This window comes from Arenibacter nanhaiticus (assembly GCF_900141935.1).
Taxonomy (GTDB): domain Bacteria; phylum Bacteroidota; class Bacteroidia; order Flavobacteriales; family Flavobacteriaceae; genus Arenibacter; species Arenibacter nanhaiticus.
This window is the reverse complement of record NZ_FQYX01000027.1, coordinates 1-54,994: the sequence shown is the minus strand read 5'-3', so window position 1 is coordinate 54,994 and position 54,994 is coordinate 1. Positions and strand designations below refer to the sequence as shown.

The following is a 54,994-nucleotide window of genomic DNA, read 5'->3' as shown; positions in this document are numbered from 1 at the left end:
TTCAAATTTTACGATAAATTTTCGATAGGCCAGAGAAAAATAAAACCTTTAAAAAGACCCCCATATCGTCAAAAATCTTTTAAAATACAGATATATAAAGTGTTTGCAAAGATTGGCTCAAATCGTTTAGGACGCTATTGGTATATATTCTATTTTAAATTCTAATCAAGTCCCAGTTTTTGGACCCAAATCAAATACCACCGCGCGCAGCAGATTGTGGTTTCTATAGGATCAATCTTGAAGATCGGTTTTTGACCACCCCATTAATCCTGCCGATACAATAAACTTCATTACCTCACTAGATTTGGCATCCAAACTTTTGATATTAGCCTTGGGAACAATAAATAGTTCTCCCGAGAAATTATAGGAATGTGGGAAATAAACGGCTACCTTATCTGTTGCATCTAGAAAAGCTAGATTTTCCTCCGTAATAAAGCCCAGTTTTTCTAAGTCAGAATTTAAATTCACCTTTACCAATACAGGTTTGCTGAATTTTTTTTCCTTGCCAACAAAAGCAGAAAATAGATCATTGAAGGCCGAGTAAATAAAATTTAATAAGGGTATGCCATCAATTATTTTGGAAAAAACCTGTTTTAACGGCTTGGCTATGATTGTTTTTCCAATAAGCCCTACTACAATCAAAAAGACGATCAGTGTTAAAACACCCAGCCCCTGTATTTTAATATCAAAAAACTCAATGAGAAAATCTTGCAGTAATCCATCCATAAACGTAAAAACCGAATAGATAATATAAGCTGTAATACCTAATGGCGCTATATACAATAGTCCTTGTAAAAAATAGTTGATTAGCTTTTTCATGCTGGAATTTCCTTAATATTATGTGAATATAATTCTTAAGCAAAAATAATGGTTTTTAGTTAGGAATATATCATACATAGCAAAGGGTTCTCCTTTTCTTTTTTTCCAGTTCCATTCCCTCACTCATGAAGGCAACTCCCTATATTTAGGCTTGGTTTTACAATGCTCTTACACGACCGCATGCCCTATCATTCCGCACAGTACCTAGGCCAGTACGACCTTCTGATTAACTAAATATCGATGGTAAACTTGGTTAAAGTATATTGGCATTTTCTATAGCCAACTGTTTGTTTAAAAAACACTTAAATATATTAATTCACAGTGTTTTAAGAAACTATTTGCAATAAAAACACAGGAGTAGCCTCGTTTTGGACACCCCCCTTTTTTAAAAGGTAACCAGACTCAGCTATAAAATTATAAAGTAGTATTATTGCTCTAGAATCGTTATTCCTTATTTTGGATCATTTTTACACACTCAAATTAATAATATTTAAACTCAACATGTTAAAAAAAGTACCCTTATTTGTTGTATTGGTCCTTGGTCTTTCATTTTCGTTGAAAGCGCAAAAGAAGGTAAAAGTCTATAATTTGGAAACCTATGGTGTATTGCCAGATAACGGACAAAACACCGCTCCCTTATTACAAGAGGCGCTAAAAAAAATTAAAAGTGAAATTGTCAATACTGAGCCTGTTGTTATTAAGTTCAAAAAAGGGCGGTACGATTTTCATCCTGATGGAGCTCTAAAAAGAGAATACTATATCTCCAATCATGACCAAGACAATCCTAAGACCGTAGGGATTGAACTAGAAACCCTAAAGAATGTCACTATTGATGGGAATGGTTCGGAACTGATGTTTCACGGACGCATGCTTCCCATAGCGCTGATCGGTAACAGCAATGTAAGCCTGAAAGACTTAAGGATCGACTTTGAAAAGCCACAAATAACTCAAGTTAAAATTGTGGAAAACGATACCGTGGCAGGAAGTATTGTTTTCGAAACCGCTCCTTGGGTTTCTTATACCATTAAGGACAGTACCTTTTATAGTACCGGCGAGGGTTGGGAAATGCATCCTATAGCGGGAATGGCCTTTGAAAAAACAACCAAACGAATTGTGTACAACAGCGGTGATATTGCCGTTGGAACAAGAAACGTAAGTGAATTGGCTCCTGGCCTAATCAAAGCACACCATTGGAAAAACAGTAAACTGATCCCGGGGACAGTGGTTACTATGAGAAGTTATTACCGTCCTACACCAGGTATTTTTGTCCATAAAGGGAAAGATATAGGTTTTGAAAATGTAAAGGTTCATTACGCTGAAGGAATGGGACTCTTAGCCCAGTTAACCGAAAACATATATTTGGACGGATTTGAGGTGGCTCTAAGAGGCAAGGACGACCCTAGATACTTTACTACCCAGGCAGATGCGACACATTTTTCTGCATGCAAAGGCGAGATAGTATCCAAAAACGGACTCTATGAAGGAATGATGGATGATGCGATCAATATTCATGGTACCTATCTTAAAATCATGGAGAAAATTGATTCTAAAACTGTTGTAGCGAAATATATGCATGGACAGGCTTACGGGTTTGATTGGGGGTATAAAGGAGATGCTGTACAATTTGTAAAGTCAAAAACAATGGAACTTTGGGACCATCAGAACACCATCGTATCCATAGAACCAGTACGTTCAGATAAAAATGAGCCAATTAAAGAGTTCAAAATTCAATTTAAGAAGAAACTGGGGAATGAGATTGATCCCGCGAATTTTGATATCGGGATTGAGAACCTTACTTGGACAGCTTCGGTAATTTTTACAGGGAATACTATTCGAAACAACAGGGCACGAGGAGCCTTGTTTAGCACCCCAAAACCTACCCTGATAGCCAATAACCTATTCGATCATACTTCTGGGTGTGCCATCCTCCTTTGCGGCGATGCCAATGGTTGGTACGAGACCGGATCGTGTAGAGATGTCACTATCCGCGATAATAAATTTGTCAATGCCCTTACGAGTATGTATCAGTTTACTTCTGCTGTCATCTCCATTTATCCAGAGATTCCGGACCTACAAGGGCAAACAAAGTACTTTCACTCGGGCATTCGTATAGAGAATAATGAATTTGAGACTTTCGATAATCCTATACTGTACGCTAAATCGGTAGATGGGTTGATTTTTAAAAACAATGAGATAAACACTAATAACGAATACCCTGCATTTCATTCGAATAAGCAAACCATTCTTTTTGAACGAGTGCAGAATGCGGAGGTAAGCGATAATAAAGTGGATGGGGAAAAAGCAGCCCTCCACAATTAAAACCCCATAGTTACTAAAGACAATCGAACACCTAACTTTTTGGGATGCTTCTAATAAGGATTCCCATTTGTTGGGTGTTCCCCTATCGGGTCGCTCTTTCCGCTGTATCTTTTTTAGCCCGCCAAGCGCACTAAAAAAGGATGCCGCTGCAATAGGACCGCACGGAAAATACAACGACTTGCATTTGTAGGAAGGGGCCATCTGGCGGATTGGCCTTGGCTTGATCATTTTTAAATTAACAATTCATATTAATGACCAGTAATAGGTAACTAGTTATGGAGTTATCCTGTTTTTAAACTTAAGTTCTTAGTAAGATATCTCTTGCCGGTACGAGGGTGACGCTCGCACTAGCGTTGAATTCCTTTTATTTTCACAAATCGTCACATTAATCCAATTGGTACATTTTCTAATGGATACATGGCTACATTAATCCCGCGTTAGGGATCGCAGCGGCATCCCCGTAGCGTAGCAAGGGATACAGCGAAGAGCCCGACCGCCGCAGGGGGAACGCCCAAAAAAGCCATATCAAATACTCCCGAAAACCCAATTGTATTCTTGTCGTAGGTCCTAACAAAATTGTAGTTCGGCCATTTAGCCTATTTCTTATGTAATAAAGGTTACATTGGGTTCGGGTGACTTTCATTATTTTTATATCAAACACCAAAAGGACATGATGGATATAAAGCAATTTGAATATAAACCTTTAGCGCATTATTCGTACGCCATAGTGAGCGATGGTAAAATGGCGGTGATAGACCCGGAACGCGACCCAAAGCAATATTACGACTACGCCAAGGCCAAGAATGCAACCATAGTAGCGATCATAGAAACGCATCCGCATGCCGATTTTGTGAGTTCTCATTTGGAAATCCACCAAAAAACTGGCGCTACCATTTATAATAGTGAGAAACTGGGTGCCGATTATCCGCATACTTCCTTTGACGATAACGATCATATCATCCTTGGGAAAATCAGGCTATCGGCCATTAACACCCCTGGGCATTCTCCCGATAGCATTACGGTGGTGGCTACAGAAGGAGAAAAAACCGCCTTATTTACCGGCGACACGCTGTTTATAGGAGATGTTGGCCGTCCAGATTTGCGCGAAAAGGCAGGGAATACCACCGCAAAACGCCTAGAGCTTGCCGAGATGATGTTCCATACCATTCAGACTAAATTTACGGCCCTGCCAGATGATGCCCTAGTTTACCCTGCCCATGGCGCCGGCTCCTTATGTGGCAAGAATCTGAGCGAGGCAAATAGCAGCACTTTGGGCAATGAACGCATGGGGAATTGGGCTTTTAAGGAAAATTCAAAACAAGATTTTATAAATACGCTCCTCGATAGCCAACCTTTTATCCCTTCCTATTTTGGGTATGATGTAGACCTCAACAAATCTGGCGCCCCCAATTTGATTCCCGCCTTGGAAGAGGTGCCTTTTAATGCTCGAACCGAGGCTAGCGGATTAATCGTTGATATAAGAGCTAAAGAGGACTTTAAAAAAGGTTATTTAAAAGGGAGCATTAATATTCAGGCGGTGTCAGAGGAGGATAAATTTGAAACTTGGCTGGGAGCCATCATTATGCCAAAAGAAGCGTTTACCCTAGTGATAGACCAGGCAAAAAACCGGTATAAATTATTACACCGCGTGGCAAAAATCGGCTATGAAAAACAACTGAAACAAGTTATCACTCTGGCCGATGGAAATTTAGAAAAGTCGGCAACCCTAGATCTGGCTGACTTTAGAAAGCATCCGGAGAAGTACACCATTGTAGACATCCGAAACAAGAGCGAAGTGGAGGAAGGTAAAATTTTTAAGAGTGCCATTTCCCATCCCTTGAATGAACTCCGTACTACCGCCCAGGATATTCCAACAGACAGACCTATTGTGGTGCATTGTGCCGGTGGCTACCGAAGTGCGGCCGGAAGCAGTGTGCTACAGCAAATACTCACCGGACCTATTATTTACGATCTGAGTGATGATGTGAAGGGGTTTATACAAAAATAGCGGGGCAAGCCCCGCTATTTTTGTATTCTTACATTTTATAAAACAGTATCTAACTACTCTACTTCGTCCTCTGATAAAACTTCTTCCTTAGGAGTTTCTGTTTTTTCGATGACGTTAAATTTTTCTAACTGCTCTTCTTCTCCTGTAAAATACGGGAATACATCCATAATAGGCGATTCGGCGATCGCAGGAATAGTATAGTCACCTGTAGTGCCTTTCATAGCGTCTATGGTATTGTCATAAGCCTCTTTAACATCATTGGCCTGTACCAACATATAAATATTGGTTTTTCTTTCCTTTCCGCTGTTTTCATCATAGGCGATTAAAGCTATTTTTGACTTAAACCAACGATCGGAATTTTCAACCGCATGCACCTCCGATAAATTGGAGACTTTTATATTGGTGATCATAAATTCTTCGCTAGTATAGGCCGCCATCTCTTGGTTAATTCTCGTTTCGGCCTCTGTATACGATATCGCATCTAACAAATAGGTCTCTGTAGCTACTTTTTGTTCTCCAGTTTCCTGTGTTTTTCTATATTTTACCTTGCACTCGTACCACGTTACGCTCATATCTTTTTTTTAGTATGCCAAATATAAATTATTAAGAAAAAGATAGCCCTTAATCTTGAGAATAGATATTCACAATTTGGTTTGGAGCCGTGATTCATGAATATTTTAATAGGTTTTTCACTATATTCGGTGGTTTATCCGAGCCCTCATCATTTTTAAAAACCCCTAAATATGTCAAAGACTTATTTTAAAATAACGGCTACTAGCCTATTCCTTTTTCTATTCCTAGTATCGTGTACAGAACAAAAATCGTCTATTGAGCCGCCAAAAGTGGTGGGCATACCGCCACAGAACGCCTACACCGGACTTGTTATGCTCGATGATGGAGAAATAAGACACTATGGTCCGGACCTATACATTACCACCAAGGACCAAGGGGTGTCATGGGACACCATTGCCGTTGCAGACGGAAATTTATATGGCAAAAAAGACCCGCTTAGCGGGGAATATATCCGTGTTTTTGCCGGAAAAGACGATGCCGTTTTTGCCGTTCGCTCTATAGGGGGTATTGATGGAGAATGGACAAAAAACCAAATTGACAACAACGGGGCTATTATGATTAAACCAGTAGTATTCATAAAAAACGGAAAAAGGGCCATCGCAGCTTTTCACACCTTGCACCGCAATGGCAGTGGTACTTATTATTCTGATGATGGGGGCATTAATTGGAAAAAATCGAACCAGGTAAATTCGCCTCCACACCAGGCCCATGGCATTCATAAAGGGCAACGATGGAACCACGGGGGCGTAGAGCCCTCTGTGGTAGAACTCCAAGATGGCCGCCTTTGGATGCTGATCCGTACCGCCCAGGACAACCTATACGAATCCTTTTCGGAGGACAGTGGCGAATCTTGGTCGACAGCAGTACCATCGAGATTCTACGGTACTATAACCATGGCTACCATTCAAAGGCTACAAAACGGAAGCTTGCTGCTTCTTTGGAACAACACCACTCCCCTACCAGAAGTAGAACATGACGGTGGCTACTGGGAAGATGTTTTTACAAACCGCGATGCCCTGCATGCCGCCATTTCTGATGATGATGGACAAACATGGAGCGGGTTTAGGGAAATATACCTCAACCCTTTGCGCAATGATAGCCTTATGGCCACCCGTTTTGGTGAAATGGGCAGCAATGACCGCAGTGTGCAACAAACCGAATTTGTAGAATTAAATAAGAACAAAATTCTTATCTCCTTGGGCCAACACCCCAAGTTTAGAAAATTGTTGACCTTGGACCTAAATTGGCTCAGAGAAAAAGAGCGTTACGACGATTTTGCTGATGGACTTGCGCATTGGTCCCACCACAGCTACATAAAAGGCATCAAAGGGCACTGCGCGTATGACCGAAAACCAGGTGCTCTTTTAATACCCCACCCCAACAAAGATGCTGGTCAGGTCATGCATTTGAAAACCAAAAAGGACACTAGCCTAGTATCCCAACAAAGGGGAGCCTTATTTAATTTTCCGGCCGGACAGAAAGGGGAAATAGTATCTCGCATTAAAATAAACAAAGGCTTTAAAGGGATGTTGATCAGTTTGCACGACCGATGGTTTAACCCGACCGATACGACCTCCCACCACTTTGCCATGTATAATTTTAAATTAGAAGAAAACCAAGCAACACCAGATACTTGGCAGATCCTGAGGTTGGAATGGGATAATACCGATACCCAAAAGCCTGGATACTGCAGTGTCTATATTGATGACAAAAAACTGGACCCCTCGATACCTTTGCAGAACAACACCATCAACGGAATCAGTTATATTAAATTTTCACTGCCTGCAGAAAAGGACGATAACGAAGGGGTCTTGATAGAATCTATAAAAACAATTGTTGATTAAGGTAGTATTTATAACAGTAAGCAATAAGCCAGACCGAAAACTGGTGGCAAATACAAATGAAGACTAGCAAATTACTTATTAAATACAATCCTCCTCCCAAACAAAAAATGTCCTTTTAATACAAGAATTGGAGATAAATGTATAATACAGGATTTCCACATTGGAAGTAGCTTTGCCAAAAAATTTAGTACATAATGGTTGTTACTGACATACTACAAGCAAAATGCCCCAAATGCGGGAAAGGAAACATTTTTGATTCAAAGGGAAATGCCTTATTGTTTAAAATGCCCGTTATGGACAAAAGATGCAAGGAATGCGACTATAAGTTTGAAGTAGAACCAGGATTTTTCTTTGGGGCCATGTTCGTAAGTTACGCCTTGGCTTGTGCACAAATGATAGCTTCCTTGGTCATAACTTGGGGAATTCTTGAAATCCCCGTCATCTATATGTTTTTGTGTGTTGTTCTGATGGCCTTTTTTACCAGTGCCTTAAACTTCAGGCTTTCCAGGTCTATTTGGATTTACATGTTTTATAAAGATCGCTAAGGAAAATCGAGGACAATTGGTATTGTTGAGAATATTAATAGCTACTGGTCGGCCTTCATTAATGTAAGCCTCCTACCTCAACCCCATTATTTATACTGCTTTCAATTTCCCTTATCAATTGTTTTTTTATTACTCGCTCTAATAAGGATAAGTCTAATGGATCTCTATAAACTTTGGATCCCTACTACCTTAAAACCTATTACCTATATTAGAGATCTACAATAACAAGCCATAGAAATGTAAGGCTGCCATTAGCAAAAAAAAAGCCCTGACCCTAACACCTTAGTAAGATGTTTTGGTCAGGGCCTAATTCAAAAGCTTTTAAAAAAGTTTACTCAAAGAAAACTGCCGATGCTAGCGGCTGGTGCGTTTGCTCGGGAGCGGCAAAAGTTGCGGAGAGCTCCCCTCCTCCTCCACCCTGGTGGAATACCAAGGTTAGTTGATGGTAGCCGGGTTTAAGAGCTATCATCCCAGCCCTTTTCTGAGCGGCATGGTTACCACCATTGTCTACAACTAGGGTATCGCCTATATATAGTAAGCTACCATCATCAGAGGTCGTAGAGAATTCATAAATCCCTTCTGTTTCTGCCTTAAAATAGCCTTGAAAGACCATGGATATATGTTCTTTCCCCTCATATTCGCCCATATCCGCGGTTGCCACTGTTTTAAAGGTAGCCTCGGCCGGCACGTTTACCTCTTCTACAACTTTGAACTGATTTTCGGCCGCCCAACGCTGAAATCCAGCCTTATTTGGGGTTACCTCATCTGCCGAACGCCACTGTTGCCTGTCTATTTTAGCCTCATATACATCGCCCCATATTCTTCCATTATAGGCCCTGGCCAGCATTTTAGCACTTTCTTTTGCCCAAAAAGCTCCTGTGTATGGAATAGATTTCTCGGTAGGCTGGGTTCCGTCGAGGGTGTAGTAAATTTTTGCGTCCTTGAGATCTATATCTAGGGCCACTTGTATACTATCGACAAAAGCATACGTCTTGTTCATCCCGTTGATCGGTGGAATATAATAATGGATGCCCATGACGTCCATACGCTTGTAATGCTGTTGTACCTTTTCTAGGAAACCGTCAAGATTCTTTTGACCTTTAGGCTGCCATGCGGTTTCGGCAAGTGCCAACATTCGAGGAAAGGTCTGCAACTGTAGCCTTTGGAAATTAGGGATCATTTCTGACCATAGGTTGGCTTGCACCCCAAGAACGTGTTTTTCCTGAACGGCCGTAAAATCTTCTGGTACCGGCTCGTAGTTATACACCTTCTCTAGCGGTGTTGCCTCGTTGGTAAAATCGAAATAATATTCAAAATCCGGACAAATAATCATGTCATTACCGTTGTCGGCTGCCTTATAACGTGCTTCCGGTGCCCAGTTACGCCACCACATCATAGTAGCATCTTCGGTAAGTCCACCTTCTACAATTTCGTCCCACCCCAACAATCGTTTTCCTTTGGTATGCAAGAAACTTTCTAGGTTTCGGTTAAAATGCGCCTGCAACTCGTGCTCGTCCTTTAATTTATGGGTACTGATGGTTTTCTGACATTTTGGACACTGTTTCCATTCGCTAATATTCACCTCGTCTCCCCCAATATGGATATATGGGCTTGGGAACAACTCCGCTACTTCAGAAAGAATGTTTTCTACGAATTCATAGGTCTCGTCCTGACCGAGACAGGCAGGGATAGAAAAGGTTTCTCCCCACCCAGCTTCTCCCTTACAAGCTAAGTAAGGATAATTGTCAATGGCCGCTTTAAAGTGCCCGGGCATGTCTATTTCCGGAATTACGGTAATATAACGATCGGCTGCATAGGCGACAATTTCTTTAATTTGTGCTTGCGTAAAAAAGCCTCCGTACATGCGCTGCCCATCTATTTGATGGTAATTCTTTTCTGCGATCTTAAAGGTCTCATTTTCCTTCGCTTTTTCAATACATGCTCTATCATGGCTGCTTTCTATTCGCCATGCCCCTTTCTCGGTCAGCAAAGGATATTTTTTTATTTCAATACGCCATCCCTGATCATCGGTCAGGTGCATATGGTAAGTATTCAGCTTGTATAAGGCCATATAATCCATAAACTCCTTCACCTCATCAATAGTAAAGAAATGGCGGCTAAAATCCATTTCCATACCACGCCAGCCAAATCGTGGCTTATCGGCAATAGTCACCGCTGGTACCATCCAAGGGGAATCTACCTTAATCTTGCTTTCAATCTGAGGAGGCAATAGCTGACGCAAAGTTTGCACCCCGTAGAACCATCCTTCACCACTTGAAGCCGTTATAACAATGCTGTTTGAATTTACAGTAAGCTCATAAGCCTCCTTTTCTAATTCGGCCTTCTCTTCAAAGCGGATGACATTATTAGAAGCTTCGGTCGCTTCAGCTAATTGAAACCCTGCTGCCTTTTCCAAAAGCCCCTGAAGGTAGTTAGCGGCTTTTTCCTGCTCTCTATTGGTTACAACCAACTGAGTAGCGGCCGTAATTTGAAAGGATTCCTTTTTTAATTCCATCCCCAGCGGTTGTGGTATTAAATGGACTTCTTCTGGCTGAAGGGGTTTCTGGCCGCAGGCAGACAGAAATATGGCCAAAGCCAGTAAAGTAAAACTTCTGATTTTCATTTATTTAATTTATAATTTACAAACGATTAAAAAAGCTAGCAAATATGGGCTTTTTTTAGGTTTTTCAGAAATCCTAGGCAAGGTTTTATGCCACCTTCCTATAGATGATTGTATTAATATTGTTTGGGGATAACTGATCTTGTTAAGAGACCCGCTAATGGCATAAAATAACTAAACTAGGTTGTCGAAGACCTGTTTCCAGAGAAAACGTCGTCCTTATGGTTCCTTATCAATACAAAAAATGAATATAAGTAGTTTCACATCTCATTAATCAACATATTCTATCATAAACAAAACTAAAAAAGTAAGAAAATATTTATATGACCCCTTATATTCGCTTCATTCAAAGGAAGCGTGCTTATATTAAAGCAACCAACATATACTTTTAAAAACTTCATAGAAATGAAACTTTATCATTCCATATTAGAATTTCTATACCAAAACCGTGAAAAAGGATTCTTAGGAATTACCCATATCTGCTTGAACCCAAACCTAGCGACCCAAGTAGCCAAAGAAATGAAAGAAGAAGGGGTTATCGAATTAAGGCAACGAAGATTTGGTGGAGAAAACAGAACCTTCAATTTTATGTCCCCACCGAGACTGGCCATAACACCTCTCGGCATTAAAAAATATAAATCTTTTTATTTATTGAATTAATCAAAGCCTTTGGGACACCAAACATTTACCTTAAACCTCTCTTGGCTTTAGAAACTGACCCCCATTTACCGTGGCTTTTTCGGATCACGTCAAAACCCGTAAAATATCGTCCTTACCTCCGGGAATTCCATATTCCTACAACTCTTTTCATATTACTATGGGCGTTCCCTCCTTCGTCGGGCGGGCTCTTGGCTATATCCCTTGCGTTGCTGCGGGGATGCCGCCGCCATCCCTAACGCGTTCAAAGTAGCAATTGGGGCGGTTTTCTACATTGAGAATCTGATCATTTTTTAATCAACCTCAACTCGTCCTAGGATTAGCGCTTTAATCGCATTTAACCCTAAGATTTTCCTTACTTTATATGCTTGTTAATCGCTATTTTGGGCAACTATAAGGTCAATTTTTCTAAGCCACTCCTATTAGGAGCATTGGCAATGACCGTTGTTTCCTGTAAATCCGAAATAAAGCAAACCGCAGCAATAGACACTATACCGGGTATAAACCTGAGCCTTATGGACACTGCCGTGAGCCTAAGGACGATTTCTTCAGGTATGTAAACGGAAAAGGGCTACACAACCATTGGTTAATATCAATGCGTTCTACGACGCATTTAATATCAAGGAAGGTGATGCTATGTATCTGGCGCCAGAGCAACGTATTAAGATTTGATAATTCTAAACAACTTTAAACAAGGAAACCAGCTTGCCCTAAAAACACAAGCTCCTTTTGTATAAAAAAAGCATCTCTTTTCCCCTAAAAGCCTTATACTATCTTAATTTTATTAACTTCTTTCCTGTACGATTTATTTTACTATACCCTACCTTTCCTGCCCTTTCTTACATTTTACCCTCCTCGTCCTCATAAAGTTTATACTCCGCATAAAGCTTCACTAAAGCCGAGATAGACCAAGCCTGTTGTATACACCCTTTTCCCTTACCAGGGTTTAAACCATCAAAAATCTCCGAAATACAATGCAGCCCGTCGCAATGGTAAAAATGGTCTTTTAAAAGATTTAATTCCTTCAATACCCTATTTCGGTTTTTTTTAGAATTACCGTAAATCCTAAAAAAACAATGATAATACTCATAAAGAAGAAATGGCCAAACGGTTCCCTGGTGATAGGAATGGTCGCGCGACCATTGACCTCCAGTATACTGTCCTTTAAAATTAGGATTCTCAACATCTAGTGTGCGTAGTCCAAATGGGGTATACAATTTTTTTCGAACGGCATCGAAAACTGTCTTTTGTTGATCGCGATCTAATAAAGGAAAAGGCAGACTTATGGCGAAGAGCTGATTTGGACGAAAACTATTATCGTAAGATTCACCAGGGATGATCACATCGTATAAGGTTCCTTCTTCGGTCGTGAACATCTTTGGGAAATTCGATTCCAACTTCCCAATAAGGTCCTTGTATTTTTGGGCGACTGTTATCTGAAGTTCCTTGCAAAAACACAGATATATTTTCAAGGCATTATACCAAAGGGCATTCACCTCAACCGGACAACCAGACCGTGGCGTTATCACTTTTTCGTCCACCAGGGCATCCATCCATGTCAGCTGCACGCCCTCCTGCCCTCCGTACAAAAACCCTTCTTCCGTAACATGGATATTGTATCGAGTTCCCTGTATGTGTCGCTCTAAGACCTCTTCTAGCGCCTTTAAGTGCTTTTTCACGAACCCAATATCCCCAAACTTTATAAAGTACTCGTAAACCGCTATAAACAACCAAAAAGTGGCGTCCATGGCATTGTAATGAGGTGCAACATCAGTATGATCGGGAAAACGATCGGGAATCATCCCGCTGTCTAATTCTTTAAAAAAAGTCGTTAATATAGATTTTGAAACCCCTTTTCGTCCCGTTGCAATGGTAAGGCCCCTCATTGCGATCATGGAGTCGCGTCCCCAATCTGCAAACCAATGGTACCCGGCAATGATCGATGTGCTTTGCGTAGATTCTCGATGTACCAAAAACTGATCTCCAGCCCGTAAAAGGTCGTTATAAAAAACAGTGTTCGATTTCGAGGGCTTTCGGGAGGCAGCACGCACCTGTAAGCTCCATAGATTTTCAAGGGAATTTTGAGGATCATTATCATCAAGGGAAAAACTTAGTAGCAGTTCTTCATTGGGATTTAGTTCCTCTTTCAAATATCCAATATGGTAATAATCGCTATAACAACTAAGTCCGCGTTGCTGCGATTTTGGCAAATGAATATTCTTGTACCAGCTGCGATCTTCAACAAAGACTCCAGACGTCCAACTCGTAAATAAAGCGGGACTGTTTTTAGCGGCATAGGTTTTTAAGCGTGCTGGAGAAAATTCCGTGTAAAAATCAAAGGGACTGCTTTCCCGAAATATCGCGTGATAGTCCGAATAAACATACAAAGGGTGAACTTCTAAAACAAAGCTTTCCCTGCCCGTGTTTTTATAATGTACCAAGGTAGTATTACTGCCAGTCACCATACTGATGCTTTTCTCTATTTGCCAATCCTGGTCTCCATATCGCCAATGGGGCAAAGGCTTCACCTTAAACTCGCTCATAAAATCAATCCCGTGAGGATAAATAACACCTGGATAAAAATTAGTGGAGAGCAGTGTGCTTTTGCCATTGATCACTATAGTTTCCTCTACTTTCCCTACCAATATCTTTCGCATGGTAGGAGGTGTTAATGATGCCACTAACAACCCATGGTAGTGCCTAGTATTGGCATTGCTTACCGTACTGGAAGCATACCCTCCAAGCCCATTGGTCACCAACCACTCCTTTTCAAACAATTCATTCATAGTAGCAGTGTTTTTAAATTTTAACAGCAATTTAGATCGATCAACCATTTTAACAAAATCCTTAAATCGCCAGGCACAATTACCATGAAAATACTTCTGATTTAAGATAGGAACTTTAGCCCAATAAACGCTGTTTCTTCCTATAAAGTTCAGGCAACACAATAACGTCATGACACTTTTTATGGCCTCAGTATCGCTATCAACTACCTTCAAAACCCCTAAGACAATACATAAACCTTTAATTTACATAAATAATTATATCTACCTATTTTACATTATTTTACACCATTTAAACACACCTAAAACAAGCCTTATAATAAGCGCTTTTTCAAAATAAAATATCTGATCATAAATCAATTAAAAGGGCTTAACTATTAAATAACACCAATGTTATGGTCTTCTCCGTTGGGATAATTTCAAAGCAAACAAAAAAATAGACCTTAATGGTCAATATTTCGCGAGATAATCAAACTAAATGAGGTCTAAACTGATTTTATAAAATGTACGAATTACAAGCTACCTATAAAAACACATCAATTTATTTTGTTAAAGCATTACTTTTAATAAGAACACTCAATATATTGATATATTGCAACCTGTAAAATCACAACACATAACCATAGCTAAAATCTATGATGAAAAAAGAAAGGAAATAATCCAATTGCTGCCCGTGATGAAAAAGTATATTGACTAAAAATCCAATTCTCACCTTAGAATCAATTTTAATACCTCATCTTACTAACAGCTAATTTTAAACAATTAGAAATAACGAGGCCAAAGATAGTTTGTTTTCCTGAACTAAAGCCTATTTTTTAAAACGATATTCGCCCAACATCAAAGCGTGATTCCTGCTGAAAACACAGATGAACTCTTCACATTCCTCAGAAGATTGACAATAGCAATCTTTAAAGTCTTACCAATTACCCCTTTACCGTTCGTTAATTTTTTGTTATTTTTGCCGTTGGGTCCACTTAGTGATTAAAAATAATGCGGCACCTAGGAAACTTATACTGTTTCCTTTTGTATGTTCATAGAGATTAAAATTTCCATTAGCACATTTTTCTCATTAAGGTATCGCCCAACATACATTTACAAAGTAATTTTATTAAAAAAACACCTTATGCAAATTAGTAACTTCAGGCTATCTGAAGCCAAAAACATTCCGCTTTTTTTTATCTCTTGTCTATCTCATTCCAGAAAACAAAAGAGACGCTCTCTTTCATATTCTCCCTTGTATCACCGCGACTCCTAAAACTCACCTTTCCTGGGTTTCTTTATGATCCTTTCTTCTTAAACAGGAGATAAGGACTTTACTTATTTCACTAAATCATTAAAAACATATGTCTATAAAAGTTACTAGAAAAGAAAAATCTTCTACGTTTTTAGGGTTGGTAGTCAATAAAACGGTCTTTTTTGCGGCTACTGCGGTCCTCATCGCCAGCGTCGTATTCACCCTTATTTTTAAGGAGCAGGCAGATTATTATTTTGCTATAGCCCAGAGCAATGTCTCCGCACATGGCGGATGGATATACACCCTCTCGGTCAACCTATTCATAATCTTTTGTCTTTATATGGCCTTTGGCCGCTTTGGAAATATCCGTATCGGCGGAGAGAAAGCCAAACCCGAATTTAGCCTATGGGCTTGGTTTGCCATGTTGTTCAGTGCCGGTATTGGTAACGGCTTGGTACTTTTCAGTATTGCCGACCCCGTGAGAGACTTTTTAAACCCTCCCCGACTCGCTGGGCAAGACCCTGCCCTTATTGCGCAAGAAGCCATCAATTTCTCCTTTTTACATCATGGAATTCACGGCTGGGCAATATATTCTGTAGTGGGACTCTCCTTAGCGTATTTTACCTTTAACAGGAAAATGCCGCTCACCCTACGGTCTGCCTTCTACCCTATTTTTGGGAATAGGATCTATGGCTGGATGGGCGATGTTATCGATATAATGGCGGTAATCACTACGCTTTTCGGCCTTGCGACCACCATTGGCTTCGGAGTGGGACAAATTAATTCGGGCCTTACCCATGTTTTTGGTATTCCTAGCTCATTGTCTTACCAAGTCATTATTATTCTTGCTGTAACCGTTGCAGCTACCATTTCGGCATTTAGCGGTGTAAACAAAGGGGTTAAAATATTAAGTGAACTCAATGTGCGCGTTGCCTCCATTATCTTTTTGTTGGTGCTTATCCTTGGTCCAACAACCTTTATTCTAAAGTCATATATCCAAAACATCGGTAGTTACCTCATTCACTTTGTAGATATGGCTACTTGGACAGAGTCTCTTAGGGAAACCGATTGGCAAAAAACAAGAACCATCATGTATTGGGGATGGTGGATTTCATGGTCTCCATTTGTAGGTACTTTTATCGCTAGAGTTTCTAAAGGCAGAACCATTAAAGAGTTTATTCTTTGTGTATTAATATTACCGGCCTTGGTTACCTTTCTTTGGTTTACAGCCTTTGGAGGTACAACCATGCGCGACATTCTCCTAGGGGATACTGCCTTGATTGCTGCGGTCAACGATAACATCTCTACGGCCTTATATGTCTTTTTTGATAAGTTCCCATTGGCTATAGTGCTAAAAATACTTGGGCTTGTACTTATTAGTAGTTTTATCATTACCTCTGCCGACTCGGGTGCCTTGGTAGTAGATAGTATCACTTCTGGCGGGAAATTAAAAACGCCTCCTTTCCAAAGGGTTATATGGGCTATCGCCACAGGAGTAATTGCCGCTGTGCTGATGTATGGAGGCGGACTAAATGCTTTACAAACAGCAGTGACCATCTCTGGACTCCCATTTGCGATATTACTCGTCATAATGTGCTTTTCCCTTTATTCTGGAATAAGAGAAGACTTCCAGAAATCTGAACGAGAGAAGAAGCTCATCGAAAAGGAAGCCTATCGTAAAAACATCCTACAACTGGTCAATAAAGAACGGGAGGATCGAAAAGTAAAATCCTCAGAAACCATAGCAGAAGAAACCCTAACCGATAACTAATAAAGAATGACAAAGAATGTAAGCTTAGACAAGGAACTAAGTCTAATGGTTGCTTTGGACTTAACGCAAATGGATGCTATCCTTCTGCGTTATGTCAGCTTCCTATCTCGTGTATGGAAAATAAAACACTTATACTTCACACATAACATAAAACAATCCCAACTATATAACCTATATGAAGACTTCCTTAAGGACGATATCACTATTGAAGATATCGTTGGCCGAGAATTAGAGCGCTCTATTAAAGAAAACTATGCTGGTACTGCCCCCCATACTCTTTTAATAAGCTCGGACAACTACACAGAAAGTGTCCTGACCGAACTAGCAAAGGAATACAAAATAGACGTGGTGGTCACGGGGAACAAGGATGAACTGCAGGGAACAGGAGCGCTGTCTCAAAAGTTAGTCCGTATGCTTCAATCTAATCTATTATTGGTACCCGAGGAAACCAAGCACCATTTGAACAAGGTTTTAATCCCTACCGATTTCAGTGCCGATTCTGCCAAATCATTCTTGGCCGCCAAAAGCCTTGTAGAGAGTAGCAAAGGGGAAGTTGTAGCACTGCACGTCTACAACATTCCGTCTTTCTTTTTTCCATATATCGACACTCAGAAAGCAATCGATAAGACAAAAAAACACTTACATCTTAAGTTTCAGCAGTTTAGCAAAAAACACCGTCTAGCAGAAAATGTGAGATTTCAACATATAGATAGAGAAGAGCTCTCTGTGGTAGAAGTGATTGAACAGCAAGCCGAAAATGAAAATTTTGACATTATCGTCCTTTCTGCCAGAGGAGGGAATAATATTACTTCTCTTTTTATTGGAAGCATCACCAATGATTTATTGCTCAGAAATAGAAACATGCCACTGTTAGTGATCATATAGCACGCCAGAACAGGCTTTGCTGCTAGCAAGGCCTGTTCTGGCGTTATATCCTGGAGACCGCACAAATACCCCTTTCTCTTTCCTACTTCTAAAACTGCGTCCATGTACATCTGAAGTCCTAAGGTCTTGCTTCGTTAATTTTTATCCAATTCGATATCCATACCACCAAATCTTTTTGCTATTAAATTATAAAGTAAGGCTTCGACTATCCCTATTAGAAAACCAACTATCGCAAACATAATGGGCTGCACTACTAACGCAACATATGCGAGTGCTGTACCATAATTCACAGATCCAGTGTTTATAATATCATAGAGAGTTCCACCTAATGAGTATATAATTCCGGTAATCATTCCCAAAGGCGCCATTAAAACAGCCTGGAATTTCGCCAATGCTAGCACATTTATTTTTTTTAATCTAGCCATAATTCATTGAGGTGTATGTTCTAATTTTTAAATTATAGGCGATTGCTTTCTCTTAAAGCAAATGATTTTTTTTAAAATGACTATCGATTCATGTAATGATCTAAAAGATAATTCCATCATTTTAATTTTGATGCCCTCCATTCCTTGGTGGTTCGTTTAACGGCCCATGCTTTTTTGAGCTATCCTACCTATTCTTATCGCCCCAAAGGTCTTTCATCACTCCATTTAAATCTCTCAGAGCCTAGCTACAGTCCCCATAAAATGAAGAACCATGCATGGTCGCCAGCGTTTTTGGTTTTAGATCTGCCAAGGAATAAAGTAGTTTTGACGTTTGATGGGTATAGGGCGTATATTCCATTAAAGGTCCTTGTTCATACTCGAGCATCGATTTTCTATGTGGCCCCAAAATGTCTTTATCCGTAATATCGTCCACATTGCCATTTTGATGAAATAAATCCGAACACAACAAGGTTCCGTTAGTTTCTTCGAACAACACCCCAGCATCCCAACCATGTGGCAAATGAGGTGTTCTAATAAATCGATATTTATGTTTTCCTGTGTTTAAAATTGTGTTTCCGGACATGGCATGGGCAGGTCTTATCGCAAAATCGCCCATATTAACAATAGCTCCGGCTTCACTACATACGGCCTTGGCATTGGGTGCAATCTGTAGCCATTCGTTAAGCGCCCCGCACTCATCTACTTCAAAATGACTAAATCCGATCCACATAAGCTTGGAGGGATCAATAATTTTTCGAACAGCTTCGAGTACCACAGGAAACATATTCCGCATGCCGGCATGATATAACATAGGCTCTTCATCCAGGAGTAAGAAATGGTTGAATTGTAAGTTAAAATCTTTGACAAATACCGATATCCGATAGCAATCCGGGGCTATTTCTGAAACTTTGATCATTGGAGTAGCGTTTTAATAATGAATAAAAATTAAATTTTTCAAATTGTGGCAACCTAAAATAAAGTGGGGGATAAAATGGCATACAGGAAAAACGGTAAGCAAATACCGTAACGGTTAAACACCTATTATAAATATAACCATTATATGCTAACTATCAACCTACTAGTTGATAAAACCCATAATATCCCTTTAATTTTTTATAGGCTTCCCGAACGGACTTGAGCTTACTATTCTGTGCTACTTCCTTTTTCTTTTATAAGAACTCTGTACTATTTGATGTAGAAAAACTTCTGAACTTAGATGTTCAAATACGAGAGATCTGGGGATTTCTCCGAATAATGGAATACCTGCTCCCAATACAATAGGGATGGTGGTTATTATTAATTCATCTATTAAATCTTCTTTTAAAAAACTCTGAATGGTTAGGCCCCCATCGATATACAAGCTTTTGTATCCCCTTTCATGGATCGCCTTCAATATCGCCGGCAATGTCCCCTTTACCAGCATTGCTTTTTCATGGTATGGGGCTGGAATGGAGACCATCGTTGTACTTAGGACAAAGACGGGCTTGCTAAAAGGCCATTCCCCTTCAAAACTACAAACCATTTCAAAGGTGTTTCTTCCCATGACAATTGCATCTATCCCCGCCATGAATTTCACAAACCCCAAGTCCGAACCCTCAGGATTTGGAATGATCTAAAAAATTGGGCCATTATCCTATTCCAATACCGAAAAAACATACATATGCCAGTAGCTTTTAATTTATGGACGTTGTTGGTATTCTTATATCATTTAACGCATATACCAATGGCCTCCTTTTTCCAATGCCCCGCGTTAGGGATCGCAGCGGCATCCCCGCAGCGGAGCAAGGGATACAGCGGAGAGCCCGACCGACGAAGGAGGGAACGCCCAAAAACACAAGCATATGGTGGTACTGAAATACGAGCTCCTCCGGATACTTAGACAAGGAAGGAATTGAATTATAATGGTTGTTTCGCTATTTCTAAGAAAGCCCCCCGCTGAAGCATGAGCTCACCGCTTACTACTATCTTGAATAAAAGATGTTTTTGATGAAAATTTTCTCCCCATCAAAATCATGATCTCCCCTAAAAAACAGCAATGCCGTAACATTGGTCATTCCATCTTTCTCCACCAAATTTGAAATCGGTACAGCAAATTTCGTCCATTCTTCCGCTAGCCTATACGTATCATTCTTTCCAAAAGTGATATAGTTATTTACCAAATTCCCTTGGGAAAAAGCACCTGTCTGAAAGCCGAGCTTGAAAGAGGATGTAGTAGCGCCCCTTATTTCAAAATTTAAAGTGCCATCTTTAAAGTTTGATAAATTTTCGCCCCTACCGACTGTTTTTAATTCCAAAGCACATCCCCACCAATACCCCGTTCCGGTATCTATCTCTATGATACCTTCCTTGTTCATTCGTATTTCACAGGTACCTTCCCAAGAATTCAACTTAATTTTTGCACTGGGGAAGGTAGCGTTAGGCGAATCACTGCTAGGCCATGAATCGTGTATAATTACGTAATTATCCTCCTTTATTCGATCTCCGATCTGGTACATATCATTCACTGTTGTAATCTCCAACACTCCCATTTCGCTAGCTAAAGGCGGCAACAATACCTCTGTCAGTAAGGCAGCGGTATCTCCGTTATAGGTTTTGGTAATGGGCAAACCATTTCTGGTCAACCCATTAAACATTCCTTGATCAACTTCTTTCCACAAGGCATATTTTGCTTCTCCTTTTAGGTTTATAAGCCCAAAATGATTTTCCGATCCCTTACCATTGCTTGGGGCTTTCCATTGTTCATCAAAGGCTTCAAAATAAAAACAGGATATCCCTGCAGCATCGGTCCAGCTCCGTATACGGTCATAATACAACTTCATTTTGTATTCATCTGCCGCCCGGGAGCCCGTACTACCGTAGGAGAAACTAGCTTTGCCTGCCCAGCCCGTTTCCCCTATATGAATTGGTTTGTCGATACCTAAACTTGTGATATAATCGGCGCAGGATTGGTACTGACTCTTTGCGTGTTCTACAGCCCTGAGCATGGCTGCTTCCAATTGCCGGGCTTCGGATAAATTTTCTTCTTTCTCTGGTACCCCCCAAAATTGTGGGTGGTAATACGTATCATGAAAAGGATAAGTGTGAAGGGACACAAAATCTACCGCTAGGAGTAAATTTTCCAAGTCTTTTGAATGATAGCTTTTATCGCCTCCACCCCAAGATTCGTAATTATCAGAACTGGTAATCAAGATATCGGCCGGAAGTCCGCCCGATTTTTTCAAGGCCTGTAAATGTTCTACCCAATTTAAAATAATCTTGGGGACCACAAAATAATTCACTGCCCATTGCACCATAGCCTCATTGCCCACCGCTATCATTTTAACAATTTCGGGATAGGAATTGGCCAATGCTATAGCGGTTTCAATCTCCGCGGTATTGTTTTCAATATTTTCAGCAGCGTGATTCGGGTATCGGGTCCATGCCGCTTCGCATTCTATCCAAGCCCCTAACATTACATACATTTCAAAGCTAGGATCTTCTTCCTTTAATTCTTTGATAGCTTTGAGAAGGTTAGCTGCTTCACTATATTGCTGGGTATTATAGGTTCGCAGCAGCTTTGTACCCAGTGCCGATAGGAGCCTCATATCGTCTTTTAATTCGGCTACGGTTGGCACCGTATCGCGGGTTTTATATCGGTAACCGCCATAAGAAAACGCCCTATATTCCGAATTTCCCAAAATATCAATCGCAGCTTTATAGGGTACTTCTTTACGAGTCTCCCAACAACCACTCAACATCAGTACTATAACAATATACCCCACTAACCTTATTCCATTTATCATTTCCCTATCATTATAAAAACCTGGTTTAAAAAAAACATTACGGAACCCCATAAACCACAAGGTCATTAATACGGGTTATTCCTTTAAAAGTGGATACTAAAAAGGCTAGTACGCGACTAGCCTTTTCTTCTTTCCCCTATTCTCACCTATAAAAAGATTATTGGTATACCCTTACATAATCTATTTCCATAATCGATTCAGAAAAAGCAGCATCAATAGTACCTCCCAAGTTACCGCCCATGGCCACATTCAGAATAATAAACTGATCTGCGTTGAAGGGCCAGGTATTGGCATCTTTGGTTCCGGGCTTATAGGTATAATAGAGTTCATCATCTACTAAAAAAGATATCTCATCTTCGGACCAGTTCACGGAATAGACGTGGAATTCCGCTGCGACATCGCTCAACGTGATGCTACCAACATTTACCGTTGCCCCACTACTGGAGGGTGTATGAATAGCCGCTTGAACCACATTTGGATTATTGCCAACATGCTCCATAATATCAATTTCCCCTGTTGCGGGCCATCCTACGGTATCAAAATTAGCGCCCAACATCCAAATGGCCGGCCAAGTACCACCTCCCTCAGGAAGCTTTGCCCTAACATCGACCCTACCATAGGTAAAACCGAACAGGCCTTGGGTTTTTATTCGGGCCGAAGTATATTCGTTTCCTTCATAACTTTCTGCCTTGGCCGTAATTTTTAACGAGCCATCTTCTACCACTACATTATCGGGGCGTCTGGTATAAAATTGAGATTCGCCATTCCCCCATCCATTATTCCCTACACCTTCATCGTAGGTCCATTTAGCCGGATTTGGTGCACCATTGGCATCAAATTCATCGGACCATATTAAATTGGTATACTTTACATCTACCTCGTTATCCGCGGCTTCTTCTTCGGTGGTCAATACAAACCACCAATCAAATTCATTATTCCAATCCGTTGTTCTAAGGACCATTTCATTCGCGGAACGTCTAAAGATTTCGTACTGGTGCGACCCTCCAATATAGAAGCCTGTAAATCCTATCCCGGATAAGCTTAAGGTCTCTACTCCACCGGGAGCAGAAAGCGACCAAGTCGTACTGTACTCCTCCAAGGGGTAATTCTCATATTCTTGACAGCAATCGTTAGGGGTATCTTCCGTGGTAGGCCCTAAATCAACATCTATTATTGCAGCCTTCCCAAATATTGTTCCCTGTGTTTTATGGGTAAAGGTACCGTCGGTATTAAAAATAAAACGATCATCGTACATTCCGGTTGCCGCCTTATCAAATGCAGGCGCTGAGAACCACTCGGCGATTATAGAGCCTCCTACAGGTCCCAATCCAAAGTGTCCTGCCGCTTCAGCTTTTATTCTCCATTCCCTAGAACTGTTGGCCGTTAGCATGGTCACCAGGTCGGCAGGAGGTTCGTATAAGGCTAATACTTCCACCTCAACGGAAGCACTGGAAGACAGGCCACCGGTACCAATGGCCACCACGGTTACCGTATAAGTATGTAGTCCCGTATTGGAGAAATTATAGGTCTTTGCCCCCGAAGGAGAAGCCACTACTTCATCGTTATAGACAAATTGGTAGCTTAAGGCATTATCTGCTTCGGCGCTAAAATGTACCGTACCACTGCCATCCCCATAAGGGTTATCGGCATCCGTACCCACGATTGATGCTGTTATTAAAATGTTGGACGGAGCTATTATTTCCCCTACCGATATGTCCTCTTCCTGGCAACTATAACACCCAAGGGAGAGTAAGAGAAATATCGAACTATAGATTATATGTTTCATATGTAGCGATTTATTATATTTTTTAACGGTTATATGAAATTCGCACGGCTGAATTCGTATTTGCGACCAGTTTTCGGCCATGCTTATTTCATATTATCATTTTAAAATTTTGACTTATTATTTTTGCACAATATCATCGATATAAATGGTAAAATTAGCGGAGCCATCCCCTACCGTCCCATTATCCATGATCAGCACCAGATTGGTAAAATCTACCGAGGTGCTAATCCCCGAAAAATCGAAGTTCAGTTCCTCCCACTGTCCAGAAACGGTAGTGGTGGCCGTTACTTCTGCCGAAGCTACAGTATCTGGCCATGGGGTAGCATCCTCAAATTTCATAAGCAGGTTCAACCCTACTATAGGCGACCATACTTTTACCGTTACGCTGGTAGAAGATGAGAACGAAAAGGGTTCGGGGACCGTTATTTTGGACCCTGCCCATGGCTGTCCGGCCCCTTTCACCATTTGCGCTACCATTTCCGAAGCATTTCCATTGGTATCCGGATTGGCAATAATCGATATATCACCGCCATCAAAACTACTTAGCGCTTGTTGTGGCTCAAAGTCCAGAAAAGATTCAACTGATATATCATCTAAAAAAACGGTAAAGTTCTCCGATCCATCTCCCACGGTTCCATTATCTATGATCAGCACCAGGTTATAAAAATCGACCTCGGTACTAATGCCGGAAAAATCGAAGCTCAGTTCTTCCCACTGTCCAGAAGCAGTGGTAGTAGCCGTTATTTCTTCAGAAGCTACGGTATTTGGCCAGGGAGTATCATCCTCAAATTTCATCAAAAGGTTCAATCCGGCCCTAGGCGACCATACTTTTAGGGTAACTGTTGTTTCGTTTATAAAGGAGAACGGAGTTGGAACAGTTATTTTAGATCCAGCCCAAGGCTGCCCTGCCCCTTTTACCAATTGCGCCACCATACCTGACGTATTGCCATTGGTATCCGGATTGGTGATAATAGCCATATCGCCCCCATCAAAAGAACTCAATGTATAAGGAACCTCAAAAGTAATTGAGGTTACACTATTTTCTCCTCCTGTAGATGCCCTATAGAAGTATATATTATCTATAAATACTGTTCCACTAGCCCATGGCTCCCCAACAAATTTCAATTGATGGATATCGGCAACGGTAAGACCTTGATCAGTAAAGGAGGAAATAGGGATATTAATACTGGTCCATTGACCTGCGGTAAGATCGGTCCATACCGGTTTCTCTCCGCTGCTCACACTGATCAGTGACGTTTCTATTCTAGTTACATCGGAGGTCCACACATCCATATGAATATATTCCATGGCACTTACATCTACTGCAGCTCCAAACTGAATGCCTTGATAACTTAAGTTGATATACTGTAGCATGGCATCTCCTTCCAAATCAAAGGTTGCCCAACTACTACCTTGGCCTCCTTGCCCCCAATCTGGGAAATAATCGGCCCCGGTCTCATCGGTATAACCACTGCTGAAAATAGAAATAACATCTTGCGAGGCTCGTGTAGGTTGTTTGGGTGCCGAAGCTATAGGTTGTACAATTTCAGTAACTAAAAATTCTTCTGTATATTCCGTGGTGGCAATAGCACCACCTTTGGCCACTACCTTCACGGTATAGGTCCCAGGTTCCCTATATATAAAAGAAGCTGTTTCGCCAATATTTGCCGACACCGGCTCATCGGTGCCTTCCTCTCCAAAATAAACATCAAAAGAGGTCGCATACGCTGCGGTAGCCGTTACATTTACTTTTTTGGATACTGCTGCGTCATTGGATATAGTAGCTACCAAATTTTCAGGAGCCTTAAAGGAAACCACCAAATCTTGCGTGACTTCCGTTTTTAAGCCTGTTAGGCCCTTACCCACTATTTTTACCGAATAACTACCTTCTGTATAGGTGTGACTGATATTCCCGCCTGGCTTAGTATTTGCCGGTTCTGTAGTCTCGTCCCCAAAATAAATATCGAAAGACACTGCTCCTTCTCCGTTCGGAGTAATCGTTACCATTCCAGAGTTATCTTGAGAAATGGCAAATAGGGCCGAGATATTGGAGGGAGGAACAACAGTATCCAAAAAATCGATACTATCATCCCGGGTACAGTTAAAAAAGAACAATACCATGAGGCTAATACCAACTATATATTTTAATGTTTTCATCTGTTTATGTTTAGTTTTTTAGTATCCCGGATTTTGTGTCCATCGATTCCCTGTCAATTCCAATTCTATAGAAGGGATGGGGAACAATTCATTTTTATTAGTAGTGAACCCTTCAATTTCCTGAGCCGCCTTTCCGGTTCTCACTAGGTCAAAAAACCGATGTCCTTCCCCCACTAATTCTACCCTACGCTCGTGGTAGATAGCCGCGGTGAGATTGGCTCCTGTAGAAGTAACATCGGCGAGTTCAGCCCTAGAGCGCACCCTATTGAGATATCCCTGAGCTCTGAGGTCGCTTATATTTCCTCTGTTCAATGCCTCTGCCGCCATCAAAAGCACGTCGGCAAAGCGAATGGCCCTATAGTTATTGGGATTGGTCAAATTGGCATCGCCGGTATTTAGATCTCCTTGTCTAGAAATATATTTTCTATTGTAATAGCCGGTATGCTCATACCCTTCTACATAGGACACCCCGTTATTCTGGGCAGCCCAAGCTTCTATATCTAAAATAGCCACCTCCTTACGGCTATCCCCATCTTCAAATGCATCAACTACTTCTTGGGTAGGTACGTTAAAACTAAATCCAGACTCGAATACTGGGCCCGAATAGTTTCGTATCCCGTTAAAACCAACGGCCACGTTTCCTTCGCTACACTGCAAACATCCAAAACCGGCTCCTTCTTCGTCGGTATACTGCACCTCAAAAACAGATTCGATGTTGTTTTCATGCTCGTTTTCAAAGATTGTAGCATAGTCTGTAACTAAATCATAGGGACCATTTTTAATAAGTTCTTCCAAAACAGTTGCCGATTCGGTAAACTTTTCCTGATACAAGTATACCTTTCCCAACAAGGCCTGTGCGGCTCCTCTGGCAACCCTTCCTATTTCGCTTTGGGTAACCGGCAAAGTGGCGGCTGCGAATTTTAGGTCCTGTTCAATTTGGGCATAGACTTCCGCTTTGGGAGTTCTTTCTACAATATCCTGATCTCCAAACTGCAATCTTTTATCAACGGCCAAAGGAACATCGCCAAACCATTTTACAAGTTCAAAATAGTAGTATGCCCTAAGAAAAGTGGCTTCTGCCAACACCCCTTCCTTTCCGGGAAAATCGGTTTTATCCTTAAATTCCATGATGTAGTTGGCTCTATTAACCCCAGCGAACATCCAGCTCCATATATCGCGTAATTGCGCATTTACCGGGGTGTGCTGCATATCGTCTACTTCCTGAATACCAGGAACGTCGGTAGCACTTTCCCCACCCGCCAAGGTATTGTCCGAGGCAATCTCCCCCAACATTACATTAAGGTAGGTAGATTGAAGCAAGTCATAAGCCGCTGTTAAGGCACTTTGGTAGTCTTCTTCGGAATTAAAGAAATCTTCCGAGTTTTCATCAAAGGAATCTACATCCACAAAATTATCTGAACAAGAGAGCATTCCCATGAAAAGGACAAAGTATGCTATTGTATAACTGAATATATTATGTTTCATTTTCATCTCTTTTTAAAATTTAAGATTTAACCCTAATAAATATGTACGGGGAACTGGGTAAAAGCCTGGGTCTATCCCTGCCCCAATGGGATCACCGGAAGATGCACTCGGGTCATACCCCCGGTATTCGGTAAGGGTAAAAACATTGCTGGCCGATGCATATACTCTAAGGTTCCTTACGCCCAAACGTTCTATTGCCTGCTCTGGCAGCGTATATCCCAATTGTATGTTTTGCAATCTTATAAAAGAGCCATCTTCTACATAGAAGTCAGAAAATAACGTATTAGAGGTAGCTCCCGTAGTTACCCTAGGATAGGTATTGGTTGATCCCTCTCCCGTCCAGCGGTTTAATGCGTAGACCGATTTGTTCACCAATGGTTGGTTCCGTTCGTAATTCCTAACAATATCATTGCCGACATTGGCAAAGGCATAACTGCTAAAATCCCAATTCCTATAATTGAAGGAAAAATTCAACCCCATAGTAGCTTCTGGGATGGGACTACCTATACCTGTTCTATCTCCCGAATCTATCTTGCCATCGCCATTCAAATCTACAAATCGCAAATCCCCAGGCGCTGCATTTACCTGTGTGGCATGGGCGTTTACTTCTTCTTGGTTCTGAAAAACACCATTGGTCTTTAACCCGTAGAAATAGCCCAATGGTTTTCCGTTTTCCATACGAGATGGGGGGTCCTGACCTACACCAAAGGAACCTGCAGCCACAAAGCCAACCCCATTGTTGACCGATATTACTTCGTTTTTCAAAAAAGTAACATTGTAATTAACACCGAAATTAAAATCCTTGGAGCGATCACTGGTATACCCTATGGCAAATTCAAATCCTTTGTTGTCTACCGTACCAGCGTTCACTACAGGCGCTTGGGAACCAGGTGCCGCGGCTCCCAAAATTCCGGAAACCGGCGGTTGCAATAAGAGACTTTCGGTGCTTTTCTTGAAATAGTCAGCTGTGATGTCAATTGTGTTGTTAAACAACTTCAGGTCTAACCCAACATCCAGTGTTTTTTGTTCTTCCCATTGTATTGCAGGGTTAGAAAGTATTCCTACGGCTTTACCAAAAACAAGGAAATTATTAAAGACATAAGTACCTTCCCCATCCAAAATAGATCTAAAGGCATTGGTTTTTATTCGATCGTTCCCTACAATACCATAGCTTCCCCTTAGCTTAAAAAAGTTGATCCATTTACTTTTCTCTAAGAAAGCTTCATCGGACACTATCCATCCTATTGATCCTGAAGGGAAATATCCAAATCTATTTTCCGGACCAAAACGGGTAGAACCATCCCGTCTAATAAGCCCCGATAGCAAGTACCTACCTTTATAATTATATTGAAGTCGAGTAAAGTAAGACAATAGGCGTTCATCAAACTTTCCACTTAAGCCACTATCTTTTAAACCATTGATAACATCTACGGCATTTTCTATTTTGGCATCCGAAATATTGGTAGGGTTTTCAAAGAAGCCTGTAGAACTTCCTGAAAACTGACCTTTAGTTACAAATACGGACATACCAAGGGTACCCTTAAAATTGTGGTCTTCCCAAAATGTTCTGTCATAATTCAAAAAAGCATCAAAGGTATAATCCTTAAAAATGTCCTTGTTCACCGAAACGGAATTCCGCCCCGTATTATTAAAAACCTTTCCAGAACCATAGAATACGGTAGGTGTAAAAGTTTTTCCTTCCACCTCTGCATAATTGAATTGAACACTGGTCTCTACCACAAAATCATTCCAAAAGGAATAGTTGGCACCCAGCTTACCGCTTATTTTATTCACATCATTTTTATTGAAGGTGTTTTCTACCTGCGCCAGTGGATTGATAACCTCATTGCCCAGGCCCTCTGCTAAAGAATAATCCCCATTAGGCTCCCTAATAGGAAAAGTAGGGGCGTTGTTCAAGGCGTTGAACAAAACAGATCCCAAATCATTCTCGGATAATGTTTTTCTATTGGTTCCTGTATAAAGGAGATTGGCCGTTACCTTTAAATTTTCCAAAATATCGGTATTAAAGTTTGCCCGCGTGGTATACCTTCTAAAATTGGCCTTTCCCCCGCCGACGATACCATCTTGAGTCAATAATGAGGCACCAAAGGAATAGGTAGATTTTTCGCTACCTCCATTAATGGAAAGGTTATGGTTAACCACAGGCGCTCTTTGAAAGACCTCATTTTGCCAATTGGTCCCCTTCCCTAAATTGGCAATATTGGGATATGGCAAGGGACTTCCTCCAGCTGCAAAAGCTTCATTGATCAATAAGGCATATTCTGTTGCATTCAGCACTGGAATTTTTCTGGAAGTTTCCTGAGTCCCTCCATAGACATCATAACTAAAGCTCAGATCGGTATTTCTCTTCCCTGTTTTGGTAGTAATTAAAATTACACCATTGGCTGCCCGTACCCCATAAATACCTGCGGTGGCATCTTTCAGGATATTCATACTCTCTATGTCCCCGGGATTAATGACACTTAAATCTTCTATTACGTTGCCATCGACCAAAATTAATGGCCTGTTATCCCCATTGGTAGAGATACCTCTAATACGGATACTAGATCCACTACCGGGAGATCCTGATTCTGAGGTAACCTGCACTCCGGCAACCTGCCCCTGTAGGGCTTGTTCTACCCTTGTTGGGTTAAGATCGGCTATGGTCTCCGAACCAATAACCGCCACAGCCCCGGTAAGTTCTTTCTTTGTAGAGGTCCCATAGCCTACGACCACTACCTCTTCCAGGGCACTTACATCGTCCACTAAGATTATTGTCAAGGGGGTAGCATTTTGAATAGTGACCTGTTTGGAAACAAAGCCTAAATAGGAGAAAACTACAATTTCCCCAACAGCAACATTGTCCAATGAAAAGTTCCCGTCAAAATCTGTTGTGGTCCCCCTACTCGTATTCTTTATGATTACGTTTACACCGGGCAGCGGCTCGTTAAAGCTCGCATCCTTTACAGTACCAGAGATTTTCAGATCCTGACCCCATAAACTAGGTAAGCTACATAAAAGCGTAAGAAATAAAAAAGTGTTCTTCATCTGATTAATATTTTGGAGTCTCAATGTACCCTTAAGAAATCAAGAATCCTCAAATATTACCACTACAAAAAACATACAGCACTAAAAAAACACGGAAAAAATACGGAATTCGCATTTCAGACCTTTAACTATATAGGCTAGGAGAGATTATTTATTGTTAAAAAAATTAACTTTTAATTAAGAAAACAGCCGTTGTATAGGTAATGTATAGGTGAAAAACATCTATGTAGTGTACACTAAAGGTTAAGTATATAATCTGTAAGGCTCATTTCGTGGGAAAGGTTCATTTTTTTACGCAGACGATACCTTTTTACCTCCACACTGCGGACAGAAATATTTAGCAAAGGCGCAATTTCTTTAGAGGATAAATTCAATCTAAGATAGGCACATAACCTTAAATCGCTTGGGGTAAAATCTTCATGTATTGTTTTTACTTTCTTTAAAAAATCTTTATCGGCATTATTAAAAGCCTCCTCAAAAAACTTCCAGTCGTCCTCATTGCCAATATTGCGATCTATGGTCCTTATGACAGCTTTAATCTGGGGATCTGCAATCTTGGTTTTCTTCAATTCCTCTTTTATGGTATTCAGGAACTCGTTCTTTTTTATAATGCTCATGGTAGACACGGCAAGCTCCCTATTCTTACTCTCTATTTCGCTTTGTAACTTTTCATTGTTAAGCTGAATAATCTTCTTTTGCGCTTTCAGCTTTTTACGCTTTAGCCTTTTTTTATTTTCCAATACAAGTAAGTCCTGTTGTTTCTTATAGTATGCTTTGTACAATTTGTGAATTAACACCACTATAAAAATGCTCCCAAGAATATAAAGGGCGATTGCCGTATTGGAAAGATACCATGGCTTGGCTATCACAAAACTATAAGTAGCTACATCTTTTGTAAGCGTATTGCCCACCTTGGCCCTTACTTTAAATATATAGTCCCCAAAGGATAAATTTTTAAAGGAAATATCCGGTGTTTTGGTCCAACTGCTCCATTCATCATAAATCCCTGTGAGCTGGTACTGATAATTTACCTCGGTATATTTATCATAATTGGGCACGCTAAAAAAGAATCGGAAACTATTATCCGAAGATTTAAATATGTTATCTCCTTTCAGGTTCACTTCTGTATTGGGAGAATCATAATATTCTTGAAATATTGCGTTTATGGATATCTGGTATTCCTTGCGCTTCAATTTATCTAAATTTAGGGTAATATACCCATGTGACATCCCTATTAAATAAAGCTGGTCTTTTAGATGTGTTATAGATTCGAAACCCAACACCCCCATGTTTTTTCTGAAAGATGAAGGAATAGAAATTTTGGTAGCCTGCGGTTCGTTATTAAATTTTCCCGGAGCAACATATATGATATTATTTTTTGTAAATCCCCAGAGTTTTTCGGCTTGGCCATCCAGGTTAAGGATTCCTATAATAGGATCATCCTCCCCAAAAAAATGACTGGTTAGGACCGAATCCAAAATAAATTTGTGCTGATCGGTCCTCAATTTAAAAACACCATTGATGGTCGTATAAATAATGTCGTCCTTGTATTTGAACAAACTAGAACCGGTTCCTTTGGACTCCTCTTTTTTTGTTTCTGTCACTTTATCAAAACCTGCATCTATTTTTAAGTCAAAGACCCCCTTATAGTCGTGATTAACGAGAACTTGCTGTGCATTTATAAATTCAAAGAATCTACTAGAATTATCAAAACCATTAATTTTATTCTTAAACTTCCACTGACCGTCTGTTCGTTCAAGGACACTTAATCCTTTATAATTCCCCTGTAATAGTAGGTCATTGCCAGCTACTATTTTTTGTATATCCCAGGTTCCTGGGAAGTCAGAAATTTTCTTGGCATTTTCCCCATTTATTATAAAAGTCCCATTATGGTGCCCACAAAATAGGGTACCATCAATTTGTTTCAGCATCCATACCTGTCCTTTGGTATTCTCAATAAGGGTATAGTCTCCATTCTGCTCTTCTCTTTTATAAAACAGCCCCTGATTTGTTCCCAAATACCTAATATTGTTAAACAATATAGCGGTATAAACAGCTCCTACTCTTCCCACCTCATCAATATATTCGTTGAAGGGCGAGTCGATATTCAATACGCTTATCCCATTATCCAAACCTAACCAGAGGTTATGGTCTACATCTTCAAAAAGGGACAATACGGTATTGTTGTTCAGGCCATTTTCCTGATTTATATGGCGCATAATATTCCCCTTTTGGTCCAATTGAAAAATTCCTTTGGAAATGGTCCCCAAAATAAAGGATCCGTCTTTTAAGCGCATACTGCTATATACCTGTGAAGCAGATAACTCTTTGTCTGCCGAAATAACCCATCTATTGAGGCCGTATTGGTCCAAAAAGTAAAATGCTCCTTTTTCGGTGACTATCAAAGTAGTATTCCCCATATCAAAAGCCCCGACTACAATATCATTTTTTAGCACCGCATCGTCCGATACCAAAACCGACTTTCCGTTCTCAATGGTGAAAATTCCCTCATTGATCCTTTGGAAGTAAATGGTGTTGTTAACCTCCAGAATTGCAGCTCTAGTGGTTTTAGCATCCAATATTTCGAAAGATTCATTGTTCGTATTATAAATGTAAAGGCGATCCAAGGATTGAAAAATTACCCAGTCCTTGAACTCCGAAATATTCCAAAATTGTTCATCCTCTATGAGGGAATCTTTCAGTTCATTAGATAAAGCGTTGTAATTAAGGTGCCCAAATTCGTCCTTTGTCCAATATCCGAACTCCATATAACATCCCGTATATATACGTTCTCCGACCACCTTAACCGATCTTAATGGAGTACCATTGGGGGAAGGGTACAATTGCCAATTGGCCCCATTATATTCTAACAATCCGTCGTTATTGGCCACATATATATAATTGTTTTCCGATTGAGAAAGGGACCAATTCTGATTGCCCGCACTGTAATCTATAGGGCTAAAACTCTGAATAGGGGGCAATTCCTGAGCACAGATTCCGAAAGAAAGGAATATAAAAATGTAAAAAAAGATTTTCAAAATATTCAAAATTTTCAAAATTCTTCTTAAATATAAACGTTATATATTGAATAATAGGCACTTTAAACAGTCACCTTCCAATTCCTTATACCTGGTTAACTTTGCCAACCTCCAATCTTTTGGTGGCAAGCACCGATAGAGCTTTCGTATACTTCATTCTCGCCGATCCACAAACTATTGCCAACACCTCATAATTTATGGATGTTAATTGTATTGTTGTATCGCTTAACTCACAGAGCAATAGCCTTATCCGCGTTAGGGATCGCAGCGGCATCCCCGCAGCGGAGCAAGGGATACAGCGAAGAGCCCGACCGACGAAGGAGGGAACGCCCAAAAACACAAGTAGATAGTGGTACTGAAATACGAGCTCCTCCGGATACTTGGACAAGGAAGAAATTGAATTATAAGGGTAGTTTTCCTGCCTATAGGAAATTGTACCATTATTAGGAAATAGCGCTATATTTTAATAACTATGCGGTCCTTTTATAGAAAAGAAAAACATACTGTAAGTCACTAGCTTTTGAGACCAAATAGCCTATAATAAAAAGGTAGGAGCATTTGTTTCCAAGGCTTTATGCAAATGGAATTTGTATTTAGGAAAATTGTGCTTTGTCCATAAAACTAACATCGTATAAATTAAAAACAAATGAAGATTATTAAATTATCCCTTCTGTTACTATTAATGGCTGTTACTGCTTGTAAAAGGACGGTGCCGCCTATGACGGGAATAATACCGCAACCTAACGAATTTACTACGGAACAGGGTACGTTCACCATCGATGAAAAAACGGTTATTATAGTAGATGATACCGTGGAAGCAACATGGAACACCAAGGAATTAACTACGTTTTTAAAGGATAATTTTAACCTGAACCTTAAGGTCACTTCCTCCTCCGAGCTAGATAATGCCATTCGTTTGATATCTTCTCAAGAAAGTGACGCCATAGGTGCTTATAGTTTAACGATCGGAAAAAAAGGTGTGCTCATAAAGGGTGATTCTGATCGAGGTGTTTTTTATGGTATCCAATCTTTAAAGCAGCTGCTTTCGCCCCAGTCGGCCGTACAGACACCGCTGCTTAGTTATGTAACCATCAATGATGCCCCTGAATTTAAATGGAGGGGGATGATGTTAGATGTATCGCGTCATTTTATGCCTAAGGATTCCGTAAAAAAGGTGATAGACGCCCTGGCCATGCATAAGATGAACAAATTCCACTGGCATTTGGTCGATGGGATTGGCTGGAGAATCCAGATCGACACCTACCCCGAGCTTACCAAAAAGGGTGCTTGGAGAAAAGTGAAAGAGCATAAGAAACCCTGGGAAGATTATGAAGCTACCTATAAAAATGACGATGGCGAAGTGTATGGCGGCTACTATACCAAGGACGATATTAGAGAAATTGTTGCCTATGCCAAGGAGCACTATATTGATGTGATTCCCGAAATTGAAATGCCAGGGCATTCTGAAGCTGTCTTGCAATGCTATCCGGAATACTCCTGTGATAGCAATGATATTACCGGTGTGTATTGTGCCGGGAATGACGGTTCTTTTGAGTTCCTACAAAATATCATTAGCGAGGTAGTAGCATTGTTTCCAAATGAATATTTACACATAGGGGGCGATGAAGTAGGCAAGGATTCTTGGTTAAAATGTGATAAATGTAAAAAACGAATGCGAGAAGAAAACTTGCAGAACGGAGAAGAACTGCAGAGTTATTTTGTAAAAAGAATGGAGAGGTTTATCCATTCTAAAAACAGAAAACTAATTGGATGGGACGAAATATTGGAGGGCGGATTGCCCGAAAGAGCCACGGTAATGTCGTGGAGAGGCGTTGAAGGGGGTATTGAAGCTGCCAATGCCGGACACGATGTGGTGATGTCTCCTGGAGACCCTTTGTATTTTGATCACAGTCAGGGGAAAAGCGAATTTGAACCACCATCTTGGGGCGGTTATAACAATTTATTAAAAGTATACGACTTTAACCCTGTTCCGAGTGAGATCGCTCCGGATAAAAGACATCATATTTTAGGTGGACAAGCTAATTTATGGACCGAGCAGGTCAAATCTTTAAGCCATATACAGTATATGATGCTACCAAGGTTGAGTGCCCTTTCCGAAGCCCTTTGGACAAAGGCCGAGAAAAAGAACAAAGAACACTTTATAAACAAATTGGATGTTCACTTTGACCGATTCCAAGAATTGGGCTATAATTTTGCTGGTAGCTCTTTGTCGCCCGACTATGACGTAACCTATAATAAGGATACCAAAGAATTTAGCCTCACCCTGCAGAATGAACTAGACCGCTATGAAATTAGATATACCCTAGATGGTTCTGCCCCAACTTCGGAATCTACATTATATACAGATCCTATTGTCTATACCAGTACGATAACAATACACGCTCAGTGCTTTAGAAAGGGAGCCCCTATTGGGTACCCCTTAAAAAGAATGTTCTCGACCGGCTTTGGCGACCAATGCAAAGTGATCTATACCAATGCCTTTGACGAAGCCTATAGGGGTGGCGGGGATAAGGCCCTTTTTGACAACAAATATGCCATTGCCCGTGGCGACGATCCTAATTGGCAAGGGATACCTCAAAAAGATTTTGAGGTACTTATAGATTTGGGCAGTAGCGCGGAGCTGTCTTATTTAGGGTTAAATTTCTACCAAGATATTGGAGCTACTTCGGTGATGTTACCTACCCAGGTGACTATTGCCATATCCGAGGATGGTAAAAATTATGTAACCGTGCTAGACGAGTCTATAGCCACCATGGAACAGAGAGAGCCTATTATTAAACGAATAGAAACTAGCTTTGAGAAACAAACGGTTTCTTATATCAAAATATTCGCCAAAAACAGGGCCGAGCTTCCCGAGTGGCATTTGAGAAAAGGCGCGGCTTGGATATTCGTAGATGAAGTGTCCGTAAAATAATTAGTATTCACAGTACTATATAAAATGGGGATTCTTTTCAGAGTCCCCATTTTTATTTAAAAAATACAGATTTCTGTTTCGTGAAGCAGCTTTACTCGGAGGAAGCACCATTTCCATATTTTTGCAGCAGTAGCAGCATGCTGCTTAAAAGAAAGCACCAACTTCATCAGACTTCCAGACCCGAAAAAATAAACTCCTGGTACGACCTCAATTCAAGTGATCAAGACACCAAAATAACACCATTCACAATTGGCACATTAGCTACTCTTCAGATCAAGAAATCGCTACATTAAAAGCTCATAAGCCCCTTTATTTAAGACAAACCCAATTGGTACATTGCTACATTAAACAATTGGTACATTACCTCACCTTCACATTGAATTAATTTTCACATTAATCCCAGCCTACCCGTAAGATTTACCTACGCTCCTTTTACGTAATTAAGTGTAAAAAGCAAAAATCCCTATAAGAAATCGCATATTTCATCCGTTATTTCAGTATATCATTCTATATTTAGCTTTTTTTATTCCAAACTAAACAAAATTCCCTCAATGCAGCGATTCAAAATTTTGGCTGGCGCTACGCTAATACTTCTTGTTCTTCTTGGTCTTACCACTAATATCTTTACACCAAATTCGGTCCCCGACTCCCTAGCGACCTTAACAACGGCTAAGCTAGAGAAACCTGTAGTCGACAAGCAGCAAGTACATGCCTATAAAATGCAGCAACAAGCCTTGCAGCTAGCCATAAAAGCCTATTTTGATAAAGCCATTGCCTCTGGAGATATAGTAGGTGCCGGGGTAAGTATCGTACAAGGAGATTCGATCGTTATTTCGAGTGGCTTCGGGAAAAAAAATATCAATCGTAAGGACAGGGTCAATGGCGAGACCATCTTTAGGCTGGGATCTCTTTCCAAGGGGTTTGCCGGAGTATTAGCGGCCAATTTAAAGAGTGAAGGCATATTGGACTGGGAAGATAAGGTCAGCGATTTTATTCCGGAATTTCAGTTGGGAGACCAAGTCAATACCCATAAAATTACCCTTGCCAATATATTATCGCACACCTCTGGCACCCCTTACCACAGTTACACAAATCTTGTAGAAGCCGGACTCCCTTTGGTTGCCATTGCGGAGCGCTTTAGAGATGTGATGCCCAATGCCCTGCCGGGTTCCATGTATAGCTACCAGAATGCCATGTTTGCGCTGTGTGGCGAAATGATCTACAAGGTTACCGGACAAGAAATAGGAACTGCCCTGGCCGAAAGGATTTTAAATCCTCTGGGCATGTGCTCTACCCTCACAGATTATGAAAGCTTGGCCAGGGCCCATAATGTTGCCAAACCACATGTAAAAAGCCGTAATGGATACAGGGCCAGCAAACTGAACGATAATTATTACAACGCTATTGCCGCCGGTGGTATTAATTCCAGTGCAGGCGATATGGCCAAATGGATGCGGTTTTTATTGGGACATAACCCCGAAATAATGAGCAAGACCGCCTTGGCAGAAACCTTTAATCCGTTTATAGAGATTAAAGGCAGCAGCAAATATTACCACCGTTGGCCTGGTCATTTAAAGTCGCATTATGCCTTTGGCTGGAGGATACACACCTATCTAGATGAGGATTCCATGGAAGAAAAAACCATCTGGCATCACGGAGGTAGTGTCAACAACTTTAGAAATGAAATTGCCTTATATCCAGATGCCGATTTGGGGATCTGTGTGCTCTTAAACAGCCATTCTAGACTTGCACAAACGGTCATCCCGGACCTGCATCAGATCGTTAAAGAGGTGTATGGCAGCTCCAATGCTACAATGGCCCATAATTCAAATACAAACACTACTGCTTCTCTATAAGTAGTGAAGACTTGAGTTTTTTGTGTTATCATATAAGTAGGTGTGTATTATCATAAATATTAGATAATTCACGCTTATTTTTTAGGGTTTCTCTATTTGCTAGTATTTATAGTTCGTAAAAGCCATTTTACCTGGTAGTCAGCGACATGGCCAAAGAGGAACTTAAAAGTTTAAAACACAACAGTTCTTAGTCTGTATTAATCTTATTGAGCTATGGCTTTTACAACAAAAGAAACCTTCAGGTCTATGGTTAGCTGGATTAAGATTTTTTTTGCACGGCACTCTATTTTTTCCTAAATAGGAAAGTAGTATTCACCTTCTAAATCAGAAAAATAAAATTATAATTTGTAAACTAAACCTTTCTTATAAAAAAACTTTAAATCCTACACCGATTAAAAAAACCATTTATTTTCCGTCAGAAAGGTAGTTTTTTAAGTTTATCGAATAATTATACCGTACGTCGAGTGTAAGTTTGAATAATACAATATGTAGGATAAGTTAGCGACATAATTAAAGATCAATATTTCAAAAGAACCATAAACAACTAATTAATAGTTATTTGTTTTTTTAGTACTGATCTTAAAACAGCTACAACATCCTTCTCCCCCTAAGATGTTTTTTTTATAATAATTTTTATTGGTTAAAGATACCCCAACTATCTTTTCATTGAGTTCTTACTATGTTTTATGGTTGTTTTAACCATTGCTTCGTCCACTTACCACAGTGGTTGCCTTGGAACAAAACAGCTGAACATGTAACCTTTTAAAACCTGTATATTATGAAAAAAGTGATTTTTTGCGCAGCAGCGCTAATGATGAATTCGTTGGCCATTGGTCAAAACAGCCAAAGTACCGTTAACCATCAGGGAAACAGTAATTTATCAAACGTTACCCAAAATGGTAATGGGCATACTAACACTATTATGGTAACTGGAGTTAACAACATTACTAATACAACTCAATTAAGGTATCAAAATACCGCAACTACCACAATACTTGGCGATAATAACCAAGCTACTATCGATCAAAAAGGTAACGCACATTTGAACCAAGCAACAATTGATATAACTGGTCATCGGAATATATCAACAATTGAACAAGATGATCATTGGCATATTGCTTCAAACACCGTAGACAATGCTGATTGGAATACGGCTTCAATTAAGCAGTCGGAGCCAGCTGGGACTCACGGCACGAAACACGAAGCATACAATTATCAAAGTGGAGATTTTAATGGTGTAATGGTAACTCAAGTTGGATTCTCCAATTTAAGTGTTGTGGATCAATACGGTGATAGAAACGATGCTACCGTAGACCAATCTGGAACCAGTAATACTAACTTGATAATACAAAACGGTAATGATGATATTGCCGATGTAACCCAATATGGTGATGGTCCTGATGGTAATGGTAGTGATATTAATCAAAATTCCATTTCATCTACTAGTTGGGCAACTGTAACCCAAAGCGGTGATCTGCTTTATAGCAATATTTTACAACAAGGTGCAGGTACTAACATTGCCAATGTTGATCAAACAGGAGCTGGTCACCATAGTCATGTAGTTCAAAATGGGCTAGGAAATACTATCAATGTTGCGCAAAACAATTAAATTTTAAAAATTCAATATATGGGATGATAATTATTTATCATCCCATATTATTGTTTCTAAAAAAGATATATTCTAGTTATGATAGTACTCCTATAAAATGAGCATGACCGATAACTAACCGCTACTACAAATGCAGCGATGCAAATTTCATACCTGTACTGAGCGTAGCCGAAGTATGACCTTAAAAAAACAACAAATATCTACCTATGAAACTTTGTCTAAATCTTGTACTTCTATTAGCTGTACTGTCCATCACCAAGGCACAGGGCCAAAATAATACAACGTCCCTTCCATCTACTTCTATACAGGATCTGAATACACCCAACGATCAGCTTAACCTAATAAACGAGCAATTTTTGACGAGGAAAGCCGAGATCATCAACTCCAATGCCAATATGGTGCTTATCTCCCAGGCAGGGGCCCACAATACGGGCACGGTTACCACCCTAGCCAGGAATAGTGAAGTTTCTCTGACCCAAAATGGGAATAACAATAGCATGCAACTAGACCTACAAGCTACTACCATAGATTACCAGGCCGTACAAGACGGAAATAACAACCTTCTTTTAGAATTGAACAATGGTAGCAATACCGAATTACTGCAACGCAATGTAACGCAAACTGGGAATGGACAGCGTTTGGTGATTCATGGCAATAATGCCCTGTCCGATCGGATGATGATCCGGATGAATACCGATGGCCAATCCCTTATTATTAGAAACGACAATTAATAATCAATACCCTCAATGATTAGACTTCTTCTTAAAACCTATTCTTTTATATAATGCCTACATGTACAGTTACACGTTTAGCAGTATATAAAGCAACTGCCCCGGCAGCTTTAAAGACTTACTACCAAAGGACTAAAGGCAAGGATTCTAGTAAAATCTAATCTAGAATTCAAATAGTGCCTCTTCTTAAAAAAAATAAAATTAATCTTACTTTTATTGATTTTTATTCTGTATTTAATCAGTTAATTATCCTTTAACGAATATATATATACCTTATATCTATTGTAAGATAAAAGTATAAATAATACATCTATTTTTAGCTACAAATATTTATGGTTTATATAAAATTAAAAGTATACCAAACTGATTTATAATAACCTGTAATTGATTAAAGATACCCCACTATCTTTTCATTGAGTACTTACGATGTTCTATGATTGTTTTACGAGAGCCTTATACTATTTGGTTAGTAGTTGTTCTTGCTTAAAACAGCTTAGCACGTAACCTTTTAAAACTTTTATACAAATGAAAAAAATAATCTTTTGCGCCATGGCGCTATCAACCGGCATGCTTGCCTTGGCACAGACCAATACGAGCAATGCCCACATGATGGGGAACTCTAATACCGCCACGGTAGACCAAACCGGCTTGAATCATCTGAGCAATCTGGACATCAACGGCAGTACGAATACCATTGATATAGACCAAGTAAACCGTGATAATGACAGTGATGTAGACATTGTATTATCTGATTGGAATACTGTCACTGTTAACCAGGACGGAAGGGACCTAGAGTCTAAGGTGCTTATAACAGGTCCTGGTAGTGATAACACGGCCACCGTAACACAAACTGGCAGGTTTAATACTAGCGACATAATGCAGGACGGTTCCGAGAATAAGGCCACCGTTACCCAGTCCGATGGTGGATATTTTTTCTTCTTTCCCGTACCCAATAAAAGCGAGATTAAACAGTTGTTCAATTCCGATTACAATGAGGCTACCGTTACCCAATCGGGAAAAGCACAACTCAGTTTAATAGACCAGTCCGGGGATTCGAATATTGCCGAGGTTACCCAATCACATGGTGCTAACAATAGTAATATAGACCAATCTGGCGACAGCAATACAACAACAATAACACAATCTAACCTTTTTAACGAAAGCACGGTGAACCAGTCCGGAGATGGAAATACCGCCACCGTAAACCAATCTTTGGGGGTAAATTTCTTTAGTATTGCCAATAGGAGCGATATCAATCAAAGCGGAAATACGAATACAGCTACCGTAACCCAGCAGCAAGGTTTTAATCAAAGCTGGATAGTACAACAAGGGGACGGCGCTACCGCCACGGTATTGCAGAATGGCGGACTTCACGAAAGCGACATCTTTCAGAATTCAGGGAGTCCCGATATGGCCTCCGTAACCCAATACGGCTTGAATCAAACCAGCGATATTGATCAAATGGGTGTCGGCTTGCACAATGCCTCTGTCATCCAATCTGGCGCTAACCATTATAGTATGGTAATGCAATCGGGCTCAGGTCATAGTAGTACAGTCACCCAATCTGGCGGGGGTCATCATAGTACAGTAACACAGGTAGGAATGAACAATACGGCCACGGTTACCCAGAGTGGATTTTAGGTTGCAATAGAACAGGAAGCTGGCAAAACTAAAAATTTGCCAGTATTCCTTATTTGCTCAAATCCTTAATAGGAACATGAATACTTGTATGCTGAAGGCTTTTAAAAGTCTTGGTCGAGAACCTATAGTTGCCATATAACTTGACAAAGTTTATTGAAATAATACGTCTTGTTTTTTAAAGGAGTGTGCTGCACTGCTTCCAACAACATTTATATACCACCAAAAGGAGCTAAAGAACGAATTAACCGCCTTGTTTACCGAATTATAATCATAAATTATAAAATAAAAACCTACATTTTACATTGAAAATACACCTATTGTTGATTTATAAGGCCTAAGACCCAAAAATGAAAGTACAGCTTCTATTTCTTATATTTTGTTTGCTACTCCCCTGCTACTTACCAGTTAGTCGGTTATATGGTGGCAACAAGGAAGCAAGGCTGACTACTTATAGTTCCTTCGAACAAGCCTCCTTAAAGAATCCTTTTTCCGATTTCTTGGAAAAGAGCCTCGCTTTTTTTAAAATTATCACACCACATCACAAAAGCCTTATCCTCAGCACAGCTGTAAGCGAATCCTTCCTATCAGTCAAGACTAACTGTACTGAAATCCGACATGCAATTATAATTTTGCCGTTAATAAATAAGATCCTCCAAAATGGGGGTACTGAGTATATAGTAAAATATAATGTAAACCATCCAACAGCAAGCCTTCCCTGGAATAGTGAACGATATGAAAACGATACTAATTGGGTTGCTCCTAGTCAGCATGCCATATTTGCCAGTATAATGAATCGTTTAAATAAGCGAGAAAGGGGCTTGGACAATAGGAATTTTGAATATATGTTATGATACCAAAAACGCTTCTCTTTATAGGTTACCTACTTTTATATTCCTTGTGTTTGTTTGGCCAGGAAGAAATTGAAGATCCTGTGGTCGCCAAAATAAATGTGGAATCCAACGGTTCGGTATTCCAAATTGCTGCGACCGGACTTAACAAAACCGAAATCAGCAAAAGCTTGTCCTACAAACTATCCGTTTTTAAAAAGGCCATCGGAAACCAGTCTGAAGCCACGATGAATTCTGGAGGCCGATTTGTCCTAGCCCCTGAAGAGCAAAAGGTGCTGACCGTACAATCCTTGAATACCGAAGAAAATCAGCGCGTCATAGTCCTATTATTGATTTATGAAGATGATAAACTACTAGCCAAGGATAGAGTGGTGATCAATGGTTTTGAGGGAGAAGACACCCTAGCCCCTATTGTAGTACACGAATTAGACAAGGCCGTGAGGGAAGAAGATGATCGGGAGGCAGATGTAGTATTGCTTAAAGGCTTGGTGGTAGAAGACACCAAGACCAAGGCGGGAAGTGATTTCTACAAATATTTTTATTCCGCCTATAATGCCAATAACATTAACGGGGAAGAAATTGTAAAAATCCAGGAAGTATTGGCCATGGGCAGCAATACCCGTTTAAAAATATATGTAGGCCAAGATGTAGTGGCGCAATTTTTTTTAAATCCCAGAGCTAGTTTCCTAAAAGAAAAAGCAGAACAGTCGGTGTATCTGGTCAACAGACATTTAATGGGATTGAAAGAAGCCAAAAGACAAAAGATAAAATATTAAAGCTATAAAATAAGCATGACGTAAAATCAATCCCTAATATAAATGAAGATAAGCGTATTACATGCTTGTACTGAGCGTAGCCGAAGTATGACCGTTAAAAAACATAAATATCCAGATATGAAATTATTCATCATTGGGACATTCCTATTGTTCAGCGCCATCGGTTTTGGCCAGCAATTGGTGTACACCCCTAAAAACCCCAATTTTGGCGGCAATACTTTTAACTATCAGTGGTTATTGAGTTCTGCCACCGCCCAAAACTCCTTTAAGGAAGATAAAAACAAATCGAATACTACAAAATCGGAATTGGAGCGCTTCCAAGAAAGTCTCAACAGACAAATTTTAGGGCAACTTTCAAGGACCGCATTCAGTTCGGAATTTAAAGAAGGATTAAAAGAAGGCACCTTTAATATGGGAAGCCTAGTCGTCGAAATCTATGAAACTGGCGAGGGTCTGGTCATGAATATACTAGATGTAAATACCGGTGAGCAGACGCAAATTATTGTTCCAAAATAAAGTGTTTATGAATACTAAAACAGCTATAGCCATCGTATGTTCAACAGCTTTTTTGTTCACCGGATGCGGGGCCTTTTTCAACCAACCATATAAGTTACAAGATGCCCGCATAGGGGAACTGTCCTCCAAGACCCAAATATTGCGAGACATGCCCTTACCGCACGAACAAGTGGTGGTAGGCGTCTATAATTTTAAGGACCAAACAGGCCAATACAAGGCAATAGAAAATGGTAGTACCTTCAGTACGGCCGTTTCCCAAGGGGCTACTACCATGTTGATCCAAGCCTTGGAAGATTCCAATTGGTTTATCCCCATAGAACGCGAAAACTTATCGAACCTTCTGAACGAAAGAAACATTATCCGTTCTACCAGGGATGAGTTTCAAAAAAGGACCAATAGCCCGCAACCGGCCCTGCCCCCATTACTTTATGCCGGGGTACTGCTTGAAGGTGGTGTAGTGTCCTACGACTCAAATGTCATTACTGGCGGTGCCGGAGCCCGTTATTTTGGCGCCGGCGGATCTACACAGTACCGCGAAGACCGTATTTCTATTTACCTAAGGGCTGTATCGACCAGTAACGGGAAAATTTTAAAAACAGTATATGTCTCCAAGACCATTTTATCCCAGGCCATTGATGCCAGCCTTTTCAGATACGTAAATTTTCAACGACTGTTAGAGGCCGAAACAGGTTTCACTAAAAACGAACCGGTACAACTGGCCATGAAAGATGCCATTGAAAAAGCTGTAGAAGCCTTGATCATTGAAGGGATAGAAGCCGGACTTTGGACTTCTAAAGAAGGGGGAGAAACCAATAAAAAATTGATGGACGCCTATAACACAGAAAAGGAACTCGAAGAAGCTACCCTTGTACACAATAGAAAGCAAACGCCTTTAAAATATAATAATGCCTTTATTTTTAATGCATTTTCACCAATATTAAATGCAGATCTTGCCCAAAAAACACTCGGCCTCGGCGGGTCAATAGCCTATTCCAAAGTAGTGTCGCCACATGCCAATATAAGCCTAGACCTTGGCTACCTTTACGTAACCGGTGGCGATTCTTTTAACAGGGAATACATGTCCTCTAGCCTTAATTTGGAGCTGAATATATTGCCATATGACAAATTAGCCCCATTTATTTACGGGGGAGGCGGCTATATATTCGATATCCACAACCGAGAGGGCCAAAATACAGATAAAATTGTGTCCCCAAAACTTCAGTTCGGGGCAGGCCTAAACGCTTATGTTTCAGACCATGTAGATTTTCGTGTTTTTGCAGAAAGCAATTTTACAACTACCGATGTCCTCGATAATGTTGTACACGGTAAGAGAGATGATTATTACTACAATTTTGGAGCCGCACTAAAATATAAGTTTGGACAAAAAAAGAAAAATGCGGTATTAAAAGAATAAAGATGAAACAAGCATGGCCAAAATTGGTCGCAATTTTGAATTCAACTATGTCAATTACATACTTGTACCGAGCGCAGCCGAAGTATGACCGTTAAAAAACAATAAATAGCTACCAATGAAAAAGAATAAATTATATCTATTAGGATTTGTATTTGCGGTCATCTTTTGTGGCTGTGAAGAAGAGTCTATTGCCGAACATTCCTTTGGTACCCTAACCGGTACCGTGGTTTCTAAAGGAAAGAACATTCCATTATCCAATGTAAAAATTTCAACGACACCCGTTTCTACGACCTTATTTACCGATATCGACGGTAATTTCCAAATTGAAGATATCGCCATTGGAAAATATTCGGTCCAGGCCGAAATCGAAGAGTTCCAAACAACCTTTAAGGCCGCTACTATAATGGAGGCAAAAACCGTGCACATTGTTTTTGAATTGGACTCCTTAGATGCCGGAAATCTATCGCCTTTAGCGCCCAAACTGTTATTTCCGGCAGATAAGTCACAGGAAGTACCGGTAAAAACAGCCTTTACATGGTCCTCATCGAAGAACGATAAGGATAACATCGACTACACCTTGGAGCTTAGAAATGGCGCCACCAATCAGGTTTCGGTATACGAAGCCCTAAAGGACACCGTTTTAACAATTGAACACCTCGCTATTGGAGTCAATTATTTTTGGCAAGTTACTGCCGATGATGGCGTAAATAGTCCGGTTAAAAGTGCCCTTAGCAGTTTCACCACAAAAGAAACCACCAACAACCGCTTTTTCTATGTTAGGGATATTGATGGTAATAATGTCATATTTTCAGGAGCCGAACCAACAGGAAATGGAAGCTTTAACCAAAATGAACTACAACTGACCAATACTAACAACAACAGTTATAGGCCCGTAAAAAACAATACCGTTGGGAAAATCGCCTTTTTACGCACCGTAGGGACACAAGCCCATTTATTTGCTATGAATCCGGATGGCTCTGGAGTAAAACAAATTACCGCGGCGGTGTCCGTTGCCGGATTTAGACAAGACGAATTAGAATTTTCTTGGTACGATAACGGCGCTAAGCTCTATTACCCCAATTTTAATAAACTGTACTCCATTAATCTAAATGGATCTGGAAACAAACTGGTTTATGAGGTGGTCAATGGCAGTTTTATAAGCGAAGTAGCTGTAAATGCCGTAAATAATTTAATCGCTATAAAAACCAATGATGCCAACGGTTATAATGCCAGGATCGTTGTGGTAGATATCGCCACTGGGACAGAACAAAACGTAGTGGTAGAGGGACAACCCGGTGCTTTGGGCGGACTGGATTTTTCCGTAGATGGCACAAAAATTCTTTTCACCAGAGATGTTTCCGGAGTAGAAAATGCCGAATACAGACAATTAGACGCCCGTATTTTCGAGTATAGCCTCGCCAATGGCAATGTTGTAGAAATAACGACCAAGAAAACGGCCGGCACCAATAATTTAGACCCTAAATATTCCCCGGACGAAGGCACTATTATTTTTACGAACACCTCCAATGACGGCCTTTCAGAAAAGAAAATATTCAGGACCAATGCTAGCGAATCTAATAGTAGTCAGCTGTTGTTCACCAACGCCTTTATGCCTAATTGGGAATAGGCCAAGGAGGCATAGATCTATTTTAAACAGCAGCAATAGCTAAAGCCCCCTATTGGTAGGCTTTTTTATGGATTCCCGTTTCTGACCAATGCCCCCTGCTCTTGGCTCCTTCCATAAAATAACAATAATTTGGGCGTTCCCTCCTGCGTCGGTCGGGCCCTTCGCTATATCCCTTGCCTTGCCGCGGGGATGCCGCTGCGGTCCCTAACGCATTTTGATGTACAAATACAACATTGGTTATATGCGTCAAATACAGAAACATGAATATGCCCTTGAGGCCATCCTTGAGTTTTGTAACACTACTCCGTACTTATTTTGGTGAATTTCTTCACTTGGGTAATGACGAATGAACTTTGGATATTCGAAATAATGTCGAGTCTAGAAATTTTACGGGCAATAAAATGCTCAAAATCGGCCATGTCTTTTAATACCACCTTTATAATATAATCATAGGGTCCGGCCAAATACATCACCTCTACAATTTCCTCAATCCCGGCAACAAAGGCTTCAAATTCTTTAAAATAGGCTTCTTGGTGCTTTACCAAGGTAACATGACAGTACACCATCAAATTCCTCCCTAATAAAGTAGGATTTACGATAGCCACATATTTTTCGATTATACCGTTGGTTTCTAAGCGTTTTATCCGTTCATGAGTAGGGGTAATCGATAGGTTTACCTTTTGCGCAAGCTGTTTAATAGACTGCTTACTGTCTTTCTGTAGCTCTTCAATCAGTATTTTATCGGTAGGGTCTAAAGTCTGCATGGTATATTTTTCTGTTTTAAATATTAAAACTAACAAATAACATCACTTTTTCCTACTAAAACAACTTATAAAATTAATTATTTCTGAAATATCACCTGAATAGCAATTTATTTTACTACTTATATTAGTTTTGTTATGAAATTTTCACTTAACAAATAAGCAACATGAACAACCGTATTGAAGAAATATACAACCGTATCAAAAAAAATTCGACCTCCTTTTTAGGATATCCTTTGGCAAAGGACTTTGATTATTCGGAATTTGCTCCATTTCTTAATGTTTGCATCAACAATATCGGGGATCCGGAATCGGCTTCTACCCTATCTATAGACACCAAGGATATTGAAAGAGAGGTGGTTTCCTTTTTTGCCGATATGCTATCTTCCAATATAGAGGATGTATGGGGTTATGTTACTAACGGTGGTACCGAAGGGAATCTTTACGGACTCTATATGGCACGGGAAAGTTTTAGAAATGGTATTGTGTATTATAGCGAAGCTACCCATTATAGCGTTAAAAAAAACCTGCATTTGCTTAATATCGACAATATTGTGGTAAGGAGCCAGGACAATGGTGAGATAGACTATTCGGATTTGGAAACCTTACTGTCCTATAACCGGAATAAACCCGCCATCTTCTTTTTAAATATCGGCACTACAATGACCGAGGCTATAGACGATCTAGATAAGATTAAGGATATTATTCAAAAATATGCCATCAAAGATTATTACATCCACTGCGATGCGGCTTTTTTAGGCTGTACAGCCCCCTTTACCGAACCAAAACCAAAATTCGATTTTTCGGAAAATGTGGATAGCATTTCTATCTCGGGGCATAAGTTTATAGGCGGACCTATTCCATGTGGGGTAGTGCTTACACAAAGAAAGCACAGAAACCGTATTGTTAACTCGGTCTCCTATGTGGGCACCTTAGATACTACCATTACCGGCTCTAGAAACGGACTTACGCCACTTTTCTTGTGGTCGTTCATTCAAAAATACGGGAAGGAAGGTTTGGCAAAAAGAGTGAAAAATGCCCAAGAATTAGCAGCATATACCTCCAAAAAACTACAAGAGATAGGGGTTAATGTCATGCGCAATAATGGGACCATTACCGTAGTTTTCGATAAACCATCGGTAGCCCTTTGTAAAAAGCACCAATTGGCGTCACAGGACAAAATTGCCCATATCATCTGTGTGCCCGGCATTGAAAAATGTCAGATCGATGAATTTATAGAAGACTATAAAAAAGAATTGGTCTTAGAACTCGCCTACGCATAAAAAGGCTCATTGCCAACAATAGTATAACGGTAAAAGAAGGGAGATGCAAGCATCTCCCTTCTTTTTTTATTTAAACCAGACCAGCAACGAATTTCCTTATTTATTCAGGTATTAACAGTTATGATCCTGCAAAGCCATTTAGACTAATGAAAATCCGAGCTCGGCTTTTCATGACGGCCTGATTCTCAATCCGACTCCTTCCGCTTACCATAAGAGATCACTTGGCAAACAATACCTCCATCCATCTATGGCCCATACTATCCACCCTCTAAAAGCCATGTTTGGCCATACAAATTCCACTGCACAAAACAAAAGCCCCTTTCATTATCTTAACGTTAATAATTTCAATAGAAAGTTATGAATTTAACCTATTTGTTTATAAAATATTGCTGAAAAGAATAATAAATATTTTTATATTGCGTGGTTAGTATTGGTATGAAAACAATACTTTTATAAAATGAACACTATTGATTAACTAACATATGATAAAAACGTACATACTTACACCTCTTCAGAAATTTATTAAAATCGAAAGTTTTAGTGGAATATTATTATTTACTTCCGCTATAATTGCGATCCTATGGGCCAATTCCACCTTTGGCGATTCTTATGCAGCCCTTTGGCAACACGAAGTAGGCTTCGGCGTTGATGATTTTGGCCTTCGAAAATCTTTACTCTTTTGGATCAACGACGGATTAATGGCTATCTTCTTTTTTCTAATAGGATTAGAAATTAAGCGAGAATTAGTTGTAGGAGAGCTAAACTCTATTCGGAAAGCCACCTTTCCCATATTTGCCGGAATCGGTGGAATGATTTTTCCCCTTTTGCTTTTCCTTTTGTTAAATGATAAACCTGAAACGGCACACGGTTGGGGAATTCCTATGGCTACTGACATAGCCTTTACCTTAGCGATATTAACCCTCTTAAAAAAATCTGTCCCAATAAGCTTAAAAATATTTTTAACAGCCTTCGCCATTATAGACGATTTAGGTGCTGTTATCGTTATTGCTGTTTTTTACAGTGAAGGCGTTGATTGGGTCTTATTGGGTATTGCTATAGGATTATTATTAATTCTTTTTGCTATGTCACATAAGGGAAAGTACAATAAGTTCATCACCATAGCCTTCGGAGCAATTATTTGGGTCCTATTCCTAAAAGCTGGAATTCATCCTACCATTTCAGGGGTATTGCTAGCCTTTACGATTCCTATTAGACAAAAGCTAGACAAAGCAACCTTTCTTAAGGAGCTTTCTACAATTTCGGAAAAACTTGCGCTTTCGGGAAAAACCGATTTGCCAATACATACCCAGGATACTATTAAACAAATGGATAACCTTGATGACTTGTTAGACGATTTCCATTCGCCTTTACAGAATCTAGAACATAAACTACATGGCTGGGTGGCATACTTTATAATGCCTGTTTTTGCATTGGCCAACGCAGGAGTGGTCTTTGCCTCTGATATGAGCTTAGAAACCGACTTGATGATACATATTACCATGGCCTTAGTCCTCGGAAAATTCATAGGGGTATCTTTATTCTCCTATTTAGCTGTAAAATTAAAGTTGGCAGAATTACCGACTAGCGCTACCGCATGGCAAATTATGGGAATAGCAATTTTGTCTGGTGTAGGGTTTACCATGTCTATTTTCATTGCTAATTTAGCATATATAGGCAATGCAGCCTTTATTGATTCTGCCAAAATAGGGATTCTAATAGGCTCCTTAATCGCAGGGGTCTTAGGTGCCCTCGTACTGCAAATTGCTGGTAAAAAATATAGAGAAGCACAGTAAATATTTTTATTGTAGTTTTCCCTTTCTAATAAATTAACGGCCATGGTCCTATTGTTATAGGAACATGGCCAATAACCACTTGCCCATACATGGTATTACAGCCCTGTTTGGCTTTATAATAATATAAGAGTAAATTATATACTGTTTGTAAGTAGTGTCATACGGCATTACAACAATACAACTTAAGGATCAGTTCGTTCAACAAAGACTGTGGTGGTTTTCATAGACCACAAGGATGTAGGGACTGGATTTCTGTAGAATTACTCAGTTCAGTCAATGAATTTTAAAATATCCCTGGAAAAATCCCCTATTGGTTACACGGTAATTGATAAAAACAAAAACTTTCTATATGCCAACCCTTCCTTCTGTACTTTCGTTGGCCATTCTCTGAAAACCTTAAATTCTAAAACGTTTTCTGACATCACCTACCCTGCCGATATTGAAAAAGGGAGCAAGGAGTTTGAGCGGCTTATCCGTGGAGAAATTCACGAGTACCGACTTCAAAAACGATACATTCATAAATCTGGAGAGATTATTTGGGGCGACCTTTTCGTATCCTTAATCCACGATGATCGAGAACCAAGTGGTTTTACGATACTGACTTCTATCATAGATATTACCGAAAGAGAAAGAAGTTCCAAAGCTCTTAAGGACCATGAGGCTTTCATGAGCCATGCCGAAGAAATTGCCCGCATGGGAAGTTGGGAATGGGATATAGGCAAGAACGTCACCAGATGGTCCGAAAACCTATACCGATTGTTTAAAGTGTCACCAAAAAACACAAAGGTAAGCTTTGAGTATTTTTTAAGCAAGGTGCACCCAGATGACCGCTATATGATTACGGAAGGATACGACCAATTAGTACAACAAAAAAGAAAAATGGTTCTCGAACACCGGATTTTGCTTCCCGACAATGAAATCATGTGGATTCAAAACAGTATCAAACCATTTTTTGAGAACGGCAAAATGGTAGGCCTAAGAGGAGTGAATCTAGATATTACTAAACGAAAAAGAACCGAGGCCGAACTTATAAAGTCGAAAGAGAAGGCAGAAGAAAGCGATAGGCTTAAAACAGCATTTTTACAAAACATATCGCATGAAATACGCACCCCAATGAACGGTATTCTCGGCTTTATGCAATTCCTGCAGGAACCCAGTATATCTTCCAATGAAAGAAATGAATATATAGACATCGTAAACCAAAGTGGCGCCCGATTGATGAATACGGTCAACGATATCATTAAAATTTCGAAGATAGAATCGGGAATTAACGAAATTAATATTACCGATGTCAATACAGAGGACGTCTTGTTATACAACTTCAATTTTTTTAAAGCATTGGCCGAGAAAAAGGGACTAGCTTTGATGCTATCGGAAAAATTCTTATGTGGGACCACAGCCATCATCCAAACGGACAATACTAAATTAGAAGGTATTCTTTCTAATCTTATCAACAATGCAATAAAATACACTAAAGAAGGTACCATTGAAATAGGCAACTACCGGGAAGGAACCAAATTGGTGTTTTTTGTAAAGGATAGTGGTATTGGAATTCCTAAGGACCGAATTAAATCAATCTTCGATCGGTTTATACAAGTTGACGATCAATTGGCAAGAACCTATGAAGGTGTTGGTCTTGGCCTAAGTATTGCAAAAGCACATATTGATATCCTCGGAGGTAAAATTTGGGTAGATTCCATTATCGGGAAGGGCAGTACCTTCTTTTTCTCTATTCCTTATGTCCCCGTAAAATTAGAACATACCCCAAAAGAGGCTCCTCTCCAAGGGATTCCTAAAAACACCACGGTGTTGTTGGCGGAAGACGATAGGATAAGTTTTTTATATTGTAGCAAATTACTGCAAAAGCAAGGTATTACCGTGATACATGCCCAAAACGGCGCTAGTGCGGTAGATAAATTTAAAGAAAACAAGTCGGTTTCCCTTATTTTGATGGATTTAAATATGCCTTTCATGGATGGCCTGGCGGCCACCCGACAGATTAGAAGTTTTGATGGCAATATCCCTATTATTGCACAAACAGGCTTAGGTTTTAGAGAAGATAAAGCAAAAGCCTTTGAAGCCGGTTGTAGCGATTATATTTCCAAACCAATTGACAGCGCAAAATTAATTGGCCTGATCAAAAAACACATACATGAATTGTAAAACCAAAGTAACTATTGCAAATTAAAATTGTTCTGTGCGATTTTGTCCCTAAACGAATATTTCCCTCAGCACCTATTGTTATTTTTTTGATTAAACTAGAAGCAACAATTTCACCCCAAAGAAGCTATCTAAACAGATTAGATAGCTTCTTATATTTTAAAGCCTTACCCCCAATAAGGAACAAATAATTTTTTGGTCTCTAATTTTTTCAATAAATAGAATACCTACTCCCTATCCAATATTATTTTGATATAGCCCCAAGATTCTAGCTTAATACAGACATATTATTCATAATTAATATCCATTATTTCAAAAACCCTATCTTCTTTTGCCAATCGCAATACGGCCTGATCCCCTACTCTCTTTCGGATTAAAATTTTGGCCAAGGGAGAGATAAAGGAAATCTTGCCATGGAGAATATCCGCCTCATCGACGCCTACGATTTGAAACTTTTGAATTTTATTGGTCGCCATCACCCTAAGGATCACCTTGGCGCCAAACCTTATTTCATCTTGCGGTTGCTCCTTTAATGCTATTGTTTTTGCAGTAACAATCCTATTGGTTAATAGCTGTAGTTTGGCATTGATATGGTTGACGGCTATCCTACGCTCACTTTCATTGGAAGTGTCCAAATTGCTGATTTCTTCCAAAAGATGCTGTTTCTCCTCTAACAATGCCTTCATTCCCATAGGTGTCACATAATTAGTAACCCCCTCTGGCAAATCTGCCCTTGGTGGCACAATAGGAATTTCTTCCTGATCGTCTTCTTTTATAAAACCCCTGCTCATGATGTTACGATTGTAATATAACCATTACTTAAATTTATCACCTATACATTTAGGATATTCCATTTTATTAAATATCCGCCAAACAAACAACTAATTACTGTTCTTATATTTTAAATCTAGGGTGTAACTGGATATTATGGTGATGCTGACCCCCTGTTCTGGCCATACTGACCCCTCTAAGGATTTTGGTCAAAAAGATAAGTTAATGACAATATTACAGTTTTTTTCTTAGACTTTCTCCCTTTAATTCTATTCGATGGGAAGTGTGTACCAATCTATCTAAAATGGCATCGGCGATGCTTGCTTCCCCAATAATATCATACCAGCTTCCCACAGGTAGTTGACTGGCGATAATGGTGGACGATCTTCCATGGCGGTCCTCAATAATTTCCATCAGGTCCATTTGTTGTTTTCTATCCAGATGTGCCAGTCCAAAGTCATCCAGGATCAACAGGTTGGCCTTGGCCAACTTAG

Annotated in this window: 35 protein-coding genes and 1 pseudogene; 20 read left to right on the top strand and 16 right to left on the bottom strand. The window is 40.0% G+C overall.

Features of this window, described 5'->3' with window-relative positions:
- Positions 1 to 231: 231 nt before the first annotated feature.
- Positions 232 to 819, bottom strand: coding sequence for a DUF502 domain-containing protein (locus BUA16_RS14395; RefSeq protein ID WP_072765451.1), 588 nt, complete (start codon positions 817 to 819; stop codon positions 232 to 234).
- Positions 820 to 1,320: 501 nt separating this feature from the next.
- Here BUA16_RS14395 and BUA16_RS14390 point away from each other — a divergent pair.
- Complete coding sequence (locus BUA16_RS14390) at positions 1,321 to 3,138, top strand: right-handed parallel beta-helix repeat-containing protein (RefSeq protein WP_072765450.1); 1,818 nt, start codon at positions 1,321 to 1,323, stop codon at positions 3,136 to 3,138.
- A 673-nt stretch (positions 3,139 to 3,811) separates the two neighbouring features.
- On the top strand, positions 3,812 to 5,146 hold the full coding sequence (locus tag BUA16_RS14385) for an MBL fold metallo-hydrolase (RefSeq protein WP_072765458.1): 1,335 nt from the start codon (positions 3,812 to 3,814) through the stop codon (positions 5,144 to 5,146).
- Between the two features lie 53 nt (positions 5,147 to 5,199).
- Here BUA16_RS14385 and BUA16_RS14380 read toward each other — a convergent pair whose 3' ends face one another.
- Positions 5,200 to 5,718 carry a DUF4494 domain-containing protein gene (locus BUA16_RS14380; protein WP_072765449.1) on the bottom strand — a complete coding sequence of 173 codons (519 nt, stop codon included), beginning with the start codon at positions 5,716 to 5,718 and terminating at the stop codon, positions 5,200 to 5,202.
- A 171-nt stretch (positions 5,719 to 5,889) separates the two neighbouring features.
- On the opposite strand from BUA16_RS14380, the gene BUA16_RS14375 reads away from it, so the two are divergent.
- Both BUA16_RS14375 and BUA16_RS14370 read left to right on the top strand, forming a co-directional pair.
- Positions 5,890 to 7,563, top strand: coding sequence for a sialidase family protein (locus BUA16_RS14375; protein ID WP_072765448.1), 1,674 nt, complete (start codon positions 5,890 to 5,892; stop codon positions 7,561 to 7,563).
- Between the two features lie 293 nt (positions 7,564 to 7,856).
- Positions 7,857 to 8,108 (top strand): DUF983 domain-containing protein, encoded by a 252-nt coding sequence (locus tag BUA16_RS14370; RefSeq protein ID WP_245795574.1) that lies wholly within the window; start codon positions 7,857 to 7,859, stop codon positions 8,106 to 8,108.
- Positions 8,109 to 8,439: 331 nt separating this feature from the next.
- Here BUA16_RS14370 and BUA16_RS14365 read toward each other — a convergent pair whose 3' ends face one another.
- On the bottom strand, positions 8,440 to 10,731 hold the full coding sequence (locus tag BUA16_RS14365; protein WP_072765446.1) for a family 20 glycosylhydrolase: 2,292 nt from the start codon (positions 10,729 to 10,731) through the stop codon (positions 8,440 to 8,442).
- 402 nt (positions 10,732 to 11,133) lie between these two features.
- Here BUA16_RS14365 and BUA16_RS14360 point away from each other — a divergent pair, with 402 nt between their 5' ends.
- The gene (locus BUA16_RS14360) at positions 11,134 to 11,388 is read left to right on the top strand and encodes a hypothetical protein (protein WP_072765445.1); all 255 of its coding nucleotides are present in this window, start codon (positions 11,134 to 11,136) and stop codon (positions 11,386 to 11,388) included.
- Between the two features lie 564 nt (positions 11,389 to 11,952).
- Positions 11,953 to 12,057, top strand: a pseudogene (locus BUA16_RS19085) (M13-type metalloendopeptidase); the annotation flags it as partial.
- A gap of 167 nt (positions 12,058 to 12,224) precedes the next feature.
- On the opposite strand, the gene BUA16_RS14350 reads toward BUA16_RS19085, so the two are convergent.
- Positions 12,225 to 14,171, bottom strand: coding sequence for an amylo-alpha-1,6-glucosidase (locus BUA16_RS14350; protein ID WP_072765457.1), 1,947 nt, complete (start codon positions 14,169 to 14,171; stop codon positions 12,225 to 12,227).
- 1,340 nt (positions 14,172 to 15,511) lie between these two features.
- Between BUA16_RS14350 and BUA16_RS14345 the strand changes: the two genes are divergently transcribed.
- Positions 15,512 to 17,173, top strand: a complete 1,662-nt coding sequence (locus BUA16_RS14345) for a BCCT family transporter (RefSeq protein WP_072765444.1) — start codon at positions 15,512 to 15,514, stop codon at positions 17,171 to 17,173.
- A 6-nt stretch (positions 17,174 to 17,179) separates the two neighbouring features.
- Complete coding sequence (locus BUA16_RS14340; protein ID WP_084668513.1) at positions 17,180 to 18,058, top strand: universal stress protein; 879 nt, start codon at positions 17,180 to 17,182, stop codon at positions 18,056 to 18,058.
- A 134-nt stretch (positions 18,059 to 18,192) separates the two neighbouring features.
- On the opposite strand, the gene BUA16_RS14335 is transcribed toward BUA16_RS14340, so the two are convergent.
- The 9 genes from BUA16_RS14335 to BUA16_RS14295 all read right to left on the bottom strand — a co-directional run bounded on the left by BUA16_RS14335 (position 18,193) and on the right by BUA16_RS14295 (position 33,779).
- Positions 18,193 to 18,483: a hypothetical protein gene (locus BUA16_RS14335; protein ID WP_072765442.1), complete on the bottom strand. Its 291-nt coding sequence runs from the start codon at positions 18,481 to 18,483 to the stop codon at positions 18,193 to 18,195.
- Positions 18,484 to 18,724: 241 nt separating this feature from the next.
- Positions 18,725 to 19,399 carry an oxygen-binding di-iron domain-containing protein gene (locus BUA16_RS14330; protein ID WP_072765441.1) on the bottom strand — a complete coding sequence of 225 codons (675 nt, stop codon included), beginning with the start codon at positions 19,397 to 19,399 and terminating at the stop codon, positions 18,725 to 18,727.
- Between the two features lie 237 nt (positions 19,400 to 19,636).
- A complete protein-coding gene (locus tag BUA16_RS14325) occupies positions 19,637 to 20,050 on the bottom strand; it encodes a dihydrofolate reductase family protein (protein ID WP_072765440.1) in 414 nt (137 codons plus the stop codon).
- Between the two features lie 394 nt (positions 20,051 to 20,444).
- A complete protein-coding gene (locus BUA16_RS18250) occupies positions 20,445 to 22,265 on the bottom strand; it encodes a glycoside hydrolase family 17 protein (protein ID WP_178338889.1) in 1,821 nt (606 codons plus the stop codon).
- 157 nt (positions 22,266 to 22,422) lie between these two features.
- On the bottom strand, positions 22,423 to 24,051 hold the full coding sequence (locus BUA16_RS18700) for a family 16 glycosylhydrolase (RefSeq protein ID WP_072765456.1): 1,629 nt from the start codon (positions 24,049 to 24,051) through the stop codon (positions 22,423 to 22,425).
- A 117-nt stretch (positions 24,052 to 24,168) separates the two neighbouring features.
- Positions 24,169 to 26,208 (bottom strand): PKD domain-containing protein, encoded by a 2,040-nt coding sequence (locus BUA16_RS14310; protein WP_178338888.1) that lies wholly within the window; start codon positions 26,206 to 26,208, stop codon positions 24,169 to 24,171.
- Positions 26,209 to 26,226: 18 nt separating this feature from the next.
- On the bottom strand, positions 26,227 to 27,699 hold the full coding sequence (locus BUA16_RS14305; protein ID WP_072765437.1) for a RagB/SusD family nutrient uptake outer membrane protein: 1,473 nt from the start codon (positions 27,697 to 27,699) through the stop codon (positions 26,227 to 26,229).
- A gap of 6 nt (positions 27,700 to 27,705) precedes the next feature.
- Positions 27,706 to 30,741 (bottom strand): SusC/RagA family TonB-linked outer membrane protein, encoded by a 3,036-nt coding sequence (locus tag BUA16_RS14300; RefSeq protein ID WP_072765436.1) that lies wholly within the window; start codon positions 30,739 to 30,741, stop codon positions 27,706 to 27,708.
- A gap of 236 nt (positions 30,742 to 30,977) precedes the next feature.
- On the bottom strand, positions 30,978 to 33,779 hold the full coding sequence (locus BUA16_RS14295; RefSeq protein ID WP_245795573.1) for a helix-turn-helix and ligand-binding sensor domain-containing protein: 2,802 nt from the start codon (positions 33,777 to 33,779) through the stop codon (positions 30,978 to 30,980).
- Between the two features lie 646 nt (positions 33,780 to 34,425).
- On the opposite strand from BUA16_RS14295, the gene BUA16_RS14290 reads away from it, so the two are divergent.
- The 9 genes from BUA16_RS14290 (at position 34,426) to BUA16_RS14245 (ending at position 47,732) form a co-directional block, all read left to right on the top strand.
- The gene (locus BUA16_RS14290; protein WP_084668512.1) at positions 34,426 to 36,714 is read left to right on the top strand and encodes a glycoside hydrolase family 20 protein; all 2,289 of its coding nucleotides are present in this window, start codon (positions 34,426 to 34,428) and stop codon (positions 36,712 to 36,714) included.
- 551 nt (positions 36,715 to 37,265) lie between these two features.
- On the top strand, positions 37,266 to 38,570 hold the full coding sequence (locus tag BUA16_RS14285; RefSeq protein WP_072765435.1) for a serine hydrolase domain-containing protein: 1,305 nt from the start codon (positions 37,266 to 37,268) through the stop codon (positions 38,568 to 38,570).
- Between the two features lie 778 nt (positions 38,571 to 39,348).
- Positions 39,349 to 40,179, top strand: coding sequence for a hypothetical protein (locus BUA16_RS14280; protein WP_072765434.1), 831 nt, complete (start codon positions 39,349 to 39,351; stop codon positions 40,177 to 40,179).
- Between the two features lie 206 nt (positions 40,180 to 40,385).
- Positions 40,386 to 40,910 carry a hypothetical protein gene (locus tag BUA16_RS14275; protein ID WP_072765433.1) on the top strand — a complete coding sequence of 175 codons (525 nt, stop codon included), beginning with the start codon at positions 40,386 to 40,388 and terminating at the stop codon, positions 40,908 to 40,910.
- 525 nt (positions 40,911 to 41,435) lie between these two features.
- Positions 41,436 to 42,551, top strand: a complete 1,116-nt coding sequence (locus BUA16_RS14270) for a hypothetical protein (protein WP_072765432.1) — start codon at positions 41,436 to 41,438, stop codon at positions 42,549 to 42,551.
- 847 nt (positions 42,552 to 43,398) lie between these two features.
- Positions 43,399 to 44,175, top strand: coding sequence for a CsgE family curli-type amyloid fiber assembly protein (locus tag BUA16_RS14260; RefSeq protein WP_072765430.1), 777 nt, complete (start codon positions 43,399 to 43,401; stop codon positions 44,173 to 44,175).
- Between the two features lie 42 nt (positions 44,176 to 44,217).
- Positions 44,218 to 44,691 (top strand): curli production assembly/transport component CsgF, encoded by a 474-nt coding sequence (locus BUA16_RS14255; RefSeq protein ID WP_317045399.1) that lies wholly within the window; start codon positions 44,218 to 44,220, stop codon positions 44,689 to 44,691.
- 7 nt (positions 44,692 to 44,698) lie between these two features.
- Positions 44,699 to 46,105, top strand: a complete 1,407-nt coding sequence (locus tag BUA16_RS14250; RefSeq protein WP_072765429.1) for a CsgG/HfaB family protein — start codon at positions 44,699 to 44,701, stop codon at positions 46,103 to 46,105.
- A gap of 115 nt (positions 46,106 to 46,220) precedes the next feature.
- The gene (locus BUA16_RS14245; protein WP_072765428.1) at positions 46,221 to 47,732 is read left to right on the top strand and encodes a carboxypeptidase regulatory-like domain-containing protein; all 1,512 of its coding nucleotides are present in this window, start codon (positions 46,221 to 46,223) and stop codon (positions 47,730 to 47,732) included.
- Between the two features lie 299 nt (positions 47,733 to 48,031).
- Here the strand turns inward: BUA16_RS14245 and BUA16_RS14235 are convergent, their stop codons facing one another.
- Positions 48,032 to 48,520, bottom strand: a complete 489-nt coding sequence (locus tag BUA16_RS14235) for an Lrp/AsnC family transcriptional regulator (protein WP_449371710.1) — start codon at positions 48,518 to 48,520, stop codon at positions 48,032 to 48,034.
- Positions 48,521 to 48,660: 140 nt separating this feature from the next.
- On the opposite strand from BUA16_RS14235, the gene BUA16_RS14230 reads away from it, so the two are divergent.
- The 3 genes from BUA16_RS14230 (at position 48,661) to BUA16_RS14220 (ending at position 53,732) form a co-directional block, all read left to right on the top strand.
- Complete coding sequence (locus BUA16_RS14230) at positions 48,661 to 49,776, top strand: histidine decarboxylase (protein WP_072765426.1); 1,116 nt, start codon at positions 48,661 to 48,663, stop codon at positions 49,774 to 49,776.
- Between the two features lie 482 nt (positions 49,777 to 50,258).
- The gene (gene nhaA / locus BUA16_RS14225; protein ID WP_072765425.1) at positions 50,259 to 51,569 is read left to right on the top strand and encodes a Na+/H+ antiporter NhaA; all 1,311 of its coding nucleotides are present in this window, start codon (positions 50,259 to 50,261) and stop codon (positions 51,567 to 51,569) included.
- A 276-nt stretch (positions 51,570 to 51,845) separates the two neighbouring features.
- Positions 51,846 to 53,732: a PAS domain S-box protein gene (locus BUA16_RS14220; protein ID WP_072765424.1), complete on the top strand. Its 1,887-nt coding sequence runs from the start codon at positions 51,846 to 51,848 to the stop codon at positions 53,730 to 53,732.
- A gap of 284 nt (positions 53,733 to 54,016) precedes the next feature.
- On the opposite strand, the gene BUA16_RS14215 is transcribed toward BUA16_RS14220, so the two are convergent.
- Positions 54,017 to 54,520 carry a GreA/GreB family elongation factor gene (locus tag BUA16_RS14215; RefSeq protein ID WP_072765423.1) on the bottom strand — a complete coding sequence of 168 codons (504 nt, stop codon included), beginning with the start codon at positions 54,518 to 54,520 and terminating at the stop codon, positions 54,017 to 54,019.
- Positions 54,521 to 54,734: 214 nt separating this feature from the next.
- Positions 54,735 to 54,994 (bottom strand): ATP-binding protein (locus BUA16_RS14210; RefSeq protein WP_178338887.1); only part of this gene is annotated, 260 nt, incomplete at its 5' end.

Excerpts from the sequence above, each read along its gene's own strand:
- BUA16_RS14395 (WP_072765451.1), bottom strand. The coding sequence starts at position 819 with ATGAAAAAGCTAATCAACTATTTTTTACAAGGACTATTGTATATAGCG.
- BUA16_RS14390 (WP_072765450.1), top strand. The coding sequence starts at position 1,321 with ATGTTAAAAAAAGTACCCTTATTTGTTGTATTGGTCCTTGGTCTTTCA.
- BUA16_RS14385 (WP_072765458.1), top strand. The coding sequence starts at position 3,812 with ATGGATATAAAGCAATTTGAATATAAACCTTTAGCGCATTATTCGTAC.
- BUA16_RS14380 (WP_072765449.1), bottom strand. The coding sequence starts at position 5,718 with ATGAGCGTAACGTGGTACGAGTGCAAGGTAAAATATAGAAAAACACAG.
- BUA16_RS14375 (WP_072765448.1), top strand. The coding sequence starts at position 5,890 with ATGTCAAAGACTTATTTTAAAATAACGGCTACTAGCCTATTCCTTTTT.
- BUA16_RS14370 (WP_245795574.1), top strand. The coding sequence starts at position 7,857 with ATGGACAAAAGATGCAAGGAATGCGACTATAAGTTTGAAGTAGAACCA.
- BUA16_RS14365 (WP_072765446.1), bottom strand. The coding sequence starts at position 10,731 with ATGAAAATCAGAAGTTTTACTTTACTGGCTTTGGCCATATTTCTGTCT.
- BUA16_RS14360 (WP_072765445.1), top strand. The coding sequence starts at position 11,134 with ATGAAACTTTATCATTCCATATTAGAATTTCTATACCAAAACCGTGAA.
- BUA16_RS14350 (WP_072765457.1), bottom strand. The coding sequence starts at position 14,171 with ATGAATGAATTGTTTGAAAAGGAGTGGTTGGTGACCAATGGGCTTGGA.
- BUA16_RS14345 (WP_072765444.1), top strand. The coding sequence starts at position 15,512 with ATGTCTATAAAAGTTACTAGAAAAGAAAAATCTTCTACGTTTTTAGGG.
- BUA16_RS14340 (WP_084668513.1), top strand. The coding sequence starts at position 17,180 with ATGACAAAGAATGTAAGCTTAGACAAGGAACTAAGTCTAATGGTTGCT.
- BUA16_RS14335 (WP_072765442.1), bottom strand. The coding sequence starts at position 18,483 with ATGGCTAGATTAAAAAAAATAAATGTGCTAGCATTGGCGAAATTCCAG.
- BUA16_RS14330 (WP_072765441.1), bottom strand. The coding sequence starts at position 19,399 with ATGATCAAAGTTTCAGAAATAGCCCCGGATTGCTATCGGATATCGGTA.
- BUA16_RS14325 (WP_072765440.1), bottom strand. The coding sequence starts at position 20,050 with ATGGCGGGGATAGATGCAATTGTCATGGGAAGAAACACCTTTGAAATG.
- BUA16_RS18250 (WP_178338889.1), bottom strand. The coding sequence starts at position 22,265 with ATGATAAATGGAATAAGGTTAGTGGGGTATATTGTTATAGTACTGATG.
- BUA16_RS18700 (WP_072765456.1), bottom strand. The coding sequence starts at position 24,051 with ATGAAACATATAATCTATAGTTCGATATTTCTCTTACTCTCCCTTGGG.
- BUA16_RS14310 (WP_178338888.1), bottom strand. The coding sequence starts at position 26,208 with ATGAAAACATTAAAATATATAGTTGGTATTAGCCTCATGGTATTGTTC.
- BUA16_RS14305 (WP_072765437.1), bottom strand. The coding sequence starts at position 27,699 with ATGAAAATGAAACATAATATATTCAGTTATACAATAGCATACTTTGTC.
- BUA16_RS14300 (WP_072765436.1), bottom strand. The coding sequence starts at position 30,741 with ATGAAGAACACTTTTTTATTTCTTACGCTTTTATGTAGCTTACCTAGT.
- BUA16_RS14290 (WP_084668512.1), top strand. The coding sequence starts at position 34,426 with ATGAAGATTATTAAATTATCCCTTCTGTTACTATTAATGGCTGTTACT.
- BUA16_RS14285 (WP_072765435.1), top strand. The coding sequence starts at position 37,266 with ATGCAGCGATTCAAAATTTTGGCTGGCGCTACGCTAATACTTCTTGTT.
- BUA16_RS14280 (WP_072765434.1), top strand. The coding sequence starts at position 39,349 with ATGAAAAAAGTGATTTTTTGCGCAGCAGCGCTAATGATGAATTCGTTG.
- BUA16_RS14275 (WP_072765433.1), top strand. The coding sequence starts at position 40,386 with ATGAAACTTTGTCTAAATCTTGTACTTCTATTAGCTGTACTGTCCATC.
- BUA16_RS14270 (WP_072765432.1), top strand. The coding sequence starts at position 41,436 with ATGAAAAAAATAATCTTTTGCGCCATGGCGCTATCAACCGGCATGCTT.
- BUA16_RS14260 (WP_072765430.1), top strand. The coding sequence starts at position 43,399 with ATGATACCAAAAACGCTTCTCTTTATAGGTTACCTACTTTTATATTCC.
- BUA16_RS14255 (WP_317045399.1), top strand. The coding sequence starts at position 44,218 with ATGAAGATAAGCGTATTACATGCTTGTACTGAGCGTAGCCGAAGTATG.
- BUA16_RS14250 (WP_072765429.1), top strand. The coding sequence starts at position 44,699 with ATGAATACTAAAACAGCTATAGCCATCGTATGTTCAACAGCTTTTTTG.
- BUA16_RS14245 (WP_072765428.1), top strand. The coding sequence starts at position 46,221 with ATGAAAAAGAATAAATTATATCTATTAGGATTTGTATTTGCGGTCATC.
- BUA16_RS14230 (WP_072765426.1), top strand. The coding sequence starts at position 48,661 with ATGAACAACCGTATTGAAGAAATATACAACCGTATCAAAAAAAATTCG.
- nhaA (WP_072765425.1), top strand. The coding sequence starts at position 50,259 with ATGATAAAAACGTACATACTTACACCTCTTCAGAAATTTATTAAAATC.
- BUA16_RS14220 (WP_072765424.1), top strand. The coding sequence starts at position 51,846 with ATGAATTTTAAAATATCCCTGGAAAAATCCCCTATTGGTTACACGGTA.
- BUA16_RS14215 (WP_072765423.1), bottom strand. The coding sequence starts at position 54,520 with ATGAGCAGGGGTTTTATAAAAGAAGACGATCAGGAAGAAATTCCTATT.